At 58.0% G+C, this 55,273-nt stretch carries 59 protein-coding genes, 2 tRNA genes and 3 pseudogenes (1 of these 64 cut by a window edge); 33 read left to right on the forward strand and 31 right to left on the reverse strand.

The genetic code is table 11. From position 1 onward, the window contains the following. Nucleotides 1–203: 203 nt before the first annotated feature. From DTW90_RS23520 to DTW90_RS23530, 3 genes are all read right to left on the reverse strand, one after another. Nucleotides 204–422 carry a hypothetical protein gene (locus DTW90_RS23520; RefSeq protein WP_149341318.1) on the reverse strand — a complete coding sequence of 73 codons (219 nt, stop codon included), beginning with the start codon at nt 420–422 and terminating at the stop codon, nt 204–206. A 182-nt stretch (nt 423–604) separates the two neighbouring features. Further along, entirely contained in the window at nt 605–853 is a 249-nt protein-coding gene (locus DTW90_RS23525; protein WP_149341320.1) for a hypothetical protein, read from the reverse strand. A 422-nt stretch (nt 854–1,275) separates the two neighbouring features. Continuing rightward, the gene (locus DTW90_RS23530) at nt 1,276–1,563 is read right to left on the reverse strand and encodes a hypothetical protein (protein ID WP_149341322.1); all 288 of its coding nucleotides are present in this window, start codon (nt 1,561–1,563) and stop codon (nt 1,276–1,278) included. Nucleotides 1,564–1,757: 194 nt separating this feature from the next. Between DTW90_RS23530 and DTW90_RS23535 the strand changes: the two genes are divergently transcribed. The 6 genes from DTW90_RS23535 (at nt 1,758) to DTW90_RS23560 (ending at nt 6,725) form a co-directional block, all read left to right on the forward strand. Beyond that, nucleotides 1,758–2,645, forward strand: a complete 888-nt coding sequence (locus DTW90_RS23535; protein ID WP_149341324.1) for a nucleotidyltransferase — start codon at nt 1,758–1,760, stop codon at nt 2,643–2,645. After that, nucleotides 2,600–3,160, forward strand: coding sequence for a hypothetical protein (locus DTW90_RS23540; protein ID WP_149341326.1), 561 nt, complete (start codon nt 2,600–2,602; stop codon nt 3,158–3,160). Before DTW90_RS23535 ends, DTW90_RS23540 begins: the two co-directional genes overlap by 46 nt. A 54-nt stretch (nt 3,161–3,214) precedes the next feature. Continuing rightward, nucleotides 3,215–4,252 carry a non-homologous end-joining DNA ligase gene (gene ligD, locus DTW90_RS23545; protein ID WP_149341328.1) on the forward strand — a complete coding sequence of 346 codons (1,038 nt, stop codon included), beginning with the start codon at nt 3,215–3,217 and terminating at the stop codon, nt 4,250–4,252. A gap of 174 nt (nt 4,253–4,426) precedes the next feature. Then, nucleotides 4,427–5,329 carry a Ku protein gene (locus DTW90_RS23550; protein ID WP_149341330.1) on the forward strand — a complete coding sequence of 301 codons (903 nt, stop codon included), beginning with the start codon at nt 4,427–4,429 and terminating at the stop codon, nt 5,327–5,329. Between the two features lie 11 nt (nt 5,330–5,340). Next, the gene (locus DTW90_RS23555) at nt 5,341–6,153 is read left to right on the forward strand and encodes a Ku protein (protein WP_149341331.1); all 813 of its coding nucleotides are present in this window, start codon (nt 5,341–5,343) and stop codon (nt 6,151–6,153) included. Between the two features lie 314 nt (nt 6,154–6,467). Then, nucleotides 6,468–6,725, forward strand: coding sequence for a hypothetical protein (locus tag DTW90_RS23560; RefSeq protein ID WP_149341333.1), 258 nt, complete (start codon nt 6,468–6,470; stop codon nt 6,723–6,725). Between the two features lie 2 nt (nt 6,726–6,727). Here DTW90_RS23560 and DTW90_RS23565 read toward each other — a convergent pair whose 3' ends face one another. The 7 genes and pseudogenes from DTW90_RS23565 to DTW90_RS23595 form a co-directional block, all read right to left on the reverse strand. Then, nucleotides 6,728–6,889 (reverse strand): hypothetical protein, encoded by a 162-nt coding sequence (locus DTW90_RS23565; RefSeq protein WP_188080024.1) that lies wholly within the window; start codon nt 6,887–6,889, stop codon nt 6,728–6,730. Nucleotides 6,890–6,957: 68 nt separating this feature from the next. Next, nucleotides 6,958–7,209 (reverse strand): hypothetical protein, encoded by a 252-nt coding sequence (locus DTW90_RS23570; RefSeq protein WP_149341337.1) that lies wholly within the window; start codon nt 7,207–7,209, stop codon nt 6,958–6,960. Nucleotides 7,210–7,290: 81 nt separating this feature from the next. Beyond that, nucleotides 7,291–8,069, reverse strand: a pseudogene (gene istB, locus DTW90_RS23575) (IS21-like element ISRsp2 family helper ATPase IstB). Between the two features lie 11 nt (nt 8,070–8,080). Next, nucleotides 8,081–9,645: pseudogene (gene istA / locus DTW90_RS23580) on the reverse strand (IS21-like element ISRsp2 family transposase). A gap of 304 nt (nt 9,646–9,949) precedes the next feature. Next, nucleotides 9,950–10,324 (reverse strand): hypothetical protein, encoded by a 375-nt coding sequence (locus DTW90_RS23585; protein WP_149341339.1) that lies wholly within the window; start codon nt 10,322–10,324, stop codon nt 9,950–9,952. A gap of 15 nt (nt 10,325–10,339) precedes the next feature. Then, the gene (locus tag DTW90_RS23590; RefSeq protein WP_149341341.1) at nt 10,340–10,543 is read right to left on the reverse strand and encodes a hypothetical protein; all 204 of its coding nucleotides are present in this window, start codon (nt 10,541–10,543) and stop codon (nt 10,340–10,342) included. A 52-nt stretch (nt 10,544–10,595) separates the two neighbouring features. Further along, nucleotides 10,596–11,309, reverse strand: a complete 714-nt coding sequence (locus tag DTW90_RS23595; RefSeq protein ID WP_188080025.1) for a tyrosine-type recombinase/integrase — start codon at nt 11,307–11,309, stop codon at nt 10,596–10,598. A gap of 227 nt (nt 11,310–11,536) precedes the next feature. Here DTW90_RS23595 and DTW90_RS23600 point away from each other — a divergent pair, with 227 nt between their 5' ends. From DTW90_RS23600 to DTW90_RS23610, 3 genes are all read left to right on the forward strand, one after another. Beyond that, nucleotides 11,537–11,728 (forward strand): ribbon-helix-helix domain-containing protein, encoded by a 192-nt coding sequence (locus DTW90_RS23600; RefSeq protein WP_149341345.1) that lies wholly within the window; start codon nt 11,537–11,539, stop codon nt 11,726–11,728. A gap of 179 nt (nt 11,729–11,907) precedes the next feature. Further along, entirely contained in the window at nt 11,908–12,798 is an 891-nt protein-coding gene (locus tag DTW90_RS23605) for an endonuclease/exonuclease/phosphatase family protein (protein WP_149341347.1), read from the forward strand. Continuing rightward, nucleotides 12,798–13,238, forward strand: a complete 441-nt coding sequence (locus DTW90_RS23610; protein ID WP_149341349.1) for a hypothetical protein — start codon at nt 12,798–12,800, stop codon at nt 13,236–13,238. The genes DTW90_RS23605 and DTW90_RS23610 overlap by 1 nt, the downstream gene beginning before the upstream one ends. A gap of 36 nt (nt 13,239–13,274) precedes the next feature. Here DTW90_RS23610 and DTW90_RS23615 read toward each other — a convergent pair whose 3' ends face one another. From DTW90_RS23615 to DTW90_RS23635, 4 genes are all read right to left on the reverse strand, one after another. Beyond that, a complete protein-coding gene (locus tag DTW90_RS23615; RefSeq protein ID WP_149341351.1) occupies nt 13,275–13,727 on the reverse strand; it encodes a helix-turn-helix domain-containing protein in 453 nt (150 codons plus the stop codon). 207 nt (nt 13,728–13,934) lie between these two features. Beyond that, nucleotides 13,935–14,390, reverse strand: coding sequence for a hypothetical protein (locus DTW90_RS23620; protein WP_149341353.1), 456 nt, complete (start codon nt 14,388–14,390; stop codon nt 13,935–13,937). A 2-nt stretch (nt 14,391–14,392) separates the two neighbouring features. Further along, the gene (locus tag DTW90_RS23625; RefSeq protein WP_149341355.1) at nt 14,393–14,629 is read right to left on the reverse strand and encodes a helix-turn-helix transcriptional regulator; all 237 of its coding nucleotides are present in this window, start codon (nt 14,627–14,629) and stop codon (nt 14,393–14,395) included. A gap of 845 nt (nt 14,630–15,474) precedes the next feature. Next, complete coding sequence (locus tag DTW90_RS23635) at nt 15,475–16,164, reverse strand: hypothetical protein (protein WP_149341358.1); 690 nt, start codon at nt 16,162–16,164, stop codon at nt 15,475–15,477. 366 nt (nt 16,165–16,530) lie between these two features. Here DTW90_RS23635 and DTW90_RS23640 point away from each other — a divergent pair, with 366 nt between their 5' ends. From DTW90_RS23640 to DTW90_RS23650, 3 genes are all read left to right on the forward strand, one after another. Next, the gene (locus tag DTW90_RS23640; protein WP_149341360.1) at nt 16,531–16,725 is read left to right on the forward strand and encodes a hypothetical protein; all 195 of its coding nucleotides are present in this window, start codon (nt 16,531–16,533) and stop codon (nt 16,723–16,725) included. A gap of 57 nt (nt 16,726–16,782) precedes the next feature. After that, nucleotides 16,783–17,571 carry a caspase family protein gene (locus DTW90_RS23645; protein WP_149341362.1) on the forward strand — a complete coding sequence of 263 codons (789 nt, stop codon included), beginning with the start codon at nt 16,783–16,785 and terminating at the stop codon, nt 17,569–17,571. Nucleotides 17,572–18,072: 501 nt separating this feature from the next. Further along, on the forward strand, nt 18,073–18,615 hold the full coding sequence (locus DTW90_RS23650) for a DUF192 domain-containing protein (RefSeq protein WP_149341592.1): 543 nt from the start codon (nt 18,073–18,075) through the stop codon (nt 18,613–18,615). A gap of 41 nt (nt 18,616–18,656) precedes the next feature. Here the strand turns inward: DTW90_RS23650 and DTW90_RS23655 are convergent. Next, a tRNA-Pro gene (locus DTW90_RS23655) sits at nt 18,657–18,733 on the reverse strand. A 90-nt stretch (nt 18,734–18,823) separates the two neighbouring features. Continuing rightward, entirely contained in the window at nt 18,824–19,012 is a 189-nt protein-coding gene (locus DTW90_RS23660) for a hypothetical protein (protein WP_132523926.1), read from the reverse strand. A 315-nt stretch (nt 19,013–19,327) separates the two neighbouring features. Here DTW90_RS23660 and DTW90_RS23665 point away from each other — a divergent pair, with 315 nt between their 5' ends. From DTW90_RS23665 to DTW90_RS23680, 4 genes are all read left to right on the forward strand, one after another. Further along, a complete protein-coding gene (locus tag DTW90_RS23665) occupies nt 19,328–19,633 on the forward strand; it encodes an ETC complex I subunit (protein WP_132523925.1) in 306 nt (101 codons plus the stop codon). A gap of 52 nt (nt 19,634–19,685) precedes the next feature. Next, a tRNA-Arg gene (locus tag DTW90_RS23670) sits at nt 19,686–19,762 on the forward strand. Nucleotides 19,763–20,060: 298 nt separating this feature from the next. Next, a complete protein-coding gene (locus DTW90_RS23675) occupies nt 20,061–20,264 on the forward strand; it encodes a hypothetical protein (protein WP_149341364.1) in 204 nt (67 codons plus the stop codon). A gap of 11 nt (nt 20,265–20,275) precedes the next feature. Beyond that, the gene (locus DTW90_RS23680) at nt 20,276–20,776 is read left to right on the forward strand and encodes a DUF2721 domain-containing protein (RefSeq protein WP_132523923.1); all 501 of its coding nucleotides are present in this window, start codon (nt 20,276–20,278) and stop codon (nt 20,774–20,776) included. Nucleotides 20,777–20,954: 178 nt separating this feature from the next. On the opposite strand, the gene DTW90_RS23685 is transcribed toward DTW90_RS23680, so the two are convergent. Beyond that, nucleotides 20,955–21,299 carry a helix-turn-helix domain-containing protein gene (locus DTW90_RS23685; protein ID WP_132523922.1) on the reverse strand — a complete coding sequence of 115 codons (345 nt, stop codon included), beginning with the start codon at nt 21,297–21,299 and terminating at the stop codon, nt 20,955–20,957. Nucleotides 21,300–21,406: 107 nt separating this feature from the next. Between DTW90_RS23685 and DTW90_RS23690 the strand changes: the two genes are divergently transcribed. From DTW90_RS23690 to DTW90_RS23720, 7 genes are all read left to right on the forward strand, one after another. After that, nucleotides 21,407–22,153: a glucose 1-dehydrogenase gene (locus DTW90_RS23690; RefSeq protein ID WP_149341366.1), complete on the forward strand. Its 747-nt coding sequence runs from the start codon at nt 21,407–21,409 to the stop codon at nt 22,151–22,153. Nucleotides 22,154–22,470: 317 nt separating this feature from the next. After that, complete coding sequence (locus DTW90_RS23695; protein WP_149341367.1) at nt 22,471–23,505, forward strand: sterol desaturase family protein; 1,035 nt, start codon at nt 22,471–22,473, stop codon at nt 23,503–23,505. After that, nucleotides 23,502–23,816, forward strand: a complete 315-nt coding sequence (locus DTW90_RS23700) for a MocE family 2Fe-2S type ferredoxin (RefSeq protein WP_149341369.1) — start codon at nt 23,502–23,504, stop codon at nt 23,814–23,816. Before DTW90_RS23695 ends, DTW90_RS23700 begins: the two co-directional genes overlap by 4 nt. Nucleotides 23,817–23,894: 78 nt before the next feature. Further along, complete coding sequence (locus DTW90_RS23705; protein ID WP_149341371.1) at nt 23,895–24,839, forward strand: substrate-binding domain-containing protein; 945 nt, start codon at nt 23,895–23,897, stop codon at nt 24,837–24,839. A 54-nt stretch (nt 24,840–24,893) separates the two neighbouring features. Then, nucleotides 24,894–26,099, forward strand: coding sequence for an FAD-dependent oxidoreductase (locus DTW90_RS23710; protein ID WP_149341373.1), 1,206 nt, complete (start codon nt 24,894–24,896; stop codon nt 26,097–26,099). A 222-nt stretch (nt 26,100–26,321) separates the two neighbouring features. Beyond that, on the forward strand, nt 26,322–27,332 hold the full coding sequence (locus DTW90_RS23715; RefSeq protein ID WP_149341375.1) for a LacI family DNA-binding transcriptional regulator: 1,011 nt from the start codon (nt 26,322–26,324) through the stop codon (nt 27,330–27,332). A 95-nt stretch (nt 27,333–27,427) separates the two neighbouring features. Beyond that, entirely contained in the window at nt 27,428–28,258 is an 831-nt protein-coding gene (locus DTW90_RS23720) for a sugar phosphate isomerase/epimerase (RefSeq protein WP_132523915.1), read from the forward strand. A 79-nt stretch (nt 28,259–28,337) separates the two neighbouring features. Here the strand turns inward: DTW90_RS23720 and DTW90_RS23725 are convergent, their stop codons facing one another. Further along, nucleotides 28,338–28,544: a hypothetical protein gene (locus tag DTW90_RS23725; RefSeq protein ID WP_132523914.1), complete on the reverse strand. Its 207-nt coding sequence runs from the start codon at nt 28,542–28,544 to the stop codon at nt 28,338–28,340. 230 nt (nt 28,545–28,774) lie between these two features. Between DTW90_RS23725 and DTW90_RS23730 the strand changes: the two genes are divergently transcribed. Beyond that, the gene (locus DTW90_RS23730) at nt 28,775–30,391 is read left to right on the forward strand and encodes a GMC family oxidoreductase N-terminal domain-containing protein (protein WP_149341377.1); all 1,617 of its coding nucleotides are present in this window, start codon (nt 28,775–28,777) and stop codon (nt 30,389–30,391) included. 29 nt (nt 30,392–30,420) lie between these two features. On the opposite strand, the gene DTW90_RS23735 is transcribed toward DTW90_RS23730, so the two are convergent. Beyond that, a complete protein-coding gene (locus DTW90_RS23735) occupies nt 30,421–31,917 on the reverse strand; it encodes a PLP-dependent aminotransferase family protein (RefSeq protein WP_149341379.1) in 1,497 nt (498 codons plus the stop codon). 256 nt (nt 31,918–32,173) lie between these two features. On the opposite strand from DTW90_RS23735, the gene DTW90_RS23740 reads away from it, so the two are divergent. The 6 genes from DTW90_RS23740 to DTW90_RS23765 all read left to right on the forward strand — a co-directional run bounded on the left by DTW90_RS23740 (nt 32,174) and on the right by DTW90_RS23765 (nt 39,008). Then, nucleotides 32,174–33,280, forward strand: a complete 1,107-nt coding sequence (locus DTW90_RS23740; RefSeq protein WP_132523911.1) for a mandelate racemase/muconate lactonizing enzyme family protein — start codon at nt 32,174–32,176, stop codon at nt 33,278–33,280. Further along, on the forward strand, nt 33,277–34,749 hold the full coding sequence (locus DTW90_RS23745; RefSeq protein ID WP_132523910.1) for an aldehyde dehydrogenase family protein: 1,473 nt from the start codon (nt 33,277–33,279) through the stop codon (nt 34,747–34,749). Before DTW90_RS23740 ends, DTW90_RS23745 begins: the two co-directional genes overlap by 4 nt. 293 nt (nt 34,750–35,042) lie before the next feature. Beyond that, on the forward strand, nt 35,043–36,179 hold the full coding sequence (locus DTW90_RS23750; protein ID WP_149341381.1) for an extracellular solute-binding protein: 1,137 nt from the start codon (nt 35,043–35,045) through the stop codon (nt 36,177–36,179). Beyond that, nucleotides 36,176–37,117, forward strand: a complete 942-nt coding sequence (locus tag DTW90_RS23755; RefSeq protein WP_149341383.1) for an ABC transporter permease — start codon at nt 36,176–36,178, stop codon at nt 37,115–37,117. The genes DTW90_RS23750 and DTW90_RS23755 overlap by 4 nt, the downstream gene beginning before the upstream one ends. Next, on the forward strand, nt 37,114–37,923 hold the full coding sequence (locus DTW90_RS23760; RefSeq protein ID WP_149341385.1) for an ABC transporter permease subunit: 810 nt from the start codon (nt 37,114–37,116) through the stop codon (nt 37,921–37,923). The genes DTW90_RS23755 and DTW90_RS23760 overlap by 4 nt, the downstream gene beginning before the upstream one ends. 2 nt (nt 37,924–37,925) lie before the next feature. After that, nucleotides 37,926–39,008 (forward strand): ABC transporter ATP-binding protein, encoded by a 1,083-nt coding sequence (locus DTW90_RS23765; protein WP_210251428.1) that lies wholly within the window; start codon nt 37,926–37,928, stop codon nt 39,006–39,008. A gap of 116 nt (nt 39,009–39,124) precedes the next feature. Here the strand turns inward: DTW90_RS23765 and DTW90_RS23770 are convergent, their stop codons facing one another. Further along, nucleotides 39,125–39,691, reverse strand: coding sequence for a cytochrome b (locus tag DTW90_RS23770; RefSeq protein WP_149341387.1), 567 nt, complete (start codon nt 39,689–39,691; stop codon nt 39,125–39,127). Then, nucleotides 39,688–40,746 (reverse strand): catalase family peroxidase, encoded by a 1,059-nt coding sequence (locus DTW90_RS23775; RefSeq protein ID WP_149341389.1) that lies wholly within the window; start codon nt 40,744–40,746, stop codon nt 39,688–39,690. Before DTW90_RS23775 ends, DTW90_RS23770 begins: the two co-directional genes overlap by 4 nt. Before the next feature lie 257 nt (nt 40,747–41,003). On the opposite strand from DTW90_RS23775, the gene DTW90_RS23780 reads away from it, so the two are divergent. Further along, a complete protein-coding gene (locus tag DTW90_RS23780) occupies nt 41,004–41,258 on the forward strand; it encodes a hypothetical protein (RefSeq protein WP_245512740.1) in 255 nt (84 codons plus the stop codon). 147 nt (nt 41,259–41,405) lie between these two features. Here DTW90_RS23780 and tkt read toward each other — a convergent pair whose 3' ends face one another. Beyond that, nucleotides 41,406–43,436 carry a transketolase gene (gene tkt, locus DTW90_RS23785; RefSeq protein ID WP_149341391.1) on the reverse strand — a complete coding sequence of 677 codons (2,031 nt, stop codon included), beginning with the start codon at nt 43,434–43,436 and terminating at the stop codon, nt 41,406–41,408. A 239-nt stretch (nt 43,437–43,675) separates the two neighbouring features. Between tkt and DTW90_RS23790 the strand changes: the two genes are divergently transcribed. Further along, a complete protein-coding gene (locus tag DTW90_RS23790; protein WP_149341392.1) occupies nt 43,676–43,933 on the forward strand; it encodes a hypothetical protein in 258 nt (85 codons plus the stop codon). A 50-nt stretch (nt 43,934–43,983) separates the two neighbouring features. Next, nucleotides 43,984–44,190, forward strand: a complete 207-nt coding sequence (locus tag DTW90_RS23795) for a hypothetical protein (protein WP_149341394.1) — start codon at nt 43,984–43,986, stop codon at nt 44,188–44,190. A gap of 801 nt (nt 44,191–44,991) precedes the next feature. On the opposite strand, the gene DTW90_RS23805 is transcribed toward DTW90_RS23795, so the two are convergent. The 9 genes and pseudogenes from DTW90_RS23805 to DTW90_RS23845 all read right to left on the reverse strand — a co-directional run. Beyond that, on the reverse strand, nt 44,992–46,116 hold the full coding sequence (locus DTW90_RS23805) for an acyltransferase (RefSeq protein WP_149341398.1): 1,125 nt from the start codon (nt 46,114–46,116) through the stop codon (nt 44,992–44,994). A 196-nt stretch (nt 46,117–46,312) separates the two neighbouring features. Further along, entirely contained in the window at nt 46,313–47,323 is a 1,011-nt protein-coding gene (locus DTW90_RS23810; RefSeq protein WP_149341400.1) for an HAD family hydrolase, read from the reverse strand. Nucleotides 47,324–47,335: 12 nt separating this feature from the next. Further along, complete coding sequence (locus DTW90_RS23815; protein ID WP_149341402.1) at nt 47,336–48,301, reverse strand: formylglycine-generating enzyme family protein; 966 nt, start codon at nt 48,299–48,301, stop codon at nt 47,336–47,338. Between the two features lie 130 nt (nt 48,302–48,431). Further along, nucleotides 48,432–49,235: a hypothetical protein gene (locus DTW90_RS23820; protein WP_132523898.1), complete on the reverse strand. Its 804-nt coding sequence runs from the start codon at nt 49,233–49,235 to the stop codon at nt 48,432–48,434. 83 nt (nt 49,236–49,318) lie between these two features. After that, nucleotides 49,319–50,979 (reverse strand): annotated as a pseudogene (locus tag DTW90_RS23825) (arylsulfatase). A gap of 184 nt (nt 50,980–51,163) precedes the next feature. Beyond that, entirely contained in the window at nt 51,164–52,462 is a 1,299-nt protein-coding gene (locus tag DTW90_RS23830; protein WP_149341404.1) for a BatD family protein, read from the reverse strand. After that, nucleotides 52,459–54,012 (reverse strand): VWA domain-containing protein, encoded by a 1,554-nt coding sequence (locus DTW90_RS23835; protein WP_149341406.1) that lies wholly within the window; start codon nt 54,010–54,012, stop codon nt 52,459–52,461. The genes DTW90_RS23830 and DTW90_RS23835 overlap by 4 nt, the downstream gene beginning before the upstream one ends. Then, nucleotides 54,009–54,998: a VWA domain-containing protein gene (locus DTW90_RS23840; protein WP_149341408.1), complete on the reverse strand. Its 990-nt coding sequence runs from the start codon at nt 54,996–54,998 to the stop codon at nt 54,009–54,011. Before DTW90_RS23840 ends, DTW90_RS23835 begins: the two co-directional genes overlap by 4 nt. After that, nucleotides 54,985–55,273, reverse strand: the 3' portion of a protein-coding gene (locus tag DTW90_RS23845) for a DUF4381 domain-containing protein (protein WP_149341410.1). The gene runs 233 nt beyond the window's last position; 289 of the gene's 522 nt are visible here — the last part of the coding sequence; its start codon lies off the right edge, out of view — the gene reads right to left on this strand; the stop codon is at nt 54,985–54,987. The genes DTW90_RS23840 and DTW90_RS23845 overlap by 14 nt, the downstream gene beginning before the upstream one ends.

The raw sequence follows: 55,273 nt of genomic DNA on the forward strand, positions 1-55,273 counted from the left end.
ACCCTAGCGGAAAACACTGATGGCCGCCCGCAAAGCCGATCACCCGCTACAGCGCAACGAGAAGCGCGCAGGCACTCGGCTTTGCTATCTCCCGCCAGTTACACCATCTCCTGGGGCACGATCCGCGCGACCGCAAAGATCCCTGCGGCCTACCTCGGATGGATACTGCTAACCCGCATACGGCGGCATTGTTCCATTCCCGATCAGCCCAGCAGCCCGAGGGTGCGATAACGTGCAATAATCGCATTGAGGCGTTCAATTTCGCTATCGAGCCGAGCGACTTCGGCGGCGTTTAGATTTGCGCTTCCATAGGCGCGGAATTTTGAATCCAATAATTCCTCGATCTCCTGCCGCAGCAACTCGACATGCTGGGTAACGGAGACAGGGGAAGGGGCGGTGTCGCGGGGAGCGGGAGGGTTCATTTGCTCTTCAAATGTGCGCACAGTTCGAAAAGATGCCCGGCAGCGGGAATGGCGTGAGGTGACAAAGTTACGCAGCTTTACCTAGCACTTGTGCATCTGCATTCAAGGTTCAAGACTTACACTCCGCCAAGAGCGAAAGTTAGGTCGTCAGTGGCACGAGGTCAGTTCCCAAGCGTCGGCGCTCAAGTTGACACTCCTTGAATGAAGTGGATCGAGAATCGAAGCCAAAGATGGGCGACAGTGACGCGACCTTCATTCTGGACTTCGATCGACATGACACCCCCGTTCTGCAGGGGAATTCCGTCCGCGGCCATTTCCGCGAGAGCAGATTTTGCGGCTTCGATTGCGCCGATCAAATCATTAAATTGGTACGGCTCTTCATTGACGAAGTCCCCGTCGAGATCATGACTGAGGAAATAAAACGCCGCCATTTTGGTCTCCGCTCACCTTGCGTGAACCTCCAACTTCTGAGGCCTCGAAAAGTTGCGTCGACCAATGCGCGCTCGGTCCTCGCGGCGATCGTTCCGTTGTTCTAATAGTCAGTGGCGGCCTTGCGGCAGAAGGAGCCCGCTGAGGGGTACAAAGCGGGCTCCGACGAGGCCGGTAAGTTGTTCTCCAGCGAGAACTAACAACGGCCTATACAGGAATAGCTCACAGACGTGGGGTATTGCCAATCAATTCCGGGGCGGCCTTTGCTGAGGGGGAAGTTCCGTCACCACGTATAGGGGTGGGGATGCTCAATTTGGGATAGACCTATGTAATGGTCGGCGGTTGAAGAAATTGGTGGTTGGCTTTTCAGACGCGCTTGAGTTTCTCAAGCGCGATGTTCTTGGTGTGAACTAGCTATAGAACGCTACTCGCCTTTAGGAGGCCACCTGGTGCTATCCGCCGGATAGCCCTTGTTGAGCAAAGCAGCGATGGAACGGCCGCGATCCTTTATGTCGGCCGTGCTTGGTGTAAAGGTGTTCTTCCGTTCGAGTGCCTTCCTGTATCCGTCAACGAGCTCGTGATTGACGTTATCTCGGAGCAGTTCGAGAACGATATCCTCCAGATTTTTCACTCTGTGTTGTAGCCATGCGATTTCGAACTCGCGTTTTTCTTCAGCCGTCGCTTGAAGGCCAAGAGCTTTATCCTGGTTCATAATCTCTCCTGTAAAACTTGATTCTCTACTTTGCGTAATCTAGCGCAAGTTGCGGGAGGTGAAAGCGTGGGATGTGTCAGTTTGAGATTATGCGCGGGTTGCTGAACTTGGTGCCAATACCTGGGGACTATGTGCCAGAGGGCATTTACAGATCGGCATTTCAACCTAAAGTCTTCATCAACCGCGGGGGTTTGATGTGGAAAGCAGTTAGGGAACGATTTCGCCGATTTCACGTCGATCTTAATGTGACGCAGTCGCAGATCGATGACGGCGTTACCAAGGCTATTAACGTGGGAAAGGCACTGGAGCGCGCCTACACTGGGACGGCGAGCGACACTCCACCAGTTTTCTTTGTTGGTTCTTGGGGGAAAGGGACCCAGCTTAGACCGTCTGCGGACATCGACATTATGGCGAATTTTGATTGGAGCGTGTACCAGCGCTTCGAACAGCGCGCCAATAATAAGCAGTCTCAACTCCTGCAGGAGATCCGCGAGAGCTTAGCGGGGCCTTACCCCCAGACCGAGATCCGTGCAGATGGGCAGGTCGTGGTGATCGGCTTTAATACGATCACCGTCGAATTGGTGCCGGTGTTTCGATATCCCAACGGGCAATTCCTTATGCCTGATTCTAACAACGGTGGGCGCTGGAAAATTGTCGATCCTTTTGCTCAGATTGCGCTTGTCGAGCGAGTGGACGCCAAGGCAAATGGCAACCTCAGAGCACTTACGAAAATGGTGAAGCTCTGGAATCGGGAGAAACGAACATCTCTCAAGTCTTTCGTCTTAGAGCTTTTAGTTGCAGAGTTCATGGACGGATACGTTTGGGCAACCCGTGATTACTTTTGGTATGACTATTTTGTTCGTGACTTTTTCCAATTTCTGAGGGCGAAGTCAGGGACATATCTCACCATTCCCGGTACCGGCGAAGCCTATTATGTTGGAACCGACTGGGCCACGCGTGTCGATACCGCTATCGAAAACGCGCTGAGAGCTTGCTATTGGGAATACCACGACTATGACGTCACCGCAGGGCAAGAATGGCAGAAGATATTCGGACCGAGAATACCGATTTACACAGCGTAGAGCAGATGCAGCGCAGTGAGATCGTAGACGAGGCACTGCGCCAGGCCGAGTCTTGCCTTTGGACCTCCACTACACTTTTCATCTGGCTCAGGCAGGTGAGGCGGCAGCGGCAGTTCTATGTCGCAGCGCCTATCATCCTAGGTGCCTTCGCTGGATTCAGCGTTCTACAAAACTTGGTACCAGCGTGGGTAATTGCTTGCGCTTCGCTACTTGCAAGCCTATTCCCTGCGTTGGCCGACGCTTTGAAAATTGAAACAAGCGTGGAAGAAATTTCGCGGTTGGCGTCCGAGTTCAAAGCTCTTCAAGATCGTTTCCGACGCCTAGCCAAAGAGCAGAGCCTTGGCGACGTGAAAGAGGCCAGCGCGATACTGACCGATCTTATGGACAGGCTTGACTCCGCCAGGAGTGTTTCAATTACTCCACCGGAGTCGTGCTTCACAGCTGCACGAAAAAAAATAGAATCCGGCCATTATAATTTTGTAGCCGACGGCCCGAGTGACAGTTCTTCCCAATAAGTTTGCCATTAAACAGACTCGACTCGCTCGCTGATCTCTGTTGCACTTCGGGACATGACAAAGGTTCCGCGTAAGTCATCCCAACCGCTTCTCAGAGAGACTGACGCGCAGCTGCGCAGCCGGCCGCGCATGCCTTGCGATCCGGATCAACCCCAGCTGCAGTTCGATCCGATGCCCGACCGGATCGAGCCGTGCCTGGCGCTCCTAAAATCCAAAGTGCCGACCGGCCCGGATTGGTTGTATGAGATCAAGTGGGACGGCTATCGGTTGGCGGTGCACGTCGAGGCGGGTCGCGTCCGGGTCAGCACGCGCGGCGGCCACGACTGGGCCGATCGTTTTCCGACGATCGCGGAGGAAGCGGCCAAGATCGGAACGACGGCGATCCTTGACGGCGAGGCGGTTGTCTTGGATGAGCAGGGGCGGTCTGACTTCGGCGCTCTTCAGCAGGCCCTCGGCGGCAGGAGCGGAAAGCGGCGTGCATCGGAGGCTATATTTTTCGCCTTCGATCTGCTTTATTTCGATGGTCATGACCTTTCGCGGCTTGACCTGAGCGACCGCCGGCACCTCCTTTATGACCTCCTTAAGGATCGTGCCGGCGGTATTCGGCTGTCGGAGGAATTCGAAGGCACCGGACAGGCGCTCTTCGATGCGGCCTGCGAGCACGGCCTCGAAGGTATCATCGCAAAGCGGCGTGATGCGCCTTACCGTTCCGGCCGCCTCGGCGATTGGGTCAAGGTCAAGTGCATCCAGAGCGACAGCTTCTTCATCGTTGGCTACGAGCCTTCGACCGCGGCGCTCGGCGGGATCGGCCGGCTACTCCTGGCCGCTTATAGGGGTAACGAGCTCGTCTATGTCGGCGGGGTAGGTACAGGCTTTAAAGAGCGTCCGACGTTGAAGCTCCGCGCCGATCTCGACCGTCTCAAGACATCGCGACCGCCGATCGATCTGAAGCGCAAGGGGGTGGTCTGGGTCCAGCCAACGCTCATAGCTGAAATCGAGTATCGAGCATGGACGGATGACGGCAAGCTTCGCCATGCCTCATATAAGGGTCTGCGGGAACAGCAGGACAACGCAGCCGTCTATCGCTCCTAACCCTCGTCATAATACAACTTTCCCAGACGAAATCGATATTTCCGCTAGTGTGGATTGCTCCAAATCAGCAGTGGAGAAGGCGCGCTAACCTATTGACATTTGATTCGAAATTGCTCGGAACGAATCATCTGAGTCGCCGTTGACTCGCGTTAGTTGTGAGTCGGAGGGACGGGCATGGCATCTGGGCATCGCGCACAATGGAAGGGATTCCTGAAGGTCGGAGAAGTCACCTGCGGCGTGGCGCTCTACACCGCGGCATCGACCTCCGAGCGGATTACCTTCAACACCATCAACAAGGCGACTGGCAACCGCGTCAACCGCATATTTGTCGACGGCGAGACCGAGGAGCCTGTTCCGAAGGAGGAGCAGACCAAGGGCTTCGAAATCGACAATGGCCAATACATCATGATTGATCCGGAGGAGGTCGCGGCGGCAATCCCCGAGAGCAACAAGACACTCGACGTTGACGCCTTCATTTCTTGCTCGGACGTTGATGACGTCTTCTTCGACAAGCCATACTACCTCACACCCAACAGGGTCGGCGCGGATGCCTTCACCGCGTTCCGCGACGGCATGAAGAAGGCGAATGTAGCCGCCATCGCGCGCACCGTTCTCTTCCGCCGCGTGCGCACCGTCCTCATCAGACCGCACGGCAAGGGGCTCGTCGCGACGACGCTGAATTTCGACTACGAAGTACGCTCTTCGAAGAAGGCTTTCGAGGAGATGCCGAAGATCAAAACGCAGGTCGAGATGCTCGATCTCGCCAAGCATATCATCGGCACCAAGATGGGTGAATTCAAACCTTCCGAATTTGATGACCGGTATGAGGCAGCCGTCGCTGAGCTTGTAAAGGCGAAGATTGAGGGCAAGGCCCTTCCGAAGAAGGCGCCGGTCAAGGTCTCGGAGCCGAACGACCTTCTCAAGGCGCTCCGCGAAAGCGCGGGGGTCCTTGGTGGCGGACCTGACAAGGCGAAGCGCACTGTAGCAAACGCGAATGCCGGTTCCAGCCGCGCAAAGGCTCGCCGGGCATCTCCCAAGTCTGCGACGGGTGCCGCGTCGCAGCGCAAAGCCAGCTGAGGAGGTGGATCATGGCTCCGCGCCCATATTGGAAAGGCTATCTAAAGCTCAGCCTTGTCACATGCCCAGTGGCTATGATGCCAGCCACCAGCGAGAGTGAAAAGGTCCGTTTCCATACGCTCAACAAAACGACCGGCAACCGGGTTGTTTCGCAGTATGTCGACTCCGTCACCGGTAAGCCGGTCAAGGATGAGAACGAGGCCAAGGGATATGCCCGCGGCGAGAACGACTACGTCATCCTCTCGGACGACGAACTGGACGCCGTCGCGCTGGACACTGTCAAGACGATTGACATCGATAAATTCGTGCCCGCTGAAAGCATCGACTGGATTTATCTCGAAAAGCCTCACTATCTGATGCCTGATGACCCTGTGGGTTATGAAGCCTTCGCCGTCATCAGGGACGCCATGGCTGCCGACCAAGTTGTCGGTGTTTCCAAGCTGGTGGTGGGCCGCAGGGAGCGCGCAGTCGTTCTCGAACCCCGTGGTGACGGTATCGTTCTATGGACCCTTCGGTTCGGGGACGAAGTCCGCCCGGAGGATGCGTACTTCGAAGATATCGACGAAAGGTCCGATCCAAGCCTGGCGCCGCTCGTGCAGGAACTCATCAAGACGAAGACTAAACGATGGTCACCGACCATGGTGACCGATCCGATCCAGGAGGGTCTACTCGCCGTCATCGAGGAGAAGAAGAAGGCCCTCAAGCCGAGAAAGACCGCGAAGGGCACGAAGGAGACCGCTCCAGCCTCGAACGTGGTCAATATCATGGACGCTCTGCGCAAAAGCGTGGAGGCCGAGTTGAAAAACAAGAAGGGGGCAGCGTGAATGGACGACTCTTCTTTCATCGAATTGGAACTTTGCGAACCTTATCCGTTCATGCTTGCTGAGAACGGGCATCTCGCCGTGACCGATGGCAAGACCGTCTGGATTGTTGTGGTCACCGCAGAAGCCATGAAGGCGACCGCCAATCCGCCGGAGGCATCTCGTAGGCGACTTGTGCGATATGCGCTGCAATACCGTGACATGGCTGCAGCGGCTATCCAGCGGGGAAGATCTGAACGGCAAAGTCTGGATCTTCGAGAAGGACGTTCTGGCGTCTGCAAGGCCGCGCTTGCTCAGAAGCGTCCGTGGAGGCACGTATGGCTCAATACATTGAACCGGCCGGACCCAAGCCGTTTTCGACCCTTACGGTTCACCAGCGGGACATGGTGCTGATGGAGATCAGCAAGAGCTTGCACTTTACGGCATTGGCTTCCCGGGCGAGTAAGGATCGCCGCTGGCGTAGGCTCGATGCGTTGGGAAACAAGATCGATCGCGAACATCAAAAGATGGCGGCGGATTTCTCCGAGGCATCCGACCAAGTTGTCCATCAGGCGCTGGGGCTGTTGGCGGAGTGAAGTTACCGCTTCTTGATCTCGTCCAGAACTGTTTTGACTCGTCCGTCGGCGATCAAGGCGAGCATGTTGTTGTCGGCGAGGTTGACCAGGGCGGTGGCAATCTCCTCGTCGCGCCAACCGAGCGATTTGGCGCGTTGTACCAGCATCAAAAACTCAGCCTGCATGGCGAACTCGCACCATACGAGGCGGTCAGGGTGATCTTCGGCGACTATCGGAGGCAAAATATCCATGGCTACAGAATGGTGCGTGTCGGCTTTTGTTCAAGGCCATTGAACGCTAGCAGGCGGTCGTAATAGTCTTCGGCCTTCAGCGCCGCTACTCGCGGGTCTCTCTCATACCCCTGATGGGGTAAAAGCCGTCGACGGACACGTGGCCCGTGGCCGCTCCATTGCCAGAAACCCTTCTTCAGGCCATTCGCTTCATAACGGATGCGGCCGACCTGGATATCGCCGTCCCAACTGCGCGCTTCGCAAAAGGTGGACATTGATTCCGCTAAATCCCGGACAGCAGTTTCACTAAAGTCCGGACAGTTTGACGAGGTTGGCCCTCGGCAGCCTGGTTACCATCAGGGCTGATTGATTTCGCCGTTTTCAGCAGCCGTCAAGAGGGGTGCGTTCTTTTGCTTTCGCATGCTCTCGCCCCGCAGCGTAATGCGATGGGCATTGTGCACGATGCGGTCGAGTATGGCGTCGGCGACGGTGCTATCGGCAATAAGGTCGTGCCAGCTTGCCACGGGGACTTGGGCTGTAATCAGGGTGGATTTTCGCTGATAGCGCTCCTCGACGATTTCGAAGAGGTGGAAGCGCTGCTGATCGGAGAGCGCATGTGTTCCAAAGTCGTCAAGGATGAGGAGCTGGACGCGAGTGAGCTTGTCGATGAGGCGGGGAAAGGAGCCATCGAGGCGGGCAAGCGCGAGATCCTCGAACATGCGCGGCACGCGCACATAGAGCACGGAGTGACCGAGCCTTGCCGCTTGCCTGCCGAAGGCACAGGCCAGCCATGACTTTCCGGTGCCGGTGTGGCCGGTGATGATCAGGCCCTCGTGGGCGGTGAGCCATTGCCCCTGGGCCAGCGCCATGGTGTTGCGCCGGTCGAGAGACCGCGGGCGGCGGCGAAGTCGATATCTTCAATGCTGGCCTGGGCAAAGCGTAGCTTGGCGGAGGCGAGCCGGTTACGGATGCGCTTGTCGGCGCGCAGGGTAACTTCGCGGTCGAGCATTAGGCCGAGCCACTCATCGCGGCTGAGCTCATTGGTGCTGGACTGCTCGGTCAATTCGCGCCAGGCGGCAGCCATACCGGTGAGCCCGAGGGCCTGCATCTGGTCGAGGGTGGGGTTTGTCAGCATTCTTGCTTCCTTCACTGATAGTAGGATCGGCCACGGATATTGGTATGCGCAGGCGTGGGGGCCGCATGTTCAGCCTGCGGTCTTTCCCGGTCGAGGCCGGATTTGAGGATGGAGGCGACGGAGGAATAGGTGATGGCATTGATGGTGAGCGCCCGCTCACAGGCCGCCTCGAGGCGCTGCGATCCATAGCGCGGCGCCAGCGACAGAATGCCCATGGCCGAGCGGTATCCCTGTTCCGGATGCGGCCTGTCGCGCATCATGCGTTCGACCAGGATGGCGGCATTGGGGCCGATCTGGGTCGCACGGCCGATCAGATTGGCCGGCGTGGTGTTGGCATAGCGCTGGTGCGCCTTGGGCATATGGTCGTTGACGGTGACGTGGCCGGAACGCTGGGAGCGGCGAACATGGCTGGCGACACGCTGGTGGTCGTGGAAGATCTCGACCACCCGGTGGGTGAGCCGCACCTGGAGGGTGCATCCGATCAGCCGATGCGGCACCGAGTAGAAGGTCTTGTCGACCTCGACATGATAGTCCGGATGGACCTTCGCCGACTTCCATTCCGCATATTCGAACGGTATCGCCGGCAAGGGCTTCAAGGCTGGCCGCTCGATCTCCTCGAACAGTTCGCGGCGGCTTTTGCCGACATGGCGCATCGTCCGGTTGTTCAGGTCCTCGAGCAATTCGGCAATCGCCGTGTTGAGGGCGGCAAGCGAGAAGAAGGTACGGTTCCTGAGCCGGGCCAGAATCCAGCGTTCCACGATCAATACCGCTCCTTCGACCCGGCCTTTGTCGCGCGGTTTCCGGCTGCGGGTCGGCAGGATCGTGGTGTCGTAATGCTCCGCCATGGCGGCGAACGTCGCAGTCAATGTCGGCTCGAACCAAAGGGCCTTGGCCACCCCCGATTTGAGGTTGTCGCACACGATTGCCTTGGTGACCCCACCATAGAAGGTCAGAGCACGCACCTGACCGTCGATCCAATCCGGCAACTGCTGGCTAAAGCTGGCATGGGCGAAGGTCAGGTTGGAGGCGCCCAGCACCGCGACAAAGATTTGGGCCGGATGGAGGACACCGGTTGCCGGATCGATCACCGGCACCGTCGGCCCGGCATAGTCGGCCCGGCATAGTCGGTCTGCATCACGGCGCCCGCCGCGTGCCGATTACGGAACGCTACACTCGTGCGCTGCCGAAAGGCACCAACCTGCTCGCAGAACCACGTGAAGCCGTAACCATCAGGGTGGTTGGCACGGTATTCCTGCCACAAAAGCGTTAGCGTCACGCCTTTGCGCTTCAGCTCCCGAACCACCAGCGCCCAGTCCGGCTCGCTGAGATCGCGCGGCGGTCGACCGGCCCGGCCGAACAGCCGCCGCTCCAGCTTTGCATCCTCGTCCGCGCCGATTGGCAACGGCCACGAAAGCCCGGCTTCCCGAGCTCGCAGCAAATAGGTCGATACCGAGCTCTTGCCGATCTTCAGCCGCTCGGCAATCTCGCGCACCGAAAGACCCTCTTCGTGGGTCAGGCGCAGAATAGTCCGGATATCCCTCACTGTCGTTCGTCTTGCTTGCTTCCGTCTCGGCATCGGCCCCTCTCAACGTTGTAGTGAGAGGCCTAACCAACAAGACGGCGCAGCCGCGAACCAACCGTCAAACCGCCGCCGGAAACTGTCCGGGATTTAGCGGAATCACTGTCCGGGAATTACTGAAAACTGTGTCCGGAGATTACCGGAAATCCTGTCCGGACTTTTCCGAAACCCGCACCCAACCTTGGAAATCGGTTTTCCAGCTGTCGCGATCGGCTTCAGCCGGCCAGGTCTTGCGCCATTTATATCGCGGGCTGAGCTGTAGTGGTTCCATTGATGCGCAGAAGGCCCACTGAGTGCGGATCTAAGCTTCCGAAACGTTATCGTAAATCTCGGCTATGCTGTTCAAATCAAGCTCCGCGAAACCAAGTAGGTTGTAGAGCTTGCTCGCAACATCCTCGATCGTCTCGCCTTTCACTTGAAGGACCGGGGTTGCCCCGCGCTCACCTTCCTGGAATCTGGCCATGCCCCAAGCGTCGCCAGTGGGCCATAGTGCGATGTGGAGCTCGCCCACCGGGACTGATTCTTCGCATTCGTAAAGGCACGTGGTGAAAAACTGTAGCCCGACCTTATCAGCCGTTTCAGCCAACAGCTTCGGATCTGCTTCGTCCCGCTCTTGGGGCTCGGGCCGGGCATGGTAGAGGCCTTTTGCCAGTTCATATTCTGCAAGGCTGTTCATGGCTTCTCTCCTTGCCTACGACGCCAGCAGTTTGGCGACTGCGCCGGCCTCGCGCCGGGCGTCGGGGTCTTTGTAGGGATAGTGAGCCCAGCACCACCATTCCATCTGGTGCCGCCGACTTGCCGTGGAGAATCCGAATCCTGCGTAGGCGCCACAATGGCAGCGATGCGCGACCAGCTCGGGCGCGCGTTGTAGGGCAGGGCGATCAATATCACTCATGATAACCTCCGTTCTTTTGTTCTTATTATGTTCTCATTTTGAGCGGAGTCAATCAGAGGTTCGCATATCGATGAGAGTTGATCTTCTCCGCAACAATGCGGCCTGCATTGTCGATATCGACATAGCCCAAGAAGACTGCGGGTGTTTTCCAGCGGCCGCCGTCCATCGCTACCTTAATCGGAACACCAAGCTTGATGGCGCGCGTTGCGTATGTGCGCCGTCCTAATGTGTGTGATGGCCGGTATTCGATCTGTGCCCGTCGGCAGACGGCAGCAATGCGATCGTTCACAGACCACCTAGATGAGTAGCGAAAAACCCGCTCGCCCTCCTTCATCGGCAGGTGAGCGATGCGGTAGGCGCACTCGTCCGTGAGATAGGCCGTTGCGTTTGTTTCGGTTTTGGTCTTCGCCAGCCTGATCGTTTTGTTCCTGATGTCGACGTGCTCACCAAGCACGTTACATGCCTCTGAGACGCGCGCCGCGCAGTCCTGCATAAAGAAGACGATGGCGGACAGATGATAGAGGCCGTCGGCGTCTGCCTGGCTAATGAACTTGCTCATCCACTCGCCATTGACCGCCGGAAGCTTTATTGGCTTTTCTGTCTTGAAGGACCGAACACGGATTGCTGAGCACCAGCCGAGCTCATGGGCATGGTTGAGGATAGCTCTCGCCGGCGTCAGCGCCTGCCGATTAATGGTGGCGGCCTTGCAGCCAGGAAAAACCTCTATCCCCATCTGCCGCACTTCGGCAGAGACGATCGTCGCCACCAATCTTCCCCTGAAATACTCAATGACCGGCGCCAAGTAGCGCTGCGATCCGCCCATCCTCAGATAGCTGTCTGCCGCGGCGTCGAAAGTTTTTTCGTTATCGTTGGCCGCCTTCCATCCGTGCTCTGTAAGCATCAAGCCTCCTCTGTTCTAATCAACGGAGGATTAAGTGATATCGCTTAATATGGGAATAAGTGATATCACTTAATGGTTAATCGGGGCGTTTGATGAGCGATGAGACAAAAGGGAAGGGACGCCCGCGGCTGGATCTGGAGCCGGTGCTAGTGAGGCTTCCAAAGGGGACAGCGGAAAAGATTGACGCGCTGGTTGGGAAGAACCGGCGGTCGGAGTTTGTAAGGGATCTGATCGAGCGCGAGTTGGCGAGGCGGGAGGATGCGGGTGATATTGACCGCAGCTGATTGCCCGCGGGTCAATGTACAAGTGGAGGTATCGGTGAAAATACGGCCGGTTGATTTGAAGACTGATGGGCGGTTGCGAGGCCGCCAGATTGTACTTTGTGACTGGAGCCGCTTGATTGTAACTTTGCGCGATACTACACGTCGTAAGCATTTGGTCACCTAAGCCCTACAAGGTCTGCATGGAAGTGAAATTCGCCTGGTGGAACACACGCCTTGCTCCTCCTAACAGCCCTGCATCGAGCGATCCGGCTCATTTTCTCACGATAGCCACTTTGACAGAATACATGCTCTCGGCTGAAGGAGCCAAAATTGTCTTTCTAGGCGAGATCAACGAAGCTTTCGTCTCCAAGCTCGACGAGAGACTTTCGCCATACGGTATTGGCGTCCTTGCGATTGAGGGTAGAGACGGCCGGCTTGCCTTCAATATGGCGGTCATTTACGACCCGCGGGAAGTAGCAATTACAGCCACCACGTATCTGGTCGACCACATCGCGGGTGATCGTAACAAAATTCACTATCAGGTGACCGTTGCCTTGAGAGACGGCACGCCGGTGTCATTTTTCCTCGTGCATTGGCCAAGCCGCGTTTATCAGGTCGAAGAGGGTGCAAAACGATCCGACGTTGCGCAAGCGCTTCGAAGAAAAATCGATCAATTCCTTGAGGTGGATCGAAGGGCGAACCTAATTGTACTGGGCGACTTTAATGACGAACCTTACGATCGATCGATCTCGCACTACTTAATGGCATCTCGCGATGCATCACGGGTCAGAAGTGACTATCGTTTGTTGTACAATCCGTTCTGGAAAAACCTAGTTTCGGGTTCGCTGTACTCGTCTGAAACGCAAGAGACAAACCATAGTGGAACCTATTATCATCGTGGGGATACGGTTCACAAATGGCGTGTATTTGACCAAATAATCTTCTCTGCCTCGTTTCTTGGCGAGTCATCCTGGCACCTCAACGAAGCGGAGACCAGAATATTGGATCTGCGAGAAATGGGCGCAAGCTTAGTCAAACGGCAATATTTTGATCACTATCCAGTCTTAGGCGCGATTGAGAGGCATTTGTAATGAGCGACTTCGATGATGCAATTCAAGCCGGCATATCCGCAGCGCTAGAAGCGACCAAAAAGCGAGCAGAAATTGCCGCCATAATGAAAGAGATTGCCAAAGCACTTGAGGCGGCAACAGAATCGCTCGTCACGCTGCAGTATAAAAAAATAACTCCAACGCTGCAGTCAGTTGCAACCATGCTAACAATGGGAACTCCGACGCGGACGAAGCCCTATTGGGCTATCGTTGCTAAAAGCAAAAAGGATAATTACGAAATACAAATTGCCGAAGCACAGCCAGGAGACGCGGGATATCCGTTTTCGATTGAGTTTGACGGAGGTGAGCTCGTGTCTCATGATCGACAGTCTTTAATCGCAATCATGAAAGAATTGCTTTCTTCACCGCTAACGGGTGAGCAGATCATCAAAATTCAAGAAAGAGCGAAGACGGCAAAGTAAATCTTAGATGACCGTCAGTGGGGCGGGGTCCATTGGTCATTTCTTTTTACCCAACTTTGCCCGCTCGGCCGCGAAATCGAACCGGCCACCGCCAGCTGTTGCCCGCTCAACAGCCAGTTCGTGCGCGCGTTTCCGCGTCCCATAGCGAGCGGTCTTCGGCCCTGGATTGTAGTGGATGCGCTCGCTGTGCCGCTTAATGAAGTTTACGATTTCATCTTGGCTGAAGGTCAGGTGCTTTCTTACCGTGCCGCGGCCGGCGTGGACGAATGCAAGCTCGCCGTGGCGGACAAGGTCGCGTATCGTCGCTGCTGATACGCTTAGAATCCTCGCGACCTCTGGCAGCGATAAAAGCCGAGGCACGCCTAACGACTCAATTCCAGCCAGAAACGCTAATTGCACGTCCTCGGTTCGCCAGCCGAGATCAGGGTCTAGTGGCTGTGCCACACGGGCATAATAGAGCGCAGCGCGTTGGTTATAAGATTTGTCCACTTTAATACCGTAGAAACATAAACGATCTTGCCGCCGGCGCGAACGCCGAAAGCTTGTCAGTGTCTCCTCAGATGTGGTGGTGCGGGCGTAAAGCCTGTGGCGGTTGGTGGCCGCGACTAGAAGTTATTGGCGTGAGATGGAGCGGTCAAGAGCCATCCCGAAGCCGCACGTCACGTTGCAATCCCGACGGCCAGGCGACGCTTTAGATCACGCCTTTGGCGTCCGCGGCTTCAGAACCTTCTTTCGCGGATTCCTGGTTGTCTTCTTTACCTGTTCTGGCGGCGTTTGGCGGGGCTTTTTCACTGTGAGTTTTCGGATCACCTCAGCGATACGCTCTTGCTCCTCTTTGCGCTCCTGCTCCTCAACACTTCGCCAGAACTTGGTATCTTCGCTCCATTCGGTGACGACGTTTTCAAGTTGCGGCGCCGGGTCAATTAACCGCACGATCACGCACCACCCGCGGTCGTCATCCGGGCTATCTATAAAATAGCGACGCTGCACGTTGTAGAAACGGTAGACGTCGTGGAGATGCCACATGGCGATCGTGTCTCCCACGTTTGGAACCGTTCCAGAGAAGTAGTCCTCGTCGGCACAGATATGCGGCGTAAGCGTGCCGTCTGGCTCGATTTCGAAAACTCGTACCCCAAAACCTTCGCTGGCCATCGTTACTCCTGCCGATCGCGCATGCGCACGCCGGGGCCGCCGGGAGTAGTCGCGCCATCCTCAAGGAATATGACCTCCCGCTCGAGCACGGCTCGCAAAGCGTCTAGCGTCGATTGCTTGGCATCTGCACCGTTCTCAATTCGAGTGACCGTATTTGCAGTTACTCCGGCTTTTTCCGCCAGTTCCCTTACGCCCAAGCCTACTGCAGCTCGTGCCATCTTTAATTGAATTGGCTTCATTTTTGTACCCTGTACAAATGCATGTTGACAATGAACCGGAATCGGCTATCTTGTGGGTACAGTGTACAAACACACTGGGACAAACGCAACGAGGAGCGCCATGACAATCCACGCACCCATCTCCCACGCCCACAGAAGTCTTCTTCCGCGCAGTCTGCTTGGCAGACGAGTCGTCCGCAACTACGTCTCCGCATACCGCTTTGCCGTTGGACAGACGGTTATATTCGCATCGACCCCTGCCATCGTCCTGGAGCGCTCTCGCTCGGCGAAGGGCAGGGAACTCTATAAGATTTTCCTCTTCGACAAAGGCGACCGACCATACAGGCACGTGTTCGGATCGGTACTGCAACCAGTTTCTTAGACCCCCGCGGGGGCCGCTTGGCGCGTGAACCGTCGAGCGGGGCGGGTGGTGATGGCTTCACGACGTCGCTGCCCGCTGCCTTTGAGGCGCGTAATGCGCGCCGCTCGGCCACGTCAGCTGCTTGAAGGCATTGGTGACGACCCGTCCCGCAATCAGGCGCTAGATCAGGCGCACACACGCAGCCGCCCGTCCTTATCGTGCCAGACGTAGAACAACCTGCGGACCAAACGTAGGCCGTGTTCAGAGCGATAGGCTTCACGACCGCTTTCAGTTGCGCCAGGTGGTTAATCTGAGAAAGATCACCGAGCGCACAGGTGATGAGAAAATGAGGAAGCGCTTTGGGATGATTTGCGTTTTGCTACGCGGAACCAAAAATCACGTTTTTTCTTCCCCGTTTAGCTATTCAATTAATAAACAGGTCACGACTGCATTAATACGTCGCAAAACTGCCGAACGGGAAAAAATCCTACAAAATTTCTCTCGCCTACAGAGGTTTTCCATAACGCGCGAACAGTCTGAGCACTCCGCGAAATTGGTAATACTTGAGATATTCAATCAAAGTTTCTCGTTTTGCGTTTGAGAAATTATCGAGCTCGTCACCAGATTTCTTTTCGTCACCTATCACATAAAGCCAGTATGAGAACACGTCACCAAAATTCTCCTTTCCGATCACCCCACATTCAATAAGCATCTCTATTCGCTCAAGCCTTCCCAAAAACAAATCGAAAACTTCTCGCAAGTATAGCTCTGTATAAGAGAAATAGTCGTCAAAAGGTAATCCTCGATTCTCGCGGTCAGCCCGAAATTTATCCTCGCTAGCAACATATTGCCTTACATCGCATCTCCGCTTGGAGTGCGGTCGCAGCGCAAGATGGAAATCAAGGGGAGTATATTCCCTTTTATGCTTTGTACCAATTTCGTCTACTACAGTAATCGTTCCCGAATACCAATCGATAACGCGAAGAGCCGTTCTTACGGCTTCGTCCCCATTAAAACGTTCGAATTCGTCCGCCGCCGCTCGCGCTCGTGTCTCTGTATTCGTGCGGTAGTACTGCCATAGCCCAAAGACGCCACCGACCATCACCAGCACTACCGAGGCTAGGTCAGCTAACGAATACGGCTCGGTGGGCAAAAGGGTAGTCATCCATGCAACCTCACTAAGATAGATCGTCATAAAACCTGCGTTATTTTTTCCCGAAAAACATGAGAGGGAAATTTCGGTCGAATAAGGAGATAAAACTCATTTAATTTATTCCTTAATTGTGAAGTTTAACTTCGCGATCCCATATATAGTAGTAGAAATGGTTTATTTCAGAAATTAACGAAGATCTATTAGTAATGATACGAATATTTCTGATTATCATGAAGATAATCTCCTTATCGCTATCTTGGATTATATGAAATCGGCAAGATTAACTCTTTCGATAGATCGACAATATGGCAATCTCAGCTAGAATTGCCCGGAATCTCAACACCCATTCTTTGCAAAGAATAGGCCTGGATTCAACTTACAAAAACACCCCAACGAGTGGAGAGGAACATGGTAACGATCGGGTTGGAGTTTGAAGACCTTACCAAATTCAATAGTGACGCTGATCTCAAGAACTTTATTGTCGACTATCTTGCTGACGCGATAGTAGATCACCTCAATGAGGTTAAAGCGGCTGCAACTAAAGCTGGGGACGTTGCAATAAGTGACCGTGGCGTGACAATCAGCGTTGGTTTTGAGCTATAGAGCAGCAACGCCTTCAGTCGCGAGATTGGAGGCGGTTTCACCCTGAGGTTGATTATCATGGCAAAGAAGGCATTACTTGTTGGACTGAATAAGTATTCGAAGCAAGAATTTAATCTGTCTGGTTGTGTAAATGACTCATTGAGCTTGAGGGATCTGCTCACGGAGTTGTTCGCCTTCCACGGCGAGGACTTTACGATCATCGCAGACGCGGATGCCACTAGAGAAAGGATTACCTCAGAGCTTCGTTCACTGGTAAATGGCTGCAGTAGCGGCGATACACTAGTCTTCGGGTACTCAGGTCATGGAACGCGCATCGTCACACAGGATCTAAACGGTCATCCAGATGGAAAAATAGATGCAATCGTGCCGTACGAGGCCAACTACGCCTCGCTGATAACGAGTCAGCAATTGTTTGACCTGATCACCGCCAGCGTCACGCCCTCAGTCTCGTTTACCGGCATCTATGACTGTTGCCACTCAGGCGCCATCATAAGGGACGTAGAATTCGATGAGAACGAGGAGATGGTGATCGCCGTTCAGAACAGATTTATTCCTATTCCGTTACCGCCGGCGCTGGACACAAAGGAGGTTCTGATTGGGCCTTATAACGTTTTTTCGGCCTGCGCAGATGACGAAACCGCCGCCGATTTAAGAACCGTTCCGACAGAGAATCGCCCGCGGGGCGCGTTTAGCTACGTTCTTCATAAGCTCATACGAGACAACGGACCAAACGTCAGTGTGAGCGCCTTGGAGGCTGCTGCATTACCTTCGATAAAATCAATTAGCAGCCATCAACAAACCCCAGTCTTTTATGCGACTGACATGTCGAACAAGGTTTTCGGATAGCAGATACATTTGTGAAGGAGATCTATTGGGCGGCTCAGTGGCGCCGGCTATCGGGTACTTCACGCCGAAGGTATGGCGATGCAGAGCGAACGGGTTTCGATGCAAGCTCTTCTGGACAAATTTCGTGACCTGGTGGCTGTGCACGACTTGCCCTTTGTATCTTTGTTGGCCACCCTTCCAGGGCGATAGCTGAGGACCATGCGAAGCCGCAATGCCAAACTATTCAAAAATGGCAAATGGCAAATCGCATGCGCCTTCCGGTCCGGATACCGTCTAGGAAAGTTGACCGCGTACAACCGAAATCTCAACGGAAATTTGGGGCCGACAAGGCAGGCGATATCGCTGTCGAAAAGGGGAAGGTTCAGGCCATCCAGAATCAGCAGCACGCCAAGGGGTGTAAGGCTTAAGATCTCGGTGAGAGTCGTCGTCTCTGAGGACTTTCCGAATCGACAGAGCAGGGGCATTTCATCCATAATGACCAAAATGGCAACACATATCGATATGGTACGTTTTATGGTGAAATTTGCACACGTTAACAAATTCAATAACGTAAACGTCCTCAAAAGCGCCTCGATGGCGCTTTTTTTGTTGGGCTCCATGCCCGCTTTCGACGCGCATGCCGCGGTCACCCAGCCACAGAATATTCAGTTTGCAAGCGAAACGCTGACAATCACCCCAGCCAAGGGCGAAGCGCGGAAGTTCACGGTCGAACTTGCGCTGACCGACGCGCAGCGTGAATACGGACTGATGTTCCGCAAATCCATGCCGGCAGATCACGGCATGCTGTTCGATTTTGGCACATCGCGTCAGGTGATGATGTGGATGGAAAACACCCAGCTGCCATTGGACATGCTGTTTCTGGATGAAAAGGGCACCGTTACCCATATCCAGGCAAATGCGGTGCCCTATTCGGAAGACATCATCGATTCCGGGCAGCCTGTGAAATACGTGATCGAACTGAACGGCGGTATAGTCAAGAAACTGGGCCTCGCCGTCGGCGACCGCGTCTCAAGCCCGACGATTGCCAAGGGGCTGAAGAAGTAGGCCTACTTCTTACACAAAAACAACGATTTAAGGGGATTTATTGGTCGGAGTGGAGAGATTCGAACTCCCGACCCTCTGGTCCCAAACCAGATGCGCTACCAGACTGCGCTACACTCCGTACCGATAATGCAGCGGAGATACACGGTTCATACCTCTGCTGCAACAGCTAAAATTGCTCTTCCACCGGCACGCTGCGATTGAACTGCCTTCAAACGAATCCGACGGGTGCGGTCACGATCTTCCGGTCTGCACCATAGTCGCGTTCGTGGGACGACCGGTCATTGTTGTTGGTGCGCAGGCCCGTCTTATACTCTTGAAACATCCCGTCGGCGTAGGTGCCGGTATCGTCAGTTTCGATCGGTTCGTCCCGCTTGGTCGAAAAAATTTTGAAGATCATTATTCGTATCCCTCCAGATCGCCGCTTTAACGTCTTGGCCTCGACTGCGTTCCATCATACATGAGAAAGTGTTAAAAAATTAACCATGTTTGTTAGTTAGTCGACCGGCTGGTTATCATTGTTCCGATTGCCATTTTTGCTTGAACGCAGAGGGATTCGCGGCTAAGCAAAATCGGTATTCCCATGGGGTCCGTGGCTCGATCTTCCGGTCAGCAGCCCCCGCATCGGAATGAAATGGATTGGTTTTCGCCCTTTCGGTGCGAGACGATAGAGGCAAGGCGGGAAATTCCCGCGTCATCAGGAGGCGCTGCAGAGATGTCTGCCAAGATTTACCGTCCCGCGAAAACGGCCATGCAGTCGGGCAAGGCGAAAACGAACGTGTGGGTTCTTGAATTCGATCAGGAAATGCCGCGCAAGATCGACCCGATCATGGGTTACACCTCGTCCGGCGATATGCGTCAGCAGTTGAAGCTGACCTTCGAGAGCCAGGAGCAGGCGGAAGAATACGCCAAGCGCAACGGTATCGAATACCGCGTGATCGCTCCGAAGGAATCGATCAGGCAGGTTCTTTCCTACACCGACAATTTCCGCTTCAATCGCACGCAGCCCTGGACGCACTGAGCGTTTATCGCTTATTGCCTTTTTCACTGCCGGCTCAGCACGGCGGTGCTTGGGCCCCTTAGCTCAGCTGGATAGAGCAAGTGCCTTCTAAGCACTAGGTCGCAGGTTCGAGCCCTGCAGGGGTCGCCATAATCCACGGTTTCGAGCCGCCTGAGGTCCAACTGAGGTCAGTCGCGGCCGGCGCTAGGACGCAGTTCTGCAAGCGCGGACAGCGGTCGCCCGGTCTGGACCGGGTGGCCTGTGGCACTATTCAGATTTCTGTCTGGCGGCCGCTGTCGGCTCAAGACAATCAGTTCCGCAGACGACCGCAACGGATTTACTGTAATGTACTTCCCTTGGGACGCATCGCCTGTAACATCGCTATCCGGAAGCTCGTGCAGCCTTCAGTCAGGAGTGGCGTAGCGGGGTGGGTGTGATGAGACGGCAGTTGGCAATATTCGCTTTTGCACTCTTGTTGGCGAATCCCCCTGTTGCGCAGGAAGCGACAAAATCCGACACGTTGCGACAGGCGCGTTGCGAGGCGCCGGCGGACCCGCCTTTCAAGGACGGCTTGCTTCCAAAGGACGCAATTGCGGCGCTGAAGGACGGACAGGCGGTCGACCTGGACGACAATCCCATCCACCACATTTAGGCCGGCCTCCAATGAACCCCGTGCTATCCGATCTGCTCAACGCCCCGTCGCCCGATCAGGTCTCTCAGGTCATCTCGCATTCTATTGCCCCCTCCTTTCTTCTGGGGGCAGTAGCAGGCTTCGTTTCGCTGTTGTCATCGCGCCTGAACGGGATTCTGGACCGCATACGCGACCTGAACACGCTCCCCGAAAACGAGCACGCAATGAGCCATCTAAGGGCAGATCTGCCGAGGCTCAGGCGACGGGCGCGGCTCGTCAACAGGGCCATATTCTACGCGGTCATCAGCGGTGTCGTGGCCACGCTTCTGGTCATCTTCTCGTTCATCAGCGCATTTTTCGGGCGGCAGCACGTGCTTGGTGCCGGCTTCCTGTTTCTGGTCGCGCTTTCTCTCCTCGCGGCGGCGCTTATCATCCTGGCGGTCGAGGTGCGCATTGCTCTCAACGAGTTCGACGAATTCGATCACCATGCCGTCGGTCTCGATCCTGGGAGTTCCGACCCGCGACTTCGCTGACAACTAGCCTGCCTCGTCGATCCTACAGTGCATGTGGTGGATGTTCACTCGAGCCGAACCACAACCGGGATTGCTGCGCTACCGAAAAGCTACCGCAACAGGCCGTCGCTTCCGAATTCGTCCCATCCGCTCAAACCGGAAGCGTTCCCGCTGTAGCTTGCAGGCCTAACAACCCGCTTCAACCTGCTTTCGCCTCTCCGGGAGGCGGTCCGTAAGCGCTCAGAATCGCCGCAAGGAGACCGGGAAAGCGGTCGTCCACCTCCATGCAGCGCGAATGATTGCGCATCTCCACGCCATGGCGCTCACACCGGATGAGGCCTGCCTCACGCAGCACCTTGATATGTTGCGATAGCGACGATTTGGGGATGACGCGTGCGCCCAAATTGGAAAAGGCAGTGCAGGTGCCCCCGGAGCCGATGCCCGCAATTTGCGCATAGATAGCGACCCGCTCCGGATCGGAGAGGGCATACAGGATCGCTTCGGGCCGAACGTCCTCGATTGCTGGGTGAAAGAGCGGTCTCATGAATTTTTATATAGGGGCACTTGACATTGGGATCAACAGTTCTGAATTTCTGAACTAAGGAACAATGCCGCCAATTCCGGCGGCAATCCTGGTCGAAAGGAACGAACATGTCGAAGCTCGCTGGAAAAGTCGCCGTCGTGACGGGCGCCTCCAAGGGGATCGGTGCCGCCATCGCCAAGGCGCTGGCCGCTGAAGGAGCGAAGGTCGTCGTGAATTACGCTTCAAGCAAGGCGGGCGCGGATGCCGTCGTGCGGGCAATCAGCGAGGCCGGCGGCAAGGCGATCGCGGTCCAGGGCGATGTCTCCAAGGCCGAACAGGCAAAGGGACTGATAGATGCTGCGGTCAGGGAATTCGGCCATCTCGACATTCTGGTCAATAATTCCGGCGTCTACGAATTCGGAGCGATCGAGGAAATTACCGAGAAACACTACCACCGCATGTTCGATGTGAACGTGCTGGGCTTGCTGCTGACGACCCAGGCGGCGGTCAAGCACATTGGTGAGGGCGGCAGCGTGATCAATATCTCGTCCGTGGTGACCAGCCTGGCGCCGCCGGCCTCCTCCGTCTACACCGGGACCAAGGGAGCGGTGGACGCCATCACCAGCGTGCTTGCCCATGAATTGGGTCCGCGCAAAATCCGGGTCAACGGCATCCTTCCGGGTATTGTCGAGACGGAGGGTACTCACACCGCAGGGTTCATCGGTTCGGATTTTGAGCGCAATGCAGTGGCTCAGACGCCGCTTGGTCGTGTCGGCCAACCGGACGATATCGCCGCGATCGCGGTTTTCCTCGCTTCTGACGATGCGCGCTGGCTGACGGGCGAGCGACTGGTTGCCAGCGGCGGTTTCCGCTGACGGCAGGCTGAAACCGTGCGTGCCTCTTCGCGGGCACGCACATCGCGAGGCGTCCAAAGCGATCCGGTCGGGACGCGATCGCTTGTCGGCTCCAGGGAGCCGCGAGCGGGTCTTCCGCTCACGACCTCCAGGCCCATTCTCGATTGATCATTTTTGATCAAGTTACCTTTCGGTTTGCAATCTCTGCAGTGCTAATTTCTCTCCAAGGAGGAGAGCAGGCCGTCCCCTAGGGCGGCTCGCAGAAACGCGCCAATCAGTCCTCTCCTTCAGTTCCAGTTGAGCTGGCCGGCCATGGTGTCGGGCCCGGAGGAGATGAAATGGACGACCTCGAATATGGAGTTCGCAACAAGCGCGGAGACTGGGCGCCGAACGATCCTGTCCAGTATGCGCCGCTGTTCCTTTTCCCAACCCGCATCAAGGCGATCCTGAAATGGTTGCCGCATTACTTCCTTCCATGGAATCTCATTTTCGCGGCTTCTGCCGTCGCCTATTGGGCATGGGCCATCCCGCCGATGGAGACGATGCGGACCTTGGGTGTCGGCTGGATTGCGTGGCTCTACGCCGTAAACGCGATCTGCGTGTTCTTCTTCTTCGGCGCCTTCGAGCTCCATCTCTATGTGCTGAGAAGGCAGAAGAACCGCTTTAAATACAACGGAAAGTTTCCGTCGGAGCAGAAGAGCAAGGCCTTTTGGTTCGAGAGCCAGAACGTTGACAACATTCTGCGGACCTTCCTGTCCGGCGTGACCGTCTGGACCGCGGTCGAGGTTGCGATGCTCTGGGCCTATGCCAATGGCTATGCGCCGTGGCTGAGTTTTGCGGAACGTCCCTGGACGCTGGCTTGCGTTGCGCTGGTTGTCCCCATCATCCACGAGTTCCACTTCTTCTGCATCCACCGGCTGATCCACACGCCGCTTCTCTACAAGTGGGTCCACTCGGTGCACCACAACTCCGTGAACCCATCGCCCTGGTCCTCGCTTTCCATGCATCCGGTGGAGCACCTGCTTTATTTCGGAACTGCGTTCTATCATCTCATCCTGCCGTCCAATCCGATCATCATGCTCTACCAGCTTCATTATGCAGGTTTCGGAGCGATCCCCGGACATGTCGGCTTCGACAAGGTCGAAGTCGGCGACGACAGGCTGGTCGACAGCCACGCCTATGCTCATTACCTGCATCACAAATTCTTCGAGGTGAACTACGGCGACGCGCTGATCCCGCTCGATAAATGGTTCGGCACCTGGCACGACGGTTCCGCGGAAGGCGATGCGCGCATGCAGGAACGCTACCGCAAGCGCAAGGAGAAGCTTGCGGTCCGCAAGGCGAGGGGCGACGTCCAGGAGGCTGCAAAATGAGCAACTGGATATCGGTCGGCCCGCTTTCAGACATCGAACAGGAAGGCGTCATCCGCTTCGACCACGGGGGTCGCACCTTTGCGGTCTTCCGGGGGCCGGACGACAGCGTCTACTGCACCGCAGGCCTTTGCACCCACGAGGCGGTACACCTCGCTGACGGACTGGTGATGGATTTCGAGGTGGAGTGTCCCAAGCACTCCGGAGCCTTCGATTACCGTTCGGGCGAGGCGATGCGGCTGCCCGCCTGCGAGAACCTCAAGACCTATCCCGCCGAGGTTGTCGACGGTGAGGTTTGCGTGGCCCTCGCGTGATCGCGTGAGATTCCGTTTGGGCCACGAAGGCCTCCGGCATGCTTTTCTGGATGGACCGGCATCCAATGGGAGGATGACATGAGAATGACTTTGGTGGCGGCAGCCCTTGCCGCCCTGATGGCTGGCACCGCATCTGCCGAGACGATCGGCGTTTCGATGCAGAGCTTCGACAACAACTTCCAGACCCTTCTGCGGCAGGGCATCCAGGCGCGCGCCGCCGAGGTGGGCGGCGTGACCGTACAGGTGGAGGACGCGCAGACGGATATCTCGAAGCAGATAAACCAGGTGAACAACTTCATCGCCGCAAAGGTCGACGCCATCATCCTGACGCTTGCAGACGCCTCTGCGGCCCCGGCCATAACGGAGGCCGCGAACAAGGCGAAGATCCCGCTGGTCTATCTCAACCTGGAGCCTTCCAACGTCGCAAAGCTTCCAGACCGGGAAGCCTACATAGGCTCGAAGGAAACCGATGCGGGCAGGCTGGCAGCCCAGGCAGCTTGCGATCTGCTCAAGGCGAAGAAGAAGGAAAACAGCGCGCAGGTCTACATTCTGATGGGCGACCTCGCACATCAGGCGTCGCACGACCGCACCGATTCTTTCAAGGGTGCCCTGACCGCCGGTGACTGCAAGGGCACGACCATTGCCGACGAACAATCGGCCCTATGGCAGCGCACAAACGCAATGGATATGACGACCAACTGGATCACCGCCGGGCGGCCGATCGACGTCGTCTTTGCAAACAATGACGAGATGGCGCTCGGCGCGGTGCAGGCGCTCAAGGCGTCAGGCATGTCGATGAAGGACGAGGTCGTCATCGGCATCGATGCGACGCAGGACGGCCTTGCGGCCATGGCAGCCGGCGACCTAGCTGCGACCGTCTTCCAGAATGCGAAGGGACAGTCTGCGAGCGCCGTCGACGCGGCTGTCGCCTTTGCGCGCGGAAAACCGGTTGAGAAGGAAGTCATGGTTCCGTTCGAGCTTGTCACGCCGAAGAACATGAACGAATACGCCCACAAGAACTAGGCCATCGCGACTGGCGCGCGGTCGCTCGCCAGTCCGTCCACTGAGGGAGGAACCATGGACGGCATCGTTATCATTGGCGCGGGCGAGTGCGGGACACGGGCGGCTTTTGCGGCGCGGGAGGCGGGATATTCCGGACCGATAACCCTGATCGGCAAGGAGCCGCATCTCCCCTACGAACGGCCTCCGCTATCGAAGCCCGCGGACGGCATGGTGCAGATGAAGCAGATCTGCGTTGCCGGAGCCCTCGAAGCGACGGAAATCCGCTATCTTCCAGGCGTCTCCGCTTCCGCAATCGATGTCGCCTCGCATTCTGTCAGGCTGACCGATGACGCAGTGCTTCAATATGACAAGCTTTTGATTGCGACGGGTGCAAGCCCGAGGCGTCTCAACTGCCTTGGCGCCCAGCACGCACTCGACTTCAGGACCTATGCGGACGCCGATCTCATGTTCAGCCGTGCAGAGGGTGCGAAATCGGCTGCGATCATCGGCGGCGGGTTGATCGGCATGGAACTCGCCGCCGTGCTTCGTGGACGCGGGATCGCAGTCAGCATCATCGAGGCCGCCCGGAAGCCGCTCGGCAGGGCGGTGCCTCCACGCTTTGCGGAAAGGCTGCATGTCCGCCACCTGGAGGAAGGCGTGACGTTCCATCTGGGGCAGGGCGTATCCGAAATTCAGGAACGTGGGGTCATCCTGACCGACGCAGCCGCAGTGCCCGCCGACCTGGTTGTCGGTGCGATCGGCGTCGTTCCCGACACCGAATTGGCGCAGCGGGCGGGAATATCGACTGGGAACGGCATCCTGACCGACATGTTCCTGCGGACGAGCGCGCCGGACGTATTTGCTGCCGGAGACTGTTCGGCGGTGTCTCAGATCGGCGGTGGACACATGCGGTTCGAGAGTTGGCGAAACGCCCGCCTGCAAGGTGAGACAGCGGGTCGGAACATGGCAGGCGCAAACGAACCCTTCAACGGGATGCCTTGGTTCTGGTCGGACCAGTATGATCTGAGCCTTCAGGTCGTCGGTCTGCCATCAGCCGGGCACGCGCAGGTTTCGCGGACGATCGAGGGCGGCGATCTGGAATTCTACCTTGACGATGGACGCCTGGTCGCGGCCGCGGGTCTTGGGGTCGGAAATGCCTGCGCCAAGGATATCAAGCTAGCCGAGATGCTTGTCGCGAACGGCGCATCCCCCGATCCGTCGCAGCTGGCCGATCCGGCGGTCAACCTGAAGGTCCTTCTAAAGAGTTTGCGGGCGGCCTGAAGGCGGCCCGGGCAACTTCGGCCGTGTCTCTACCCTCCTCGGGAACCGGCCGATGCGAGAGAGGCGTCTCCCAGAACGCCTCTCTCCCTCTTCTGAAACGCCCCCGACCGATCTACAAGGAGATGTGACGATTTCTTTGGCCCGGCCGCCCGGTTGGCATGCTGGCCGGATGATCGTCCCGGCTGCGATTTGATGAAGCTGATCATGCGGCGGAGGCGCGCTTTGAAGAAGGCCACACTGAAGGACGTCGCCAGGGAGGCGGGCGTTGGAACTGCGACCGTCGAGCGTGTCATCAATGGGCGAGGAGGCGTCACGGAGAAGACGGCTCAAAGGGTCGCCAGAGCCGTCAGGAAGCTCAACTACGGCATTCGCGATAGCGAGATGCATCGTAGCGCGTTGCGCATCGAAGTCATTCTGGTGCGGCCGGATTCGAGTTTCTTCGCCAGCCTCAATCACGCATTTGAAAGAATGTCAGCTTCGTTGGATCGGTCGATCATCCTCCACAGAACCTTCGTTAGGGAGAACGACCCGGTGGCGATGGCGCGGCACATAGCGAACTCGACCCTTCGTCGTTCGGCTCTCATAATATGCGCGCAGGACGACCCATTGGTGACCCGTGCCCTTCGCGAGGTGCAGGAATCAGGCGTCGCGGTTGTCCAGATCGTGACACGCTGCGACGACGGCGGTCTCCCATATGTCGGCATCGACAACTATGCTGCCGGGCGGACGGCCGCCTATTACATGGCCGGTATGCTTTCCACGCGCGCGGGGTCATTCGTTTCCATCTGCCATAGCGGCACCTACAATGGCCATCGTGACCGGACAAGGGGCTTTTCGGACTTCATGGCGGCCGGCCAATCGTCGAAACACCACTTCTCGCATACGATCCTGGGGCAGGACGACGAGTTGCGGATTGCCGAGACGCTCGGGGAGGCGCTTCATCGTGACCAGGATATTATCGGGGTCTATTCGGCGGGTGGAGGCGACGAAGGGGTCGCGGTCGTCCTGCAGCAATGGGCGAAGCGACGCGAGATATTCTGGGTCGGTCACGAGCTGACGGAGAAGAAGAGGCGGTATCTCCAGTCAGGACTGATGAACATCTGCATCGATCAGACCCCGGAAGTGCAGGCGCGCCGTTCCGTTGATATCATCCTTCATAAGCTCGGCGTCATCCGCACGGAGGTCGTCGCCGATCCCATACGCTTCCTTACGATCACTGCTGAGAACGTCTAGGCGTCGCTAAATTGATCAAAAGAAATCAAAGCAGCGTCTCGCCACCGGAACAGCTTTATGATGTCTAGTATCACACGACCACTGAGGAGGCGTCGATGCAGTCCCTGAATGTCTTCCAGTCGCTCTGGGCCATGGAACGCCGCAGCGCCATCCAGCCGGAACTCTCGCTCGAGGAAAGTATTGAGCAGATCGCAGAAGCTGGCTTCGGTGGCGTCAGCGCCCATTGGTACGACCGCGGCTATGTCAGCCGCCTGCATTCGCTTCTGAAGCCCCACGGTCTGAAGGCTGAAGGTCAATGTTTCCCTAGGAGTGTAGACGACCTGAAGCCAGTGCTCGAGAATGCCGCCGAATTTAGTGTTGCTCATATCTGTCTGCAGCCGGATGTCCGGCTTCGCCGCATCGAAGACTGTCTTCCCTTGCTTGAAGGCTGGCAGCGGCTGAGTGAGGAGGCGAGGATCCCGGTCTATATCGAGACCCATCGCGATCGGATGACCACCGATCTCTTCTTCACGCTGGACCTCCTGGATCAGCTTCCCAACCTACGGCTACTCGGCGATCTATCGCATTTTCTTGTCGGCCGTGAATTCGCCTGGCCCGTGTCGGCGGAAAACCATGACATGATCCATCGCATCCTTGACAGTTCGTGGTCCTTCCATGGCCGCGTCGCTTCGCGAGAACAGGTGCAGATAGAAATCTCCTTTCCACATCATCGGCCATGGCTCGATCTTTTCATGGAATGGTGGGAGTACGGTTTTCGCAGCTGGCGACGCCGGGCAGGGCCTGATGATATTCTTGCCTTTACCTGTGAGCTTGGTCCAAAGCCCTACGCCATCACCGGTCGCAACGGAGAGGATATCACCGACCGGTGGCAAGAAGCACTGCTGCTGATGGAGCGGGTGAAAGAACTCTGGGCGCGCACCGATTGAGGATTCAGCGAAGATAGAGGGCGAATGAGGCCTTAGCCTCACCGTCGCTCTAAACCAAACAAATCGAAGATTTCGCCACTCAATCAGACATCGGCGCGCCGTCGGCATTGAGGCGTCTTGGAGCCGCAGCGGGTGCCGTGGCCAAGATTCCGGAGGGTGCATCGTCAGCTTTGCGGGGCTTGAGATGGATGTACCACGAGGCGACACCGGCGGTCGTCGCCCCGATGACAAGGATCAGCATCCAGACGGCTTTGCGGTTCAAATGGTAAAGTTTTGCAATTGGCATCTTCGTATCCTTCTGGCGAAGGAACGCTTGACTTAGCGGCACGTTCCAATGGGCACGTAGCCGGCCTGATCATTTCGAAGTCCCGCCGGGAGCTGCGGAGGTTGCGACTTCCTGGTGGCGTTATAGCAACGCAAGATTCCACGGGATTGGCTTTATAACGTTCCGGAAATGGCTCACCCCCACCATTTCGTCACATGCTAAATCGAGGAGTGAGAGCATAGGGGACGGAATTGGCAGATTTTGATTTCATCATCATTGGCGCAGGATCGGCCGGTTGTCTGCTTGCAAATCGCCTGACGGAATCGGGACGGTTTCGTGTGCTCTTGCTCGAGGCCGGCGGGAGCGACCGTCGGTTCATGATCCGCATGCCGATCGGATACGGACATAGTTTCTATAATCCAGAGGTGAACTGGCGTTTCGAAACCGGGCCGCAGGACGCCTTGGCCGGGCGCACGAGCTATTGGCCCAGGGGCAAGGTGCTGGGAGGCTCGTCATCGATCAACGCCATGGTCTATGTGCGCGGCCAGCGCAACGATTTCGAGGATTGGCGCGCGGCCGGCAATGTTGGCTGGGGTTGGGATGACGTTCTTCCCTACTTCAAATCCATAGAAACGTTCGAACGGGGTGGGGATGCCTGGCGGGGGGACGAGGGCGAGGTCTTCGTCACCGATATGGCACCTGCTGTGCATCCGCTTTGCGGTGACTGGCTCCGGGCAGCCGAACAGGCGGGTTTCGAGCGTATCGCGGATTATAACGGCGAAAAACAGGAAGGCATCTCGGTCTATCAGATCAGCGCCAAGGATGGCTTTCGCGTGTCGTCGGCCACGGCCTTCCTCCATCCGGCGTCCCGCCGGCCCAATTTGAAGGTCATCACCAAGGCTCTCGTCACACGCATCCTCTTCGATGGACAGACCGCAATCGGAGTCGAGTTCGAGGAGGGGAATGAGAGACGACAGGTTCTCGCCGAGCGCGAGGTCATCCTGTCGGCAGGAGCGGTCCAGTCTCCGACGCTTCTCCAGCATTCGGGCATCGGTCCTGGCGCGCTTCTCCAGAAATTCGGCAAGCCCGTCGTCAAGGACATGCCGGCGGTCGGTCGGAACCTGCAGGATCATCTGGGCATCGACTATCTCTATCGCTCGCGCAGGCCCACGCTCAATTCGCTTCTCCGTCCCTGGTCAGGCCGTGTCATGCTCGGCGCGCGATACGTCCTGTTCCGCGACGGGCCGCTGTCGCTGAGCGTCAATCAGGCGGGCGGCTTCGTCAAATCCAGCCCTGATCAGGAGCATGTGGACACGCAGCTCTATTTCTCGCCCGTCAGCTACAGCAAGCCGACGCCGGGCGTTCGCCGCCTGACGATGCCGGATCCGTTTCCGGGGTTCTTCATCGGCATCCAGCCTTGCCGGCCAACGAGCCGAGGATCGATCGAAATCGGATCGCCCGACATCAAGGCATCCCCGGTCATAGAACCGAACTACCTCGCGACGCCCGAGGACATGCAGTCCATGCTCGCCAGCGTGCGGCTTATCCGCCGCATCGCCGAGCAGCCGGCAATGCAAGCCGTCATTATCGACGAAATGACGCCCGGAAAGGATGTTCAGAACGAGCAGGACATCATCGCCGATATACGCGCTCGGTCGGGAAGCGTTTTCCACGCGTCCTGCACGTGCCGCATGGGACCGGCCGACGGGACGAGTGTGGTGGATGCGCGTTTGCGGGTTCACGGGATCGATCGATTGCGCGTGATCGATGCGTCGGTTTTTCCCAATGTGACGTCAGGCAACACCAATACGCCGACATTGATGGTGGCGGAAAAAGGCGCCGCAATGATCCTGGAAGACATTCGGTAGGTAGAGCGCCGATAGGACAGGCTTGTTGATCAACCGCGATTGGCCTCCAGCACGCGTGCCAGCGTCCGCACACCTTCTTCTATCATGCGCGTGTCGATTGCGCTGACGCCCAGAACAAGACCGCGCTCAACGTTCGCCTGATCGATGCAGAAGCGGCTGATGGGCGAAACGACAAGGCCGGCATTTGCGGCGTCGCTCGTGATCTTGTCTTCGTCCATCGCGGGCGAGGCGAAGTTTCCCACGACATGAAATCCGGCGACGGATCGTTTCACGTTCAAAAGCCCTCCGAGATGGCGCTGTGCGGCATCATGGAATGCGGCGTGGCGTTCGGCATAGATTTCGCGCATGCGCCGAAGATGGGTTGCAAAATGTCCTTCCTCGATAAAGGCGGCCATAACTGCTTGAATGCTTGACGGCACGCCCTGAAGAAATGCGCCGGAAATTCGCTTGAACACAGAAGCCAATGGTTTTGGGACGATATAGAATCCGAGCCTGAGAGACGGGAACATCGTCTTGGAGAACGTTCCGACATAAATCACTCGCTCTCCTGCGTCTCCACTTTTCAGGGTTGGCAGGGGCCTGTTATCGTACCTGAACTCTCCGTCATAATCGTCTTCGATGATCCAGGCCTGGTGCCTGATCGCGGCCGCCAGAAGTTCGGCCCTGCGCTCCAGGCTCATTTCCACGCCCATCGGATGTTGATGCGATGGGGTCACGAAGGCCAATCGGAAATTTGGCGCAAGGCGCAATCCTTCGGCGACGGACAGGCCCTCGTCATCGACCGGAACCGGAACCATGCGAGCGCCGCAGGCGATCAGACTGTTGCGAGCGCCGATCGCACCGGGGTTCTCGAACCAGACGAAATCTCCCGGGTTCAGAAGCATGCGCCCGATCAGGTCGAACGCCTGTTGAGCTCCATTGACGATGAATATCTGTTCGGGATCACAGGATATGCCTCGGTTCGAACGAAGATGTTCTGCAAGCACTGCTCTCAGGTGAGGATCGCCCTCCGGATCGGAATACCCCAGGATCTGCTCGCGGGGTTCGCGCCAATGCTTGGCCGTCAGGCGCGCCCATGTGGCGAGCGGAAAAGCTTTGAAATCCGGCAATCCCGTTGCGAAAGGCCGTGGCGTCTGCGGATGCGACAACCGCTGGAGAAAGCGCGGCGAGGCATCCGAGATAATATCCGCCAACGTTGCTGACATCGGCAGGCCCGGCGCATCGACCAGAAGTGGCTGTCTGGGTCGGGCTGCACCCGCTGCGCTCGAAATATACGAACCGGAACCCGTTCGGGACTCGATAAGGCCTTCTGACGTCAGGCGCTCGAAGACCGCCATGGCCGTTGTTCGCGAAATACCCAGTTCCTTTGCGAGGATGCGCGTCGAGGGCAGCCGTTTGCCGGCCGCCAGATCGCCCGACAGGATCATCTGATGCATTGCGCCATAGACCTGCGTGGTGATGGACTTATCGACCGAGCGATCAACGGCGATGGAGAATAGCAGTTCACCCGATGATCGCTTCACCATGTCCGGCGTCTTCCACCTTGCTTCATTTCACAAATCACTTCGAGGACGGAAGCTATCGCCGTTTCAGGTCGAATTGCGATCCCATGAGCGACGCCGATCCCCCGAAGTCCGATCTCCAAGCGCAGCCCCGTCCCCATAGCGGATGGCTACACTAGACCGGCCACGCCGTTTTTCGAAAGTGGACCTAACCGCTTTTCTCGATGTTCGGTACGAGGGACAGGAGGCTTTCAGTCGGGCTGTTTCGAGGAGACCGAACGTGAAGATAAAACGCATAGAAACATTCTCAACGCCTTTTGTCGGCTTCGTTCGTATCACGGCCGACGATGGTGCCGAAGGGATCGGGCAGGTATCCACCTACAATTCCGATATCACCTCGACCGTCCTCCATCGTCAGGTCGCCCCGCATGTCCTGGGTGTCGAGTTCGATGATATCGATGCCCTGACGGAGCGGACGATCGAGCGGGAGCACAAATTTCCCGGGTCCTACATGAAGCGAGCGCTTGGCGGTCTCGATACGGCGATCTGGGACTTGCGCGGAAAGGCCGCCGGCCTCCCCGTCGCCAGCCTGCTTGGCGGCTCGCCCGGCAAGCTGCGCGCCTATGCGTCCTCTATGAAGCGCGACATCACGCCCAAGCAGGAGGCCGAACGGTTTCAGCGCCTGCGTGACCAGTTCGGTTTCGATGCCTTCAAATTCCGCGTCGCTGCGGAATATGGCCACGACGTCGACGAGTGGCCAGGCCGGACAGAAGAGATCGTTCCGACGATCCGCAAGTCACTGGGTGATGACGTGGCGCTGCTGGTGGACGCCAACAGCGGTTTTAGTCCCAAGCGGGCCATCGAAGTCGGGCGGATGCTGCAGGATAACGGCATCGAGCACTTCGAAGAGCCCTGCCTCTATTGGGAACTCGAACAGACGAAAGAAGTCACCGACGCTCTCGACATCGCGGTAACCGGCGGCGAGCAGGATTGCGAGATTGCGACCTGGCGACATATGATCGAGATGCGCGCAGTCGACATCGTCCAGCCTGACATCCTCTATCTCGGAGGCATCAGCCGCACCCTGCGGGTCTGCGCCATGGCAAAGGCTGCCGGTTTGCCGGTGACGCCGCACAGCGCCAATCTTGGCCTGGTCACGCTCTTCACCATGCATCTGCTTCGCGCCATCGATGGCGGCGCCAAATATCTGGAATTCTCCATCGAAGGGGCGGACTACTATCCCTGGCAGGATGGGCTTTTCGTCAAGTCGCCTTACATGGTGGAAGATGGCATGGTCACGGTGACGGACGCGCCCGGCTGGGGCATCGAGATCGATCCGGAATGGCTTGCAAAATCCAGCTATCAGGTGAGCGAGGCTGAACAATGACAATTCAATCCTCCGGCATAGCGACCGAAGAATGGCCATCAGGCCATTTCATCGACGGCGCATGGCGCAAGCCGGCGGCGGGCAATCTGATGGAGACCTTCGATCCCGGGAAGGCCGAGCCGCATTCGCGGTTTGCAGCGGGAACGGCCGAAGATGTTGCCGATGCCGTTGCCTCTGCACGGCGGGCGCAGGAGACCGTGTGGGGAAAGTCACTACCGGCCGAGCGCGGACGTATCCTGATGCGCGCTGCCGGGCTGATCCGCGAGAATATCGAGCGCCTGGCGCGCGCCGAGGTGCTGGACAGCGGCAAGACGCTGGATGAGGCGCGCGGCGACGTTCGCGGCTCCGCGCGGGCCTTCGAATACTACGCCGGCGCAGCCGACAAGCAGGAGGGCAAGGCGTATCCGCTGGGGCCTGATTACACATCCTATTCCATCGAAGAACCGGTCGGTGTCACCGCCCACATCGTTCCCTGGAACTACCCACTGTCGACGGCCTCCCGCTCGATCGCGCCGGCGCTCGCAGCCGGCTGCACCGCCGTGGTGAAGCCCGCCGAGCAAACGCCTCTGACCGCATTGCTGCTGGCAGAAATTCTCGTTCAGGCGGGTCTGCCGCAGGGCGTCTGCAATGTAGTGACCGGGACCGGGATTTCGGCCGGCGCTCCGCTCGTCTCCCATCCCGATGTCCGCCATGTGACGTTTACTGGCTCGACCGTGACGGGCATCAACGTCATGAAATCGGCGGCGCAGAATATCGCTTCGGTGACGCTGGAGCTCGGCGGCAAGTCTCCCAATATCGTGCTGGCCGATGCGGATATCGATCTGGCGCTGGACAATGTCATCGGCGCCATCTTCGAAAATGCCGGCCAGATTTGCTCCGCCGGCTCGCGTCTGGTCATCGAGCGCTCGATCCATGCTGAATTCATTGAGCGACTGGTGGCGCGAGCCCGAAAGCTGAAGATCGGCCACGGACTGACGGAAGGGGTCAACTTCGGCGCGATCAATTCGAAGGAGCATCTGAACAAGATCGCATCCTATGTCGCGGGAGCCAAGGCACGCGGGGTCGAAGTCGTGACCGGCGGTAACGAGACGGCAGATCCTGCAACCGGCAAGGGATGGTTTTTCGAACCGACGATTTTCGACGCGGTGGAATGGAGCGACCCGATCGTTCAGGAAGAGATATTCGGACCGGTGCTGGCGGTTCAGGTCGTCGATAGTGCCGAGGAAGCGATCGCGGCCGCCAACTGCACCAATTATGCGCTCGTGGCGGGTCTCTTTACCAAAGACCTGTCCAAGGCCCATCGCATCGCGCGCGATGTCGACGCCGGCCAGGTTTTCGTCAACGAGTATTTCGCGGGCGGCGTGGAAACGCCCTTCGGTGGCAACCGGCAATCCGGCATCGGCCGGGAAAAGGGATTGATCGCGATGGCCAGCTACTGTCGCACGAAATCGGTCACGATCAGGATCTGATCTGGGGCGGGGAGGTTCCTTTCGATTGGTTTCATGGCAATGTTAGGTCGAAATAAAATGGCCTGCCAATCCATCGAAACTGGCCCTATTCGTCGTGTCGGAACGTGCATACCATCGGCTTGAATTCGGACATGGGGGGATGATCCGGCGCAGATGAGCAATTGCGATCTGAACAAGGCGTCAGCCATGCTCACCATCCTCGCATGCCGGCCAAAGACATAATCAAAGCGAAAACCAGCTTGCTATCGCCTTCTGAGAAGGCGGGTGTCAGGACTACAGAGGGAGAAGAAAAAATGAAACATCATGCATTCTTTCGCCGGAGTCTCGCCGGCACAACCATGTTGTGTGCGGCGGTCGCAATGGCTTTCAGCCTCGCCAGCCTACCACAGAGCGCTGAGGCCGCATCGGCCGACAGCGCTGCAACCAGTGTCTCCGCCTTCGGCGGCATGGACGGCTTGATCGCCGCCGCCAAGAAGGAAGGTGAACTGAACGTCATCGCGCTGCCGCCGGACTGGGCGAATTACGGCGAGATGATCAAGGCCTTCCAGACCAAATACGGCATCAAGGTCAACAGCGCCCAGCCGGACGCGGACAGCCAGGACGAGCTCAACGCCGCAAAACGCCTGCAGGGACAGAACAGGGCGCCTGACGTCTTCGATCTCGGTGTTAACGTCGCCCTGTCGGCCGTACCCACTTTTGCGCCCTATAAGGTCGCCGGATGGGACGACATTGCTGACAACCTCAAGGACCCGAATGGCGCGTGGTTTGCCGATTACGGCGGCTATGCCTCGATCGGCTATGACGCCAAGCAGGTTCCGGCGATCACCAGCGTCGCGGATCTGCTCAAGCCCGAGTTCAAGGGCAAGGTCGCGCTTAACGGCAATCCGACGCGCGCGTCGGCAGGCTTCCATGGTGTGATGATGGCCGCACTCGCAAACGGCGGCTCCGCCGACGACATCGCTCCGGGCGTCGATTTCTTCAAGAAGCTGCACCAGTCCGGCAACATGCTTCCCGTCGATCCGACCCCCGCCACCATTGCCTCCGGGCAGACTCCTGTCGTCATCGACTGGGAATATCTGAACCTGGCGCAATCGAAGACGCTAAAGGGCTCGATCGACTGGAAGGTCGTGGTTCCGCCGGGCGGACCGGTCGGCGCCTACTATGTGCAGGCGATCAACAAGGATGCGCCGCATCCGGCCGCTGCACGCCTTTGGGAGGAATTCCTCTATTCCGACGAAGGCCAGAATATCTGGCTTCAGGGCTTTGCCCGTCCGGTACGCCTCGATGCCATGACCAAAGCAGGCACCGTGGACAAGACTGCGGTCGGCCAGCTTCCGCAGGTTGAAGGAAAGCCTGTCGTCCTGACCCAGGATCAGCTCAAGAAGGCGCAGGATTACCTTAAGGAGCATTGGGATCAGGCGGTCCAATGACAGCAGGCAAGCCGCAAACGCGTTTCGCGCTCCCTGGCGGGGGCGCGGCATCCGCGCAAACTGCACCGGCACGGAAGGCGCCGGTGCAGCGCAGCTTCGGCCTTGATCAACTCGGCGTTCTGCCTTTTTTCATTTTTGTTTCGCTGTTCCTCTTCTGGCCGACTGTCGTCGTCGTAAAAGGCGCCTTCCAAACATCCGAAGGCGCCTTCACCCTACACAATCTGATCGATGCGGTTTCCAATCAGAACCTGCGCGTCTTCACGCTGTCGATCATGTTGTCGGTGATAACAGCGGTTGCCGGCGCTGTTCTGGGCGGGCTGCTCTCCTGGGCTGTCGCAACCGGCCCACGCCACGGCCTCCTGCGCCGTGCCATCCTTGCAGCATCCGGCACGCTGGCGCAGTTTGGTGGCGTCATGCTGGCATTCGCTTTCCTTGCCACATTCGGCTTCAACGGTTTCATCACGCTATTCCTGAAGCAGCAGATGAGCGTTGATATCTTTGCCTGGGGCCAATGGCTCTATTCGCTCCCGGGCCTAGCGCTGGTCTACACCTATTTCCAGATACCGCTGATGGTCATCGTGTTTCTGCCCGCGATCGAGGGTCTGCGCCCGCAATGGCGCGAAGCCTGCGAGACGCTGGGGGGCGGCAGTATCGCCTATTGGCGGCATGTCGGGCTGCCCATTCTCTGGCCGTCCTTCGCTGGTGCTACCCTCCTGCTTTTCGCTAATGCTTTTTCCGCTTACTCCACGGCCGCAGCCTTGCTTTCCCAGGCCGATCCGCTCGTGACCCTGCGTATCGGAACCTTCCTGACCAGCGAAGTCATGCTGGGCCAGGAAAATCTCGGAGCAGCGCTGGCGTTCGGCATGATCATCATCGTCGTGACAACCACTGTTCTTTACGCGCTGCTCAAGGCCAGAACCAGCCGGTGGCTTGCATGACGAGCATCGATCGAGCGCGCGCGAGAAGGGGTGAAGCGACCCTTCGGCTGGCAATCCTTTTCTCGGTATTGGGCTATCTCCTGCTGCCGATGCTGGCGATGTTCGAATTCTCCACCCGCGGTCCGGGCGGCCAGCGCACATTGGCGGCCTGGGCGGAGATCGGCACAAACCCCGATCTCCTGGGCGCCATCATCCTTCAGCTCGAACTTGCGGCGTTGACAGTGTTGCTGGCGCTGGCGTTGCTGGTGCCAACGATGATCCTGGTGCGGCTGAAACGGCCCGGCCTCAACCGTGTGCTGGAATTCATTTGTCTTCTGCCGCTGACCGTGCCGGCCATCGTTCTCGTCGTGGGGCTTGGGCCGGTCTACGGTCTCGTTGGTCGGTTCGTCAGCGAATCCCCGCTGACTCTCACCTTCATCTACGTCATCCTGGTCTTGCCCTATAATTATCGCGCCATCGCCTCGGGGCTCGATACGCTCGATCTGGTGACCTTGTCCGAGGCGGCGCGTGTCTTCGGCAGCTCCTGGAACGGCGTGATTTGGCGGATCGTCGTGCCCAATATCCGTGGCGCGCTGCTTGCCGCAGCACTTATCTCGGTCGCTCTTGTCCTCGGGGAATTCACGATCTCTTCGCTTCTCAGTTTCGAGACGCTTCAGGTCATCATCAACGAGATCGGCAAGCGCAATGCGAGCGTCGCCGTAGCCGTATCGCTCGCCGCCCTCTGCTTTGCCTTCATGCTGCTGTTCATTCTGTCGTTTGCGGGACAACGTCCCGAAGCTCGGGAAATTCCCGAGAAAGAGGAATAATGATGAATATGTCTTCCGCTCAGTCCGGCAACGATGGGGCCGATGGCGGCGTACCCGTCCAGCTCCTGGATCTTCAGCGGCGGTACGGAAGCATTCGCGCGCTGGACGGATTGAGCCTCGATATCCGTCCCGGCGAGCTGGTCGCGCTGCTTGGCCCCTCCGGATGCGGCAAGACGACGGCGCTTCGCGCGGTCGCCGGGCTGGAGCGGGTCGATGAAGGCAAGATCATCATCGGAAGCGCCGACGTGACGCAGCTGGCGACGACTGGCCGCGACATAGGCATGGTCTTTCAAGCCTACAGCCTGTTTCCGCACATGACGGCGTTGGAGAATGTGTCGTTCGGCCTGCGAATGCGCAAGATTGGCGGCGCTGAGAGGAAGCGGATCGCAAACCATTTTCTTGACATCGTTGGCCTTGGAGATCGGGCGGAACGCTATCCGCACCAGCTGTCAGGCGGACAACAGCAGCGTGTCGCCCTCGCGCGTGCGCTTGCCATCCAGCCAAGCGTGTTGCTGCTGGACGAACCCCTTTCTGCACTGGATGCCAAGGTTCGCTCGCAGCTGCGCGACGAAATCCGCAGAATTCAACTGGATCTGCGCACGACGACCTTGTTCGTGACCCACGACCAGGAGGAGGCTATGGCTGCGGCCGATCGTGTCGCGGTCATGCATGCCGGACGGATCGAGCAGATTGCAACTCCGATCGAGCTTTATGAGCGCCCTTGCTCTCAGCGTGTCGCCGAATTTGTCGGTCTTTCCAATCGACTTCGCTGCGAGGTGCGTGATGGGATGGCAATGGTGCTTGGCTGCACAATTCCCGTGCTCGAAGGCTCCGTTGCCGAGGGTGCGGCGATCGTGCTTGTCAGACCGGAATGTCTCGATCTGGTACCGGATAGAGAGGGCGTGGGCCGGGTGGTCGCAGCAAGCTTCCTCGGCCCTATCGCCCGCGTGCAGGTGAGACTGCATGACGATACCCTGGTGCAGGCACAGGTCGCCAGCGCGGACGTTGCCCGCTTCGGTCACGGCTCAAGCGTGAAGGTTGTCGTGCGGCCGTCACCCGCTCTTGCGGTAGCTCCGCGGACATAACTGAGCGCAGCCATCCAACCGAGACCTGCCAGGGTTAAGCCGCGCCCGGCGCGAGCGATGGTATAGCGTTGACCGAGCCAGCGTAGTCTATTACCGGCCAAGGCACCGCAATTTGATCACTCTCCGGGGACGTGGGTGCTATCGCGGCTGCCCACCGGAGCCATCGCAGCAAACACGCCATCGCGTCTTATGAGGGCGTGGAACAGCGCGGCTGCGACGTGCATCAGGATCAGCGCGAAGAATGCGAAGGCCAGATAGTAATGTGCGTCCCAGAGCAGGGTATGAAGCCGCGGACTTAACGGCAGGATCGGCGGCAGATGGATGCCACCGGCCAAAATTATCGGGTAGGACGCCGCCGACAGCATTCCCCATCCAAGCAGCGGCATCGCGAACATCAGCACATAGAACGCGAGATGCGACAGATAGGCTGCCAATTTTATGGGTTCGGGCAGATCGGCGGGCAGAGCAGGGGCACCATAACGCAGACGCAGCAACAGGCGGACAATTGCCAGGACTAGGATGGCAATGCCAAGCGGCTTATGGATCTGGACCAGCGTGAGGTAGGCTGGCGTGACGGTCGAGACCATCCCGACGCCGATAAAGAGCATCGTCAGGATGCAGATCGCCATCAGCCAGTGCAGGAGCCGCTGCGACAGGGTGAAGGTTTGGCGCGTCGTCGTCATTGCGTCACTCCTGAAGCTGTGTGTGGATAATCGGCAGCCTCGGCCGTACGGCTGTTGTAGGATCGTGAATAGGCAGCCGAGCGGGCGGCGGGAAAGGGATCGTCGGATGTCGTAATCCCCGGAGGCAGTATGGTCGGATCAAAATTGATATCGCGGCACGGTCCATCCGCTTCCGCTTCGATCTGCTGCACGATGAGAGTGCCGACCTCGACGGTACGTCGGTCGGAAGGCCAGGCCTTGGTTGGATCGGCGGTGGGATCGCCCGGATTGGCGATTGTGACGGCCATGGTCCAGCGCTGCGGTCCGCTGCGGACACGGTCTGCGATTTCCTGCTCCAGATAGTCGGCCCCGCGCTTGGCCAGTTCATCCGGCGAAATCGCAACGACCTGCGCGGCGGGCACAAACGACCAGCGCACGATCCGATTGGTCCCAACTGCGTCAGCAAAGGTAAAGCTGTTTAGACTGTTGAACCGGTCTTGCGCATAGCTGGAAGTCCACGGTGCCTTGCCCGCCCAGTCTGCAAAGGCTGCGAACTCGGAATGCTGGCCTACAAAATTCTTCATCGCATCCGGGTCTTTGCTGCCGGAGGCTTCGAGCAGCTGGTAAAAGCCCTGGGGCGTGGAAACCGGGAAGATCGGCGGGTCGATCATAGCCATGCGCCAGACCTCGCCGTTTGGCGTCTTGATCTGGAGACCTAGGCCGCGCACTCGGACGGTTGCGTCTGCTGCTGTGGGGTTCGGCGTCCCGAGGTTAAATCGCCCGAGGACGGGATACTGGCCCGACGCAAATACCTGAGCCTTCGACAGCTCCACTCCGGCGCCGTTCGATTCGAAAATTCCGGTAAAGCAGATACCCTTGGCATGGTTGCGACGATGGCCCAGTGCCGGTCCGTCTGGCGGAGCGAGCGCCGCCACCAGCTTGGCCGGCGTCAGACGATTGGGGGACAGCCATCCGGCAGTATAGACAAAGGCGATGGCGACAATACCGACGATACAACCAATGAGAATAAGGGAAAGCAGTGGGTTTCGCGTAGGCGCGGGATCGGGCAGTGACATGTAAACCTCGCTTTACGGGATTTGGCCCGCAGTTGAACGACTTTCACCATCCGCCGACCGGCTCCGGTGCCGGTTTCTCGATGCTCCGGACATCATGCCTGCCAAAGCCGCGCCGTGCACCTCATTTTTATTGACGCCTACAGAGCATCGCCCAACCTCATCCATCGCAGGAACACTCTCGCGAAAGCATCAAGTCCAGCGGCGCTGCCATCATCCCGCCGAACTCTTCCTCCAATGAATCATTGAAGGAGGTTGCGATGCTGGATGGGAATTATAATCGCTACGTGGAACTGACGACCCGGCTGCGTTCGGTCGAGGCGTTCTGCGATTTCCTCGCCCATGGCGGAACAGTCCGCGTGGCAGCGTCGGATAGCGCTCCATTCACCGACGTGACCTCGGAACTCCTTCAGCGGCAGCGGCGTGAAGCGGACGCCCTCAGGCAAACCAGACGCCACCTGTTCCCAGAGCACGCGGACGAAGACTTCCAACAGACGCTCTATAGCAGTCACTAAAGCATGTCGCGCGAACGTGTGCAGCGGTTTTGCGACAGCGACATGCAAGAACAAAGACCTAAAGTGCGGCAAGCGAATCCTGGGGATCGCGACGCGCTTTAGGGCGTTGGCGGAATTGCCAACGCCGCTATGGAAGGAAGGACGTATTCACTTCAAATTGCTGACCGCCTTCTTGCCGGCGCGCACAACGGCGTCCGTGGTGATGTCGAATTTTTTGTAGACGTCTTCGATTTTCCCGGATGCTCCGAAGCCGTGCATGCCGACGAACTCGCCGTCGAGACCGATGTAGCGATCCCAGGAATCCTGTACGCCCGCCTCGACAGCCACTCTTGCCCGAGTTTCGCCGATGACCTTCTTCTTGTAGGCCGCGTCCTGCCTTTCAAAGGCCAGCCGGCACGGCATCGAGACGACAGCGGTCCGGAGACCTTCCTTCTGAAGGATGGTACGAGCCTCGACCGCCAGATGCAGTTCGGAACCGGTGGCGAAGATTGTCAATTGCCGTCCTCCCCCTTCGGCTTCCAGGAGCACGTACGCACCCTTCGCCGCGAGGTTCTCCGACGCAGATGCCTTTCGCAGCAGCGGCATCGGCTGGCGCGACAGTGCGATCAAAGCCGCTTCGCGCGGGCTTTCCATGATCGCTTCCCAGCATTCTGCCGTCTCGATCGGGTCACCGGGCCTGTAGACGGCGAGTTGCGGGATGTCCCGCAGCGCACTCAGATGTTCAATGGGTTGATGTGTCGGGCCGTCTTCGCCAAGGCCGATTGAATCGTGCGTCATGACGAAGATGGTGCGGATTTTCATGATCGCGGCAAGCCTGATCGACGGGCGGCAATAGTCCGAGAATGTCAGGAACGTCCCGCCATAAGGAACAAGTCCGCCATGGAGCGACAGGCCGTTCATGGCAGCCGCCATCCCGTGCTCGCGAACGCCATAGTGGATGTATGAACCTTGATACTCGCCCGGCTTGATCTCCACCTGGTTCTTTGCCTTGGTGTTGTTCGACGGAGTGAGGTCCGCGGATCCCCCCAGTAGTTCGGGCACAGCATCGAAAAGGTGGTTCAGCACGATGCCGCTTGCCTGACGCGTGGCGAGATCCTTCTCCGAACCAAGCAGCTCCTTCTTGGCCTCGGCGATCGCCGATCGCCAATTGCCCGGAAGCTCGCCTTTCATCCGGCGATCGAACTCGCCTTTCCCGCCGTCTGCGACGCGCTTGGCCCAGGCCGCGCGCTCCGGACGGCCCTTCGCGCCGATTTTCCGCCAGGTGTCGAGAAGGTTCTGCGGAATCTCGAACGGTGGCGACTTCCATCCCAGAATCTCGCGGGCGCCGGCGATCTCCTCTTCGCCGGGGGCGTCGCTGTGTGCTTTCTGGGTCCCGGCTCTTGTGGGAAATCCAAACCCGATGATGGTCCTGCAGTCGATCAAGGAAGGACGGTCGGTAACCTTCTTCGCTTCGATGATAGCGGCTCGGATGGCATCGGTATCGTGTCCGTCGATTTTCTGGACGTGCCAGTTCGCCGCCTCGAAGCGGGCCGGTTGGTTGTCGGATTCGGCGAGGCTTGTCGCACCGTCGATGGAGATCGAGTTGTCGTCCCAAAAGGCGATCAGCTTTCCGAGCTTCAAGTGGCCGGCGAGAGATATGGCCTCGTGACTGATGCCCTCCATGAGGCAGCCGTCACCGAGAAAGACATAGGTGTGATGATCGACGAGCCCATCGCCGAAGGACGCGTTCATGATCCGCTCGCCAAGTGCCATGCCGACCGAATTGGCGATCCCCTGACCCAGCGGTCCGGTCGTCGTTTCGATACCGGTCGCGTGGCGATATTCCGGATGTCCTGCCGTCCGGCTGTCGATCTGCCGGAATCGCTTGATCTCCTCGATCGTCATGTCTTTGTAACCGGTAAGATACAGGAGACTGTAGAGCAGCATCGAGCCGTGACCGTTCGAGATCACGAATCGATCCCGGTCGAACCAGTAGGGGTCGGCTGCATCGAATTTCAGGAATTCCGAGAAGAGCACCGTCGCAATGTCCGCCATTCCCATCGGCATGCCGGGGTGACCGCTTTTAGCGGCCTGCACGGCATCCATCGAGAGAAATCGGATGCAGTCCGCCAGGTCCCTCAAATGTTGATCTTTCGGGGCTGGAACGGTCTTACGGGGCTGGTTGGGAGTATCTGACATGATCTCGCTCCTGTTTCTCGGCCGATGCATTCTTGGTGCCGGGCGGCCGGACGCCGTTGTCTCGAACTGAAGCTAGGGCGCAGTCTTGAAGAAGGAATATGCGGGCGAGAATTTGCCCAGCTCGGAGAGGACAGTGTTGATCTCGATGCCGAAAAGAGCGGTCCAACCCATTCCACCAAGATCCACTCGGAACTGTTGGATGTCTGAAAGTGTTACCTCGCCATCGAAAGGAGCAGGCCATGCCATTTCCTCCGCCAAAAACCGAAGACTCGCGGCAGCGCTTCGAAGAATTGAGGACGGCCGCCAAGGACGTATTGGAAGAAATCATCGCCTCCGCAAACGAAACCGGCTGGGGGACGCAGGAGATCGTCGCCGCGCTGATCGAGGCGGCACAGTCGCTCAAGGACGCCGCCACTGTCGATCCAGATCCGGCAGATGACCCGTCAATTCCCGAGGCCGTTCGCGAGCAGATCGGCCACGGCGAGCAGTTTGACTAGATCGCTACATGCCAGACGGAATGCGCGGACGCGAGCCACGAGGGGTTACCATGACAGAGAACGACGCACTTCGCCATGAGATCGCTGCACTCGCCGACGCAGCAGGGGCCGCTCCCGAAACGACGGCGGACCTCAAGTCTTTGGCGGTACAGCTCTGGGCCAATTTCGATGAGTTCACGGTCGAGGAACTGGAGGATATCCTGCGCGATGCATGGCGGATCCGCGGATTGCCCTTCAATGACAACGCCGGCATCTAGACCAGCAAAAGTGTATCACGGTTTTGCGTCCGGAATTGCGTCAAATCAAAGAGAAGCGTTCTTGCGATCGTCCCGTGGCTGGCCTTGCCGGTTTGCGAAGACGTCCCCATCTCTGTGCCAGGCCTCCAACCCTGGAGCACTCGATATGGACGACCTAACCGTGAATGAGCATTCAGCCTCATCAATGATCGAAATATTACCGCCGGAACGATGCGATCACTCCGACGATAAGACACCTTGCCTCTGTTGCGGCCGCTCGCGTTCATTCATGGACGAGGATGGCTGCGGCATCTGCGAGGAATGTCTGGCCCCTTGACGGTGCGAGCCGGAGGCTCTCACCGCCAAGCTTTCACGAGCCGCTAGTGCCTGGTGGGCTTTGCCACGATTTCAAGCTTGCTTCGAGACAAGCCGCGACAAAGGCCTCCCTGGCTGCACCGAGCGGAGCCTCTCTGTGAGCCGCATGATAGCAGGTTCGCAAGGCGAGCTCGTATTTCTCTCCGTGCTTGACTGGCCATTCGTGTTCCAGGAAATCGGCTGCGTCCTGCGGATTGTCGAAGCGACGTTCCAGCCCGCTTTGCATCCGGACTTGCAATGCCTGTGGCCAAGGCAAGGAAACGGGTTCCATGCTTTTCTCCCTCCAAGAAAACAGCCCCGGAGGAAGCTAAAACTTATCAAGTGATTCTACAACGCGCACCGGATTGTCCGGATCCGGCCGCCCGAAGGTTCAGCTCGTTTCGAACACTTACGGATAGCCCCATCGGAAATGTCTGCTCCAAGCCAATGCGGCTGGCCAATCTCCAATCAGGCTGCACCCCTTGCGGTCGCAACGAAAGAATACTTCTTTCTCATCTGGAGGATCGGCTTCTCGATGAAGTGCCATGAGAAGGTTGCGACAGCCATGGCAATGCAGAGCCCGACGATGAACAGTGCAATTGCTCCCATCCTCGTGCCGAGGAAAAGAGTTGGGAAGAGCGTCATCAAGATTTGCAAAAAGGGATCATGGTAAAGGTAGACACCGTAGGAATAGTCTCCCTTCTTGAAGACCGCCGGCAGCTTCATTGGGGTAAGCCCGATGAAAATGGTTATGTAAACCAGCGCCGGAATAACGATGATCCGGTTTGGCACCTGGTAAATTGCTTGGTCTCTGTCGAGGAGAAACACAGCCGCAAGCGCTATCAGAATGCAAGCTACCAGTATCATCCTGTTATAAGGAATGCGGTCGCGCAGCTGGTAGGCAAGAAGGCCGAGCGAGAAGGCCAGAATAAGCTGAGTGCCGCGACTGACGAATAGAAGGTACAAGATCCCTTCAACGGCTTTGGGCGGTATAGAGGCTGTGAACTGGACGACCATCCCGACGACAACATAAGTCACGATGACCACGGCAAGTCTTTTCCAGCTTCGGACGACCGCGGTCAGCATGAAGACCGACATAATGATGTAGCAGCCTATTTCCCAGGGAACAGTCCAGAGCGCACCGTTAACCTGATCACTGGGAAGGTTTCCGAAAACGCCGGGCAGCGTGTAATGTATGTAGCCGAAAATATTCAGAAAATAGCTGTGAAAGTGCCGATCGGAAAAATACGCCTGAAGGCTGACAGTTGTAAAAATTGGTCCAATGATCAGCGCACAGATGACAATATCAACGGCGAGCGCCGGCACAATTCGAAGTCCGCGATTTATCAGAAAGTTCTTTAAGCTGAGGCGCTGTGCAGACCCGCAAATAAGAAATCCGCTCAGCGCAAAGAACATTGGCACCAGCGCATATTCCAGGAACCAAAGCGGGCTGCCTCTAAAGAATTCGTCACTGCCGTTATTGAGGAACGCGTGGGAAAAAACGATTGAGAAGGCCAGGGCTATTCTAAGAAAATCAAAGCCAGGGCCAAAGCCGCGGTAGGAGGTTAGAACACTGCCAAATGTCTTATTCATTGTCTGGCCCCAAAAGTAACATCTAAAATTTGGGGCAAAATTGCACAATGAAATGTCATTGAGTAGGTCGATATTATGAAAAATTACGAAAAGGTTAACTTAGAACCATAATGTCACACCTTTCTCACTCGTCTAAACCGTCGCTATCAATATCACTACCTTTTGATATCTTGGCCGCGGTCCTCGCTACCTGCGGTTACTGTTCGAAGGCAAAGATTTTCTTCCAGTCGGCTTTCATGTCGACGACCAGCCAGTTGCGGTTCTCGGCTTCATCCAGTGCCTTGTCCAGCTTTCCGAAGGCCGATTGCCTGTCATAGGCGTATTCGCGCTGGCCATCGGTGTGGTGGATTATCATGGCGAAACCCGGTTTCGTAGCAGTCACCCAGCGCAACATTTCGTAGTCGGCATCGGAATTGCCGGCGGCGAAGATCGGCTTGCGCCCGATGAATTTGTTGATGCCGGCAGGCTTGCCGGGCCCGTCGTCGACAAACTCGATTTTCGGCAAACGGTTGAGGACGGGTACGTCGTCGTTGAGCGCATATTCCGTGGCGATCGTGCTGCCGACAACCTGCTCGGGCGGGATGCCGTAGAGCCTCTTTGTCACGGGACGCATGAATTCGACGCCGCCGCCGGAAACGATGTAGGTCTTGAAGCCGTTGGCGCGCAGGTAGTCGAGAAGCTCCCGCATCGGCAGGTAGGTCATTTCGGTCCAGAGCTTGCCAGTCTTCGGATGCTTCGCGGTCGCGAACCAGTTGCTGACGATGTCATTGAAATGATCGGTCGTCATGCCGGCGTGCGTGGCCTCGACGAGGTCGACGATGCCCCTTTCGCCACCTTTGGCCGCACCCTTGATATCGCCTTCCAGGATGCCTTTGAACGGCTGTTTGGAGTTCCATTCCGGATGTTGCGGCGCAAGTGTCTTCACCCGGTCAAAAGCGAAGGCGAGTTCAGTGTAATAGGGCTGCTCGGTCCATAGAGTGCCGTCATTGTCGAAGACGGCGATGCGATCCTCCGGCGACACATACCCCTGGCCGCCTTCCGTCACCGTCGCCTTGACGAAATCCACGATGCGGGACTTTGCCGCCGTATCGTTCCAGGAGGGAAGCGGCTCCTGCGCAAATGCTGAGAAACCGCCTGCGACGGCGAGAAAAATCGCCACCAGCAGGGAGGCGACAATCCTGTTGCGACATTGGCAAGACCCTCCCATCCCGGTTTCTCCTCAGGCCGCCGGCCTTTTCACGCTACGAAATCCGACGTGGCTGGTGGACGTATCCTCCGGTTCGGCGTGTCTGGCGGCCGGGCGGTAACGGCGGCAGTAATTGGGCGCGCAGAGATGCGAGCCGCCTTTCAGCACCCGGCGCGGGATGCGGATTGTGGGCTGGCGGGGGTCGTAGCTGGCGTCGATGTCATCGCCGCGCGGATTGCTCGGAATGCAGCAGGAGTGTTGCGCGGGTTCAGAATGCCGGTCACTCCAATAGTCGGATGTCCATTCCCAGACATTGCCGATCATGTCGTAGAGGCCGTGTCCGTTCGCCGGAAAGGAACGAACCGGCGAGGTGCGTTCCTGACCCTTCGGTTTGGTCGAGTGTGTCGGGAAGGTGCCTTGCCAGATATTGGCCATCGCCTGCCCGCCGGGCATCAATTCGTCGCCCCATGCGAACTCGGTGTCATCGTTGCCGCCACGGGCGGCAAGCTCCCATTCGGCTTCCGTCGGCAGGTCGAGGCCGGCCCAGCTGGCATAGGCCTTCGCATCGGACCATGCGACGTGGACTACGGGATGATCGAGCTTGCCGCGCAGGTCGCTCAAACCGCCAAGCGGGCGGCGCCAGTTTGCACCGAACTTGAAATTCCACCATTGACGAATGTCAGGTCCATCGATGACCTTGGGCTGATGGAAAACGAGCGAACCCGCTCTTAGCATTTCCGGGCGAGCACCCGGATAATCCTTTGCCTCAGGCGCCTTTTCAGCGACCGTCACGTGGCCGGTCGCCTTGACGAATTCCATGAAGCTGCGGTTTGTGACCGGCGTCTCATCGATCCAGAAGCCGTCGACGCTGACCCGATGGGCCGGCGCTTCTTCCGGATAGTGACGGTCAGATCCCATGGTGAAGGTGCGGCCGGGGATCCATATCATACCCCTGTGCGCCGCAGGCGAGCTTTCCGTTTCCTCGAATGCCAAACCCATGGCAGCCTCCGTTCGGTCGGAATGCAACAATGACGTTTCAGGCATCGCTCGGTAAGTACGTTACGGTAAATATAGGCTCCTTTATGCAAACCCGGCGATAGGCAACGCTCATCGGGGTGGGCCAGCACAATCAGTTGGCGCCAGTGCTTTCGAAGCCTTTGAAGGTTTGCAGTGTCCAGTCATACACGGAGGTATCCGTCCGAAAGCTTCCCACTCGTGCGGATGCCAGGTCCAGGATATTCACCACGACCGCCGTCCAGACTATCGTCAGAAGCACGATCAGAAGCCGGACCGGCTTTCCCCTCAGGCCGAACTGATAGCCGAGGGCGGCCATGCTGAGATGCATGACGCCGACAAGCAGCCAGAAGATCTGCCGCGGGAGACGTATGCCCAGTGCAAACCTTTCGGCCGTGCCGGCATCGAAAGTCTCGTTGACGGAAGACATCAGTGCAGCCGAAACGGGATCCGGCCGCTCACGCACCAACGAAGAAACACGGCTCCAGATCGATTTCTGCAAGTCGGTGGTCTGCTGGTTCGTCTGAGCCATGACTGTCTTGTCGCGGCCTTCCCGTACGAAGTCCTCTCGAACCTTCGCGTAGTCTTCAAGTAGTTGTGCGATCTCCTCGGCCTGAGGAGTACCGATGGCTTTTGCGCGAAGCCAGGCCGTGCCGATGGCATTGGCCTCCGTCAAGGTGCCATGGCGCCGCTCGTTGAACCGGGCAGTGGAATAGGAAAGCGTCAAAGCGAGCACGAAAGCCAGCAGTGCAAGCATGCCACCAACCACGACGCCCACGCTTTCGGCCTGTCCGGCCGCTCGCACCCTGATCTGGTATCCTATGCGGTAGCCGATCTCATGTGCGATAAGTTGGCTTGCAAGCAGCAGGATGGCGAATGCGAGTTCGCTACGCTCGGCGAGATTAACTGCGAGTTCCATTGGGTCCCTCGGTCGGCCGTAGGGCGAACTCGGAGCCGCGCAGATGTTACCATCCGTTGGCCGCGGCTCCGAGTAGGAGGAAATCACTGAGGCGCGAGACGCTCCAGTTCGTTCAGGCGATTAAGTGCAGCCTGCTGGCGGAGCAGGCCGTAGTTGATCCCGGCCGCATTCAGCGAACTGCCTTCCTGATAGGGGAACTGGTTGAAATCCGAGAAAAATTCCTTGATCTTTCCCTGGATGGGAACAAGAAGCCAAATGTTCCTGGCAAGGAACTCGGTTGCTCCACCTCCTTCGTCCATTCCTCGTTCGTAGGGGTCCATTCGCAGTTGGCGATCAGAGCCCAGCTTGGCACTTCTCTGGTCGCGGTTGCGATGTTGCCATGACTGGCTATGGCGAAGCTCAGCTTCCAGTCATTCCACCGAATGGCGTTGAGATTGCCGCCCTGGTCGAAATAGTAGACGGTGTCGCGGGGGCCGCTTGTCGCCGACCCCTGCAGGAACGGCATGAGATCATAGCCATCCAGGTGAACCTTGAACTCCTTTGCCCCGGATTTGAAACCGCTCTTCATCTGGCCCTTGAGGTCGTCGATGCCTGCGGCGCTCGCAAATGTCGGCATCCAGTCCATCAAAGTGACGATGTCGTTGATCTGTGTTCCCGGTTTGACGACGCCTGGCCAACGAACCATCATCGGAATGCGGAAGCCACCTTCCCAAGTCGTGCCTTTCTCACCATGGAACGGCGTCATTGCGCCATCCGGCCACAATGCAATCTCCGCGCCGTTGTCGGTCGTGTAGAGAACGATCGTATTGTCGGCGATGCCAAGGGAATCCAGTTGATCGAGAAGTTGGCCGACGTGACCGTCATGTTCCACCATGCCGTCAGCCTCGATACCTTTGCCGGTCTTGCCCAGCGACTCCTTCTTGAGATGCGTGAAGATGTGCATACGGGTCGAATTGAACCAGACGAAGAACGGCTTGTCCGCCTTGTGCTGGCGATCGATGAAATCCTTCGCCGCTGCGAGGAATTCCTCGTCGATTGTCTCCATGCGCTTCGTGGTCAGCGCTCCGGTGTCTTCGATCTTGCCATCCGCTGTGGAGTGAATGACGCCGCGTGGGCCATATTGCCTGCGGAATGCCGGATCCTTCGGGTAGAAATACCCTTCAGGCTCTTCCTCGGCGTTGAGATGATAAAGATTGCCGAAGAATTCATCGAAGCCGTGTTTCGTTGGCAGATGTTCGTCGTGGTCACCAAGGTGGTTCTTGCCGAACTGGCCGGTCGCATAGCCTTTGGTCTTCATGACGTCGGCAATCGTCGGCATCCAGTCCTGGATCCCATGCGGATCACCCGGCATGCCGATTGTAAGCAGACCGGTGCGGAAGGGCTCCTGCCCAAGGATGAAGGACGCCCGGCCCGCGGTGCAGCTCTGTTGGCCATAGGAGTCGGTGAAGATTGCGCCTTCCTTGGCGATACGGTCGATATTGGGGGTGCGATAGCCCATGAGACCCATCGTATAGGCACTGATCTGGGGTATGCCGATGTCATCGCCGAATATGACGAGAATGTTAGGCGGCTTTCCACTTCCGCTGCTCTGGGAAGACTGCGTCGTCTGTTGGGCTTGGGCGCTGGCAGACTCCGCGGTGGCGGCGACAGCAAGTGCGGTAAGTGCGAGTGAACTGCCGCCAAGCAGGAGGTCGCGACGGCTGACAGAGGGCTGGTTGACCGGCTTTTCAGTTTCTTCCGTCATCGGAATTTACTCCTCAGTGTTGAAACATGACCTCTCAAGTGGTGTCGCAAACTCCGTAAATGCGGAAGTACGCAACGGTAAATCCAGACGTAAAAGCAGGTTGGCGGGACGTTGATGACCATAGGTGAGGGGTGTTGCTCAGCCGTATCGCTGCCGAGGTCCGGGAAGCCCGAAGCGATAGCCATTACAGCTCGATAACAGAACCTGCGGCAGTCGGATTGAGTGGCGGAAGTGCCGAGCTCGTATGGGAGGTAACGGCGGGGCGGAAGTCGACCTCCGCCGTAAGCTTGTTGCGATCGAGTTCCTGCTGACCGGAGTGAAACAGCCTCCGGGAAAGAAGCTCGACCTGGCGCCTCAGATCATCCGATCCGTCGCAGGTCCACTCGTCGAGTGTTCTGTATCCAAGGCTCCGGCTCCAGACATGGAGTCCTGAGTAGATTTCTCTCTCATTGCCGGCGCGGATTGTTTGCTGAAGCATTTTGAGGCGATGGCCCCGGGAGGCCAAGCGACGCATCCGCGCGTCGCGGAACTTGCTGATGATGGCCGCGGGAAACTCGCGGCCGATCCAGGCAAGGCCGAGCAAAGCCAGGGCCGCGAGGATGCAAGCGGCCACAATCTTGCGATGCACCCACGGGCTCTCGACCTTCGCCTTTTCCAGCATTGGCTTGATCGCTGTTTCCGAAACAGCCGCGGCAACGGTAACCCGTATGGATGGAAGGCTGGAGGTCTTTGCTTCGCGGTGCGCAACGTCGAACCACGGGTAGGCAACCGCCGGGATCACGAACGAGCCATCCTTGTCGGCGGTGTAGACATAGGTTTCGGTTCGCCGGCTGGCTGTCGCTCGTCCGATCGATATGCCGTCTTCGATTTTGGGCGCCTTCGCATATTGATGAAGGCCCGGGGCCGTTCCAACGGCCACCGGCGGCATTATCATTGCCTGCGTATCTTTCGCCGTCGCGACGATTGTTCGAACCACCGCGTCGCCGACCTTCAGCGAGTGGATGTCGCGATCGAATGACTGCTCGATTGCAAGATCGTTGGCGGCGAAGGAGGTGGCCCCTCCGGTCGCCGGCGCCGTCGCAGTGAAGGATACGGAAGGTACCTTGACGGTTGCCTTCGTCCGCTTCCCGTCGACGGCGTAGCCTAGTTCAACATCGATCTCAGGTATGACAAACGTACCGGCAACCTGAGGAACGACCGCATATGCCCGGCGAATTCCCGAATAGCTCACTCCATCCACAGTCTGTGTGAGATTGTCCGCCCTTTCCTCGGGAAGCGTAACCAGCGCGTTGGGAACGTCGAAAAGCGGGAATTGCGGAGGCGACGTAAAGAAATCAGGAACGAAGATATCGACGTCGACACGCACCTGTTGTCCCGGCACGATGCCTTTCTCGTTCTCGACACTGGCTTGCGCGAAAGGCTCGGCTGCCCAGGCGTCCGCCGGGGCAATCAACGACAGCGCAACGAGCATGACTTTTCTCATTGCTTCGTCTTTCCCGCTTCGATCGAAAATTTTCGAGCCATAAGATCTGCAGGGCTGACCTGGATGTTCTTCATCCAGGTCTCCGACGTCTGTTGGACCACGTCGACCTCTCCGGCTTTCCCCTTCTTTCCCTTGTTGTCGAACTGGACACTGTCAGCCTTCTCGTTCGGGTCCTGCTGCTGTTCCTGTTCCTTGTCTTTCTCCAGTTTCAGAAGCCGCTGCGCGATCGCAAGGTTTGCGGCGGCGTCCGGCCAGTCGCTGCGTCCTTTCAAAGCCCTGCTGTAAGCTGAAATGGCGTCCTCGAATTCGCCGAGATGCAACAGCGCATTTCCCTGATTGTACCAGCTCTCCTGAGTGTCGACGGCCGCGAACGCATCGAGGGCATCCTGGTAGCGGGCTGCCCGATAGAGCGCGACGCCCTTCCACATCGGGTCGCGGAAGCGTTCGGATGCTGCTGCATAGTCGCCGCGCTCGAAAGCGACGCGACCCTGCTGGTCGGCCGTCAGCCACATATCGGCCAATTCGCCGGCTTGGGACGGGGAGGGCGCGATAACGCGCAAGACGAGGAGCAGGCCCGCAACCTTCACGACCCAGCCGCGCCGGAATGAAAGGGCAAACAGAAGTGCCACCGGGGCAATCAGCCACCATCCGAGATCATGCCATCGGTCCCCCTCGGACGCATTTTGCTGCGCGAAGTTCGTCTGAACGCGCTCAGCCAGCCATTGGACATCGCTATCGTCGTCAGTGATGGTTGCCACATCAGCACCGGTATCGCTGCCAAATTGTTTGATGGCATCGACATCCAGCTTGGCATTGAGGTGCGCGCCTCCCGCATCCTGGAGAAAGCCTCCGCCCGTCTGCTTGACCACCCCGCCTGCGGTCGTTCCGACACCGAGAACGACCAGACTGCTGGAGATATCGGACGCTGCCGATGCCGCACCCGGTTCGATACCGTCGGTGAGCAGGACGATCGTGCCTGCCGTTCCATCGCGCGTCAGCAGTCCGTCTGCCAGCTTCAGCGCAGCAGTCGTATCCTTGCCCGGCTTGGGCATGATGCCTGTCGCAAGCGCGTCCGTGTAGTTTTCGATCAGATCGATATCGTCGGTGAGGGGCACGACCAGATGTGCCGTACCGGAATAGGCGATCACGGCGGTCCGCGCTCCGTTCCGCGTCGACAGGATGTCGTGGATTTTCAGCTTAACCCGTTCGATTCTGCTCGGGGATATGTCGACGGCATCCATCGTGGGAGACAGATCGACGGCTATGACCAGCGAGGCGGTATCCGAGACGAATGGCGGGGCCTCGCGCTTCCAGGTGGGACCGGCAGCACCCAGTGCGGCAATCGCAAGCATGGCGGCGAGCATCTGAGCGGGACGAGTATGGCTTACACGATCAGGCTCGATGACAAGGCCGTCGAGCAGATGCGGCGCGATCATCGTCTTCCAACGGCGGCGAATATCGCCCGAACGCGACGCCATCCAGAGGATCGCCGGAGGGATGAGCAAGCCGAGAAGCCATAGGGGACGCAGGAAATGGAAATCCGTAATCATGCCGGCCGCCTCCGATGCAGGAGGCCGCCCAGTCCAGCCAGGCCATACCAGACCGTCAAGATGACGATCGAGGCGCCAAGCGGCCAATAGAACAGTTCTCTGCGCGGTCGCCAGGAGAGGCTCTTCTGGTCCTCGGGCGTGATCCTGTCGATTTCCTCGTAGATGGCCGCGAGCGCTGTCTGGTCGCCGCCGAAGAAATATCGGCCGCCGGTCTCTGTGGCGATCTTTTGAAGCGTGGCGGTATCCAGCTTGTCCTCGCCGGTTGCAGAGGGGTCACCGATGCCGATGGCATGAATGACGATGCCCTTTCCCTTGGCGATCTCGGCTGCCTTGAGGGGCGGCATCTTGCTGGCCGTGTCGTTACCGTCCGTCAGCAATATCAGCACCTTCTGCGGCACCGATGTCTTTTCGAACATGCGGACGGCAAGGCCAAGAGAATCGCCGAGAGCGGTCCGTGGTCCGGCAATCCCCGGAACCAGCCCTTCGACGAGGGTTTGAACGAGCGGCTGGTCCATGGTGAAAGGAGCGAGCGGGTAGGGTGCGTCGCCGATCGCAATCAGCCCGAGCCGATCTTTCGACCGTTTCGAGACAAAGTCGGAAACGACGGTCCTGACCGCATCCAGCCTGGCCTGGATCGTACCATCCGGAGCGGCAAAGTCTCGCGTCTCCATTGATTGCGAAAGATCGAGCGCAAGCAGGATATCTCGCTGCGGCTCCAGCTTCTCAAGCGGTGGTTCGACGAACTGCGGACGCGCGAGCGCCAGGACGATGAGACACCATGCGATCCCTTCCATGATCGTCTGCGGCCAGGATCGTTTCGGTATCACCGAACCCTCGGTGGGCTCGATGCCGGCAGCGCGCGCCACCTGATCGAAAAAGGGCAGACGGATCGAAGCGGAGGCCTCCCGGTGCGGCGGTATCAACCACCATGCCAATAGCGGAACCGGCAAAAGCAGGAGAAGCCACGGGAAATCAAGTTGATACATGATGTCCCTCGATCCAGCGTCTCGTATCCTGGATAAGTTCATCTGCCTCGGATGGTGGCCGGTTTGTCACGGCGTTGCCGGCTCGATATTCGCCGTCGTCAAGAAAACGCCTGAGCGCTGGGCCAATGCTCTGTTTCTGTGAATCGTCGAGGAAGTGAACCCAGTTCTGACCGCTGGCCTGCGCGATCCTCTCACGTGGCCACGCGGCGAGCGCTGTTCGCTTCAGCAGTTCGCCCAATTGATGCAACGCTGTTCCGCGGCTCTCTGATTGGTGC

This window comes from Neorhizobium sp. P12A (genome assembly GCF_008365395.1).
Classification (GTDB): domain Bacteria; phylum Pseudomonadota; class Alphaproteobacteria; order Rhizobiales; family Rhizobiaceae; genus Rhizobium.

Excerpts from the sequence above, each read along its gene's own strand:
- DTW90_RS23520 (WP_149341318.1), bottom strand. The coding sequence starts at position 422 with ATGAACCCTCCCGCTCCCCGCGACACCGCCCCTTCCCCTGTCTCCGTT.
- DTW90_RS23525 (WP_149341320.1), bottom strand. The coding sequence starts at position 853 with ATGGCGGCGTTTTATTTCCTCAGTCATGATCTCGACGGGGACTTCGTC.
- DTW90_RS23530 (WP_149341322.1), bottom strand. The coding sequence starts at position 1,563 with ATGAACCAGGATAAAGCTCTTGGCCTTCAAGCGACGGCTGAAGAAAAA.
- DTW90_RS23535 (WP_149341324.1), top strand. The coding sequence starts at position 1,758 with ATGTGGAAAGCAGTTAGGGAACGATTTCGCCGATTTCACGTCGATCTT.
- DTW90_RS23540 (WP_149341326.1), top strand. The coding sequence starts at position 2,600 with ATGGCAGAAGATATTCGGACCGAGAATACCGATTTACACAGCGTAGAG.
- ligD (WP_149341328.1), top strand. The coding sequence starts at position 3,215 with ATGACAAAGGTTCCGCGTAAGTCATCCCAACCGCTTCTCAGAGAGACT.
- DTW90_RS23550 (WP_149341330.1), top strand. The coding sequence starts at position 4,427 with ATGGCATCTGGGCATCGCGCACAATGGAAGGGATTCCTGAAGGTCGGA.
- DTW90_RS23555 (WP_149341331.1), top strand. The coding sequence starts at position 5,341 with ATGGCTCCGCGCCCATATTGGAAAGGCTATCTAAAGCTCAGCCTTGTC.
- DTW90_RS23560 (WP_149341333.1), top strand. The coding sequence starts at position 6,468 with ATGGCTCAATACATTGAACCGGCCGGACCCAAGCCGTTTTCGACCCTT.
- DTW90_RS23565 (WP_188080024.1), bottom strand. The coding sequence starts at position 6,889 with ATGCAGGCTGAGTTTTTGATGCTGGTACAACGCGCCAAATCGCTCGGT.
- DTW90_RS23570 (WP_149341337.1), bottom strand. The coding sequence starts at position 7,209 with ATGTCCACCTTTTGCGAAGCGCGCAGTTGGGACGGCGATATCCAGGTC.
- DTW90_RS23585 (WP_149341339.1), bottom strand. The coding sequence starts at position 10,324 with ATGAACAGCCTTGCAGAATATGAACTGGCAAAAGGCCTCTACCATGCC.
- DTW90_RS23590 (WP_149341341.1), bottom strand. The coding sequence starts at position 10,543 with ATGAGTGATATTGATCGCCCTGCCCTACAACGCGCGCCCGAGCTGGTC.
- DTW90_RS23600 (WP_149341345.1), top strand. The coding sequence starts at position 11,537 with ATGAGCGATGAGACAAAAGGGAAGGGACGCCCGCGGCTGGATCTGGAG.
- DTW90_RS23605 (WP_149341347.1), top strand. The coding sequence starts at position 11,908 with ATGGAAGTGAAATTCGCCTGGTGGAACACACGCCTTGCTCCTCCTAAC.
- DTW90_RS23610 (WP_149341349.1), top strand. The coding sequence starts at position 12,798 with ATGAGCGACTTCGATGATGCAATTCAAGCCGGCATATCCGCAGCGCTA.
- DTW90_RS23620 (WP_149341353.1), bottom strand. The coding sequence starts at position 14,390 with ATGGCCAGCGAAGGTTTTGGGGTACGAGTTTTCGAAATCGAGCCAGAC.
- DTW90_RS23625 (WP_149341355.1), bottom strand. The coding sequence starts at position 14,629 with ATGAAGCCAATTCAATTAAAGATGGCACGAGCTGCAGTAGGCTTGGGC.
- DTW90_RS23635 (WP_149341358.1), bottom strand. The coding sequence starts at position 16,164 with ATGACGATCTATCTTAGTGAGGTTGCATGGATGACTACCCTTTTGCCC.
- DTW90_RS23640 (WP_149341360.1), top strand. The coding sequence starts at position 16,531 with ATGGTAACGATCGGGTTGGAGTTTGAAGACCTTACCAAATTCAATAGT.
- DTW90_RS23645 (WP_149341362.1), top strand. The coding sequence starts at position 16,783 with ATGGCAAAGAAGGCATTACTTGTTGGACTGAATAAGTATTCGAAGCAA.
- DTW90_RS23650 (WP_149341592.1), top strand. The coding sequence starts at position 18,073 with ATGGTACGTTTTATGGTGAAATTTGCACACGTTAACAAATTCAATAAC.
- DTW90_RS23660 (WP_132523926.1), bottom strand. The coding sequence starts at position 19,012 with ATGATCTTCAAAATTTTTTCGACCAAGCGGGACGAACCGATCGAAACT.
- DTW90_RS23665 (WP_132523925.1), top strand. The coding sequence starts at position 19,328 with ATGTCTGCCAAGATTTACCGTCCCGCGAAAACGGCCATGCAGTCGGGC.
- DTW90_RS23680 (WP_132523923.1), top strand. The coding sequence starts at position 20,276 with ATGAACCCCGTGCTATCCGATCTGCTCAACGCCCCGTCGCCCGATCAG.
- DTW90_RS23685 (WP_132523922.1), bottom strand. The coding sequence starts at position 21,299 with ATGAGACCGCTCTTTCACCCAGCAATCGAGGACGTTCGGCCCGAAGCG.
- DTW90_RS23690 (WP_149341366.1), top strand. The coding sequence starts at position 21,407 with ATGTCGAAGCTCGCTGGAAAAGTCGCCGTCGTGACGGGCGCCTCCAAG.
- DTW90_RS23695 (WP_149341367.1), top strand. The coding sequence starts at position 22,471 with ATGGACGACCTCGAATATGGAGTTCGCAACAAGCGCGGAGACTGGGCG.
- DTW90_RS23700 (WP_149341369.1), top strand. The coding sequence starts at position 23,502 with ATGAGCAACTGGATATCGGTCGGCCCGCTTTCAGACATCGAACAGGAA.
- DTW90_RS23705 (WP_149341371.1), top strand. The coding sequence starts at position 23,895 with ATGAGAATGACTTTGGTGGCGGCAGCCCTTGCCGCCCTGATGGCTGGC.
- DTW90_RS23710 (WP_149341373.1), top strand. The coding sequence starts at position 24,894 with ATGGACGGCATCGTTATCATTGGCGCGGGCGAGTGCGGGACACGGGCG.
- DTW90_RS23720 (WP_132523915.1), top strand. The coding sequence starts at position 27,428 with ATGCAGTCCCTGAATGTCTTCCAGTCGCTCTGGGCCATGGAACGCCGC.
- DTW90_RS23725 (WP_132523914.1), bottom strand. The coding sequence starts at position 28,544 with ATGCCAATTGCAAAACTTTACCATTTGAACCGCAAAGCCGTCTGGATG.
- DTW90_RS23735 (WP_149341379.1), bottom strand. The coding sequence starts at position 31,917 with ATGGTGAAGCGATCATCGGGTGAACTGCTATTCTCCATCGCCGTTGAT.
- DTW90_RS23745 (WP_132523910.1), top strand. The coding sequence starts at position 33,277 with ATGACAATTCAATCCTCCGGCATAGCGACCGAAGAATGGCCATCAGGC.
- DTW90_RS23750 (WP_149341381.1), top strand. The coding sequence starts at position 35,043 with ATGAAACATCATGCATTCTTTCGCCGGAGTCTCGCCGGCACAACCATG.
- DTW90_RS23755 (WP_149341383.1), top strand. The coding sequence starts at position 36,176 with ATGACAGCAGGCAAGCCGCAAACGCGTTTCGCGCTCCCTGGCGGGGGC.
- DTW90_RS23760 (WP_149341385.1), top strand. The coding sequence starts at position 37,114 with ATGACGAGCATCGATCGAGCGCGCGCGAGAAGGGGTGAAGCGACCCTT.
- DTW90_RS23765 (WP_210251428.1), top strand. The coding sequence starts at position 37,926 with ATGAATATGTCTTCCGCTCAGTCCGGCAACGATGGGGCCGATGGCGGC.
- DTW90_RS23770 (WP_149341387.1), bottom strand. The coding sequence starts at position 39,691 with ATGACGACGACGCGCCAAACCTTCACCCTGTCGCAGCGGCTCCTGCAC.
- DTW90_RS23775 (WP_149341389.1), bottom strand. The coding sequence starts at position 40,746 with ATGTCACTGCCCGATCCCGCGCCTACGCGAAACCCACTGCTTTCCCTT.
- DTW90_RS23780 (WP_245512740.1), top strand. The coding sequence starts at position 41,004 with ATGCTGGATGGGAATTATAATCGCTACGTGGAACTGACGACCCGGCTG.
- tkt (WP_149341391.1), bottom strand. The coding sequence starts at position 43,436 with ATGTCAGATACTCCCAACCAGCCCCGTAAGACCGTTCCAGCCCCGAAA.
- DTW90_RS23790 (WP_149341392.1), top strand. The coding sequence starts at position 43,676 with ATGCCATTTCCTCCGCCAAAAACCGAAGACTCGCGGCAGCGCTTCGAA.
- DTW90_RS23795 (WP_149341394.1), top strand. The coding sequence starts at position 43,984 with ATGACAGAGAACGACGCACTTCGCCATGAGATCGCTGCACTCGCCGAC.
- DTW90_RS23805 (WP_149341398.1), bottom strand. The coding sequence starts at position 46,116 with ATGAATAAGACATTTGGCAGTGTTCTAACCTCCTACCGCGGCTTTGGC.
- DTW90_RS23810 (WP_149341400.1), bottom strand. The coding sequence starts at position 47,323 with ATGGGAGGGTCTTGCCAATGTCGCAACAGGATTGTCGCCTCCCTGCTG.
- DTW90_RS23815 (WP_149341402.1), bottom strand. The coding sequence starts at position 48,301 with ATGGGTTTGGCATTCGAGGAAACGGAAAGCTCGCCTGCGGCGCACAGG.
- DTW90_RS23820 (WP_132523898.1), bottom strand. The coding sequence starts at position 49,235 with ATGGAACTCGCAGTTAATCTCGCCGAGCGTAGCGAACTCGCATTCGCC.
- DTW90_RS23830 (WP_149341404.1), bottom strand. The coding sequence starts at position 52,462 with ATGAGAAAAGTCATGCTCGTTGCGCTGTCGTTGATTGCCCCGGCGGAC.
- DTW90_RS23835 (WP_149341406.1), bottom strand. The coding sequence starts at position 54,012 with ATGATTACGGATTTCCATTTCCTGCGTCCCCTATGGCTTCTCGGCTTG.
- DTW90_RS23840 (WP_149341408.1), bottom strand. The coding sequence starts at position 54,998 with ATGTATCAACTTGATTTCCCGTGGCTTCTCCTGCTTTTGCCGGTTCCG.